The sequence below is a fragment of the Pseudomonas sp. Y3 TE3536 genome, from assembly GCF_053629175.1.
The window spans coordinates 1,445,001-1,501,698 of record NZ_JBRJHU010000001.1 but is presented as its reverse complement, the minus strand read 5'-3'; the positions used below and the strand labels follow the sequence as shown (position 1 = coordinate 1,501,698).

General features: G+C 62.1%; 51 protein-coding genes and 1 rRNA gene (2 of these 52 only partly in view). 25 read left to right on the top strand and 27 right to left on the bottom strand.

Annotated elements, in window-relative coordinates; all coding sequences use genetic code 11:
* The 4 genes from AB7M33_RS06900 to rpsU form a co-directional block, all read right to left on the bottom strand.
* On the bottom strand, positions 1-2,102 hold the 5' portion of the coding sequence (locus AB7M33_RS06900) for a bifunctional diguanylate cyclase/phosphodiesterase (RefSeq protein ID WP_099428170.1). 1,642 nt of this gene lie to the left of the window's left edge; the window shows 2,102 of its 3,744 coding nt (coding positions 1-2,102); the start codon lies at positions 2,100-2,102; its stop codon lies beyond the left edge, outside the window.
* Between the two features lie 131 nt (positions 2,103-2,233).
* Positions 2,234-4,081: an RNA polymerase sigma factor RpoD gene (gene rpoD, locus AB7M33_RS06895; protein WP_085274068.1), complete on the bottom strand. Its 1,848-nt coding sequence runs from the start codon at positions 4,079-4,081 to the stop codon at positions 2,234-2,236.
* 67 nt (positions 4,082-4,148) lie between these two features.
* Positions 4,149-6,131 (bottom strand): DNA primase, encoded by a 1,983-nt coding sequence (gene dnaG, locus AB7M33_RS06890; RefSeq protein WP_085274069.1) that lies wholly within the window; start codon positions 6,129-6,131, stop codon positions 4,149-4,151.
* A gap of 312 nt (positions 6,132-6,443) precedes the next feature.
* Positions 6,444-6,659, bottom strand: a complete 216-nt coding sequence (rpsU, locus tag AB7M33_RS06885) for a 30S ribosomal protein S21 (RefSeq protein ID WP_003255575.1) — start codon at positions 6,657-6,659, stop codon at positions 6,444-6,446.
* Between the two features lie 204 nt (positions 6,660-6,863).
* Between rpsU and tsaD the strand changes: the two genes are divergently transcribed.
* Positions 6,864-7,889, top strand: a complete 1,026-nt coding sequence (tsaD, locus tag AB7M33_RS06880) for a tRNA (adenosine(37)-N6)-threonylcarbamoyltransferase complex transferase subunit TsaD (RefSeq protein ID WP_099452716.1) — start codon at positions 6,864-6,866, stop codon at positions 7,887-7,889.
* A 6-nt stretch (positions 7,890-7,895) separates the two neighbouring features.
* On the opposite strand, the gene plsY is transcribed toward tsaD, so the two are convergent.
* Positions 7,896-8,465, bottom strand: a complete 570-nt coding sequence (plsY, locus tag AB7M33_RS06875; RefSeq protein ID WP_027594376.1) for a glycerol-3-phosphate 1-O-acyltransferase PlsY — start codon at positions 8,463-8,465, stop codon at positions 7,896-7,898.
* Between the two features lie 74 nt (positions 8,466-8,539).
* Between plsY and folB the strand changes: the two genes are divergently transcribed.
* On the top strand, positions 8,540-8,896 hold the full coding sequence (folB, locus tag AB7M33_RS06870; RefSeq protein ID WP_033703061.1) for a dihydroneopterin aldolase: 357 nt from the start codon (positions 8,540-8,542) through the stop codon (positions 8,894-8,896).
* Positions 8,887-9,396 carry a 2-amino-4-hydroxy-6-hydroxymethyldihydropteridine diphosphokinase gene (folK, locus tag AB7M33_RS06865; protein ID WP_027594378.1) on the top strand — a complete coding sequence of 170 codons (510 nt, stop codon included), beginning with the start codon at positions 8,887-8,889 and terminating at the stop codon, positions 9,394-9,396. Before folB ends, folK begins: the two co-directional genes overlap by 10 nt.
* Before the next feature lie 138 nt (positions 9,397-9,534).
* On the opposite strand, the gene AB7M33_RS06860 is transcribed toward folK, so the two are convergent.
* From AB7M33_RS06860 to AB7M33_RS06810, 11 genes are all read right to left on the bottom strand, one after another.
* Complete coding sequence (locus AB7M33_RS06860; RefSeq protein WP_454242610.1) at positions 9,535-10,653, bottom strand: multifunctional CCA addition/repair protein; 1,119 nt, start codon at positions 10,651-10,653, stop codon at positions 9,535-9,537.
* Between the two features lie 60 nt (positions 10,654-10,713).
* Positions 10,714-12,282: a SpoVR family protein gene (locus tag AB7M33_RS06855; protein ID WP_027594380.1), complete on the bottom strand. Its 1,569-nt coding sequence runs from the start codon at positions 12,280-12,282 to the stop codon at positions 10,714-10,716.
* Complete coding sequence (locus tag AB7M33_RS06850; RefSeq protein WP_027594381.1) at positions 12,279-13,550, bottom strand: YeaH/YhbH family protein; 1,272 nt, start codon at positions 13,548-13,550, stop codon at positions 12,279-12,281. Before AB7M33_RS06850 ends, AB7M33_RS06855 begins: the two co-directional genes overlap by 4 nt.
* A 119-nt stretch (positions 13,551-13,669) precedes the next feature.
* Positions 13,670-15,592 (bottom strand): PrkA family serine protein kinase, encoded by a 1,923-nt coding sequence (locus AB7M33_RS06845; RefSeq protein WP_027594382.1) that lies wholly within the window; start codon positions 15,590-15,592, stop codon positions 13,670-13,672.
* Positions 15,593-15,875: 283 nt separating this feature from the next.
* Positions 15,876-16,205: a thiosulfate sulfurtransferase GlpE gene (glpE, locus tag AB7M33_RS06840; protein ID WP_027594383.1), complete on the bottom strand. Its 330-nt coding sequence runs from the start codon at positions 16,203-16,205 to the stop codon at positions 15,876-15,878.
* Between the two features lie 14 nt (positions 16,206-16,219).
* Positions 16,220-17,086 carry a symmetrical bis(5'-nucleosyl)-tetraphosphatase gene (locus AB7M33_RS06835; protein ID WP_027594384.1) on the bottom strand — a complete coding sequence of 289 codons (867 nt, stop codon included), beginning with the start codon at positions 17,084-17,086 and terminating at the stop codon, positions 16,220-16,222.
* Positions 17,086-17,466, bottom strand: coding sequence for a Co2+/Mg2+ efflux protein ApaG (gene apaG, locus AB7M33_RS06830; RefSeq protein WP_027594385.1), 381 nt, complete (start codon positions 17,464-17,466; stop codon positions 17,086-17,088). The genes AB7M33_RS06835 and apaG overlap by 1 nt, the downstream gene beginning before the upstream one ends.
* A gap of 163 nt (positions 17,467-17,629) precedes the next feature.
* Positions 17,630-18,430, bottom strand: a complete 801-nt coding sequence (gene rsmA, locus AB7M33_RS06825) for a 16S rRNA (adenine(1518)-N(6)/adenine(1519)-N(6))-dimethyltransferase RsmA (RefSeq protein WP_027594386.1) — start codon at positions 18,428-18,430, stop codon at positions 17,630-17,632.
* Positions 18,427-19,416 carry a 4-hydroxythreonine-4-phosphate dehydrogenase PdxA gene (gene pdxA, locus AB7M33_RS06820; RefSeq protein WP_099428175.1) on the bottom strand — a complete coding sequence of 330 codons (990 nt, stop codon included), beginning with the start codon at positions 19,414-19,416 and terminating at the stop codon, positions 18,427-18,429. The genes rsmA and pdxA overlap by 4 nt, the downstream gene beginning before the upstream one ends.
* Positions 19,413-20,732: a peptidylprolyl isomerase SurA gene (gene surA, locus AB7M33_RS06815; protein WP_027594388.1), complete on the bottom strand. Its 1,320-nt coding sequence runs from the start codon at positions 20,730-20,732 to the stop codon at positions 19,413-19,415. Before surA ends, pdxA begins: the two co-directional genes overlap by 4 nt.
* On the bottom strand, positions 20,713-23,520 hold the full coding sequence (locus tag AB7M33_RS06810) for an LPS-assembly protein LptD (protein ID WP_027594389.1): 2,808 nt from the start codon (positions 23,518-23,520) through the stop codon (positions 20,713-20,715). The genes surA and AB7M33_RS06810 overlap by 20 nt, the downstream gene beginning before the upstream one ends.
* Positions 23,521-23,650: 130 nt before the next feature.
* Between AB7M33_RS06810 and AB7M33_RS06805 the strand changes: the two genes are divergently transcribed.
* The 3 genes from AB7M33_RS06805 to AB7M33_RS06795 are packed head-to-tail and all read left to right on the top strand — an operon-like array spanning position 23,651 to position 26,104.
* Positions 23,651-24,670 (top strand): aminoglycoside phosphotransferase family protein, encoded by a 1,020-nt coding sequence (locus AB7M33_RS06805; protein WP_186681353.1) that lies wholly within the window; start codon positions 23,651-23,653, stop codon positions 24,668-24,670.
* Entirely contained in the window at positions 24,667-25,338 is a 672-nt protein-coding gene (gene murU / locus AB7M33_RS06800; RefSeq protein WP_027594391.1) for an N-acetylmuramate alpha-1-phosphate uridylyltransferase MurU, read from the top strand. The genes AB7M33_RS06805 and murU overlap by 4 nt, the downstream gene beginning before the upstream one ends.
* A gap of 1 nt (position 25,339) precedes the next feature.
* Complete coding sequence (locus AB7M33_RS06795; RefSeq protein ID WP_027594392.1) at positions 25,340-26,104, top strand: TerB family tellurite resistance protein; 765 nt, start codon at positions 25,340-25,342, stop codon at positions 26,102-26,104.
* A gap of 139 nt (positions 26,105-26,243) precedes the next feature.
* Here the strand turns inward: AB7M33_RS06795 and AB7M33_RS06790 are convergent, their stop codons facing one another.
* A complete protein-coding gene (locus tag AB7M33_RS06790; protein ID WP_454242609.1) occupies positions 26,244-27,242 on the bottom strand; it encodes an alpha/beta hydrolase family protein in 999 nt (332 codons plus the stop codon).
* Positions 27,243-27,335: 93 nt separating this feature from the next.
* On the opposite strand from AB7M33_RS06790, the gene AB7M33_RS06785 reads away from it, so the two are divergent.
* From AB7M33_RS06785 to trpE, 9 genes are all read left to right on the top strand, one after another.
* A complete protein-coding gene (locus AB7M33_RS06785; protein ID WP_085274076.1) occupies positions 27,336-29,723 on the top strand; it encodes a PAS domain-containing sensor histidine kinase in 2,388 nt (795 codons plus the stop codon).
* A 7-nt stretch (positions 29,724-29,730) separates the two neighbouring features.
* The gene (locus AB7M33_RS06780) at positions 29,731-30,363 is read left to right on the top strand and encodes a response regulator (RefSeq protein ID WP_172960400.1); all 633 of its coding nucleotides are present in this window, start codon (positions 29,731-29,733) and stop codon (positions 30,361-30,363) included.
* Positions 30,364-30,668: 305 nt separating this feature from the next.
* A complete protein-coding gene (locus tag AB7M33_RS06775; RefSeq protein ID WP_027594396.1) occupies positions 30,669-31,793 on the top strand; it encodes an ABC transporter ATP-binding protein in 1,125 nt (374 codons plus the stop codon).
* Between the two features lie 40 nt (positions 31,794-31,833).
* On the top strand, positions 31,834-32,868 hold the full coding sequence (locus AB7M33_RS06770) for an ABC transporter substrate-binding protein (RefSeq protein WP_274887212.1): 1,035 nt from the start codon (positions 31,834-31,836) through the stop codon (positions 32,866-32,868).
* A gap of 153 nt (positions 32,869-33,021) precedes the next feature.
* Positions 33,022-34,269: an ABC transporter permease gene (locus AB7M33_RS06765; protein WP_027594398.1), complete on the top strand. Its 1,248-nt coding sequence runs from the start codon at positions 33,022-33,024 to the stop codon at positions 34,267-34,269.
* A gap of 11 nt (positions 34,270-34,280) precedes the next feature.
* Positions 34,281-35,108: an ABC transporter permease gene (locus AB7M33_RS06760; RefSeq protein ID WP_099428183.1), complete on the top strand. Its 828-nt coding sequence runs from the start codon at positions 34,281-34,283 to the stop codon at positions 35,106-35,108.
* 160 nt (positions 35,109-35,268) lie between these two features.
* Positions 35,269-35,943, top strand: coding sequence for a ribulose-phosphate 3-epimerase (gene rpe / locus AB7M33_RS06755; RefSeq protein WP_099430855.1), 675 nt, complete (start codon positions 35,269-35,271; stop codon positions 35,941-35,943).
* Positions 35,940-36,758 (top strand): phosphoglycolate phosphatase, encoded by an 819-nt coding sequence (locus AB7M33_RS06750; RefSeq protein ID WP_027594401.1) that lies wholly within the window; start codon positions 35,940-35,942, stop codon positions 36,756-36,758. The genes rpe and AB7M33_RS06750 overlap by 4 nt, the downstream gene beginning before the upstream one ends.
* Positions 36,759-36,828: 70 nt before the next feature.
* Entirely contained in the window at positions 36,829-38,310 is a 1,482-nt protein-coding gene (gene trpE, locus AB7M33_RS06745) for an anthranilate synthase component I (RefSeq protein WP_027594402.1), read from the top strand.
* 81 nt (positions 38,311-38,391) lie between these two features.
* Here the strand turns inward: trpE and estP are convergent, their stop codons facing one another.
* Positions 38,392-40,281, bottom strand: coding sequence for an esterase EstP (gene estP, locus AB7M33_RS06740; RefSeq protein ID WP_454242608.1), 1,890 nt, complete (start codon positions 40,279-40,281; stop codon positions 38,392-38,394).
* Between the two features lie 373 nt (positions 40,282-40,654).
* On the opposite strand from estP, the gene AB7M33_RS06735 reads away from it, so the two are divergent.
* From AB7M33_RS06735 to AB7M33_RS06720, 4 genes are all read left to right on the top strand, one after another.
* Positions 40,655-41,248, top strand: coding sequence for an aminodeoxychorismate/anthranilate synthase component II (locus tag AB7M33_RS06735; RefSeq protein WP_027594404.1), 594 nt, complete (start codon positions 40,655-40,657; stop codon positions 41,246-41,248).
* Positions 41,249-41,257: 9 nt separating this feature from the next.
* The gene (gene trpD, locus AB7M33_RS06730) at positions 41,258-42,307 is read left to right on the top strand and encodes an anthranilate phosphoribosyltransferase (RefSeq protein WP_027594405.1); all 1,050 of its coding nucleotides are present in this window, start codon (positions 41,258-41,260) and stop codon (positions 42,305-42,307) included.
* Positions 42,304-43,137, top strand: a complete 834-nt coding sequence (gene trpC, locus AB7M33_RS06725) for an indole-3-glycerol phosphate synthase TrpC (RefSeq protein ID WP_265968369.1) — start codon at positions 42,304-42,306, stop codon at positions 43,135-43,137. The genes trpD and trpC overlap by 4 nt, the downstream gene beginning before the upstream one ends.
* Before the next feature lie 144 nt (positions 43,138-43,281).
* Positions 43,282-43,986: a lipoate--protein ligase family protein gene (locus tag AB7M33_RS06720; protein ID WP_027594407.1), complete on the top strand. Its 705-nt coding sequence runs from the start codon at positions 43,282-43,284 to the stop codon at positions 43,984-43,986.
* Here AB7M33_RS06720 and crp read toward each other — a convergent pair.
* Positions 43,983-44,627 carry a cAMP-activated global transcriptional regulator CRP gene (crp, locus tag AB7M33_RS06715; protein ID WP_027594408.1) on the bottom strand — a complete coding sequence of 215 codons (645 nt, stop codon included), beginning with the start codon at positions 44,625-44,627 and terminating at the stop codon, positions 43,983-43,985. The genes AB7M33_RS06720 and crp overlap by 4 nt on opposite strands.
* 191 nt (positions 44,628-44,818) lie before the next feature.
* Here crp and AB7M33_RS06710 point away from each other — a divergent pair, with 191 nt between their 5' ends.
* Positions 44,819-45,241, top strand: coding sequence for an OsmC family protein (locus AB7M33_RS06710; RefSeq protein ID WP_027594409.1), 423 nt, complete (start codon positions 44,819-44,821; stop codon positions 45,239-45,241).
* Between the two features lie 138 nt (positions 45,242-45,379).
* On the opposite strand, the gene AB7M33_RS06705 is transcribed toward AB7M33_RS06710, so the two are convergent.
* The 6 genes from AB7M33_RS06705 to hemJ form a co-directional block, all read right to left on the bottom strand.
* The gene (locus tag AB7M33_RS06705; protein WP_454242607.1) at positions 45,380-46,420 is read right to left on the bottom strand and encodes a DUF2157 domain-containing protein; all 1,041 of its coding nucleotides are present in this window, start codon (positions 46,418-46,420) and stop codon (positions 45,380-45,382) included.
* Between the two features lie 10 nt (positions 46,421-46,430).
* Positions 46,431-47,078, bottom strand: a complete 648-nt coding sequence (gene coq7 / locus AB7M33_RS06700; protein WP_027594411.1) for a 2-polyprenyl-3-methyl-6-methoxy-1,4-benzoquinone monooxygenase — start codon at positions 47,076-47,078, stop codon at positions 46,431-46,433.
* Between the two features lie 65 nt (positions 47,079-47,143).
* Entirely contained in the window at positions 47,144-47,482 is a 339-nt protein-coding gene (locus AB7M33_RS06695) for a histidine triad nucleotide-binding protein (protein WP_027594412.1), read from the bottom strand.
* Positions 47,483-47,546: 64 nt separating this feature from the next.
* Entirely contained in the window at positions 47,547-48,329 is a 783-nt protein-coding gene (locus AB7M33_RS06690) for an SDR family NAD(P)-dependent oxidoreductase (protein ID WP_454242606.1), read from the bottom strand.
* Positions 48,330-48,397: 68 nt separating this feature from the next.
* The gene (locus tag AB7M33_RS06685) at positions 48,398-49,354 is read right to left on the bottom strand and encodes an NAD(P)H-dependent flavin oxidoreductase (protein ID WP_099452735.1); all 957 of its coding nucleotides are present in this window, start codon (positions 49,352-49,354) and stop codon (positions 48,398-48,400) included.
* A gap of 26 nt (positions 49,355-49,380) precedes the next feature.
* Positions 49,381-49,806: a protoporphyrinogen oxidase HemJ gene (hemJ, locus tag AB7M33_RS06680; protein ID WP_027594415.1), complete on the bottom strand. Its 426-nt coding sequence runs from the start codon at positions 49,804-49,806 to the stop codon at positions 49,381-49,383.
* Positions 49,807-49,948: 142 nt separating this feature from the next.
* Here hemJ and argC point away from each other — a divergent pair, with 142 nt between their 5' ends.
* Positions 49,949-50,983: an N-acetyl-gamma-glutamyl-phosphate reductase gene (gene argC / locus AB7M33_RS06675; RefSeq protein ID WP_008089527.1), complete on the top strand. Its 1,035-nt coding sequence runs from the start codon at positions 49,949-49,951 to the stop codon at positions 50,981-50,983.
* 146 nt (positions 50,984-51,129) lie between these two features.
* Positions 51,130-51,480 (top strand): iron-sulfur cluster insertion protein ErpA, encoded by a 351-nt coding sequence (gene erpA / locus AB7M33_RS06670; protein ID WP_027594416.1) that lies wholly within the window; start codon positions 51,130-51,132, stop codon positions 51,478-51,480.
* A 58-nt stretch (positions 51,481-51,538) separates the two neighbouring features.
* Here erpA and AB7M33_RS06665 read toward each other — a convergent pair whose 3' ends face one another.
* Complete coding sequence (locus tag AB7M33_RS06665) at positions 51,539-52,630, bottom strand: anhydro-N-acetylmuramic acid kinase (RefSeq protein WP_454242605.1); 1,092 nt, start codon at positions 52,628-52,630, stop codon at positions 51,539-51,541.
* Between the two features lie 3 nt (positions 52,631-52,633).
* Positions 52,634-54,055 carry a peptidoglycan DD-metalloendopeptidase family protein gene (locus AB7M33_RS06660; RefSeq protein ID WP_454242604.1) on the bottom strand — a complete coding sequence of 474 codons (1,422 nt, stop codon included), beginning with the start codon at positions 54,053-54,055 and terminating at the stop codon, positions 52,634-52,636.
* A 217-nt stretch (positions 54,056-54,272) separates the two neighbouring features.
* Here AB7M33_RS06660 and tyrS point away from each other — a divergent pair, with 217 nt between their 5' ends.
* The 3 genes from tyrS to AB7M33_RS06645 all read left to right on the top strand — a co-directional run.
* Positions 54,273-55,472: a tyrosine--tRNA ligase gene (gene tyrS, locus AB7M33_RS06655; protein ID WP_085274082.1), complete on the top strand. Its 1,200-nt coding sequence runs from the start codon at positions 54,273-54,275 to the stop codon at positions 55,470-55,472.
* A gap of 157 nt (positions 55,473-55,629) precedes the next feature.
* A complete protein-coding gene (locus AB7M33_RS06650; protein ID WP_454242603.1) occupies positions 55,630-55,998 on the top strand; it encodes a hypothetical protein in 369 nt (122 codons plus the stop codon).
* A 46-nt stretch (positions 55,999-56,044) separates the two neighbouring features.
* Positions 56,045-56,698 (top strand): 16S ribosomal RNA (locus AB7M33_RS06645) (it continues 883 nt past the right edge of the window).

The following is a 56,698-nucleotide window of genomic DNA, read 5'->3' as shown; positions in this document are numbered from 1 at the left end:
TCGATGTCGGTGATCAGAACGCCCTCGGCGGTGTTTTCGAACACGGTGGCGGCCAGCTGCAGTTTTTCCTGCATGAGGTGGCGCTCGGTGATGTCGCGGGCAATGGTCAGCATGCAGTCGACACCGCCAATCGGCAGGGGCCGGGCGGACAGTTCGCACAGGCGGATCTGCCCATCGCTGCGGCGGATGTGGCAGCTGAAGTCACGTACGAAGCCATCACGCTTGAGCTGGTCGACCAGCCGCTTGCGCTCGTTGAGGTCTACCCAGATGCCCAGATCAAGGGAGGTCTGGTCGATGGTCGGGTTCAGGTCGTAGCCGGTGAGGCGGCAGAAGCCTTCGTTGACCTCAATCAGCAGCCCGTCGCTCTGGCGCGACAGCAGCAGACCGTCGGGCGATGCGTGGAATGCCTTGGCGAACTTCTCTTCCGAGGTTTGCAGTTGCTCCTGGGTTTCTTTGAGCTGGCTGATGTCGCGCACGGCCACGACTAGCGCCGGCGTGCCATCGAGCTCGAATGTTTCTGCCGAAGTCAGGCCTGTGAACAACTGGCCATTGCTGCGGCGGAAGCTCATTTCCAGGTTGCGGATGCCGCCTTGGTGCAGGCGTTCGAGCAGCCGCGGCCCGGTGCCGGCGACGGCCCACAGGTTCAGCTCGGTGGCGGTGCGGCCGATCACTTGACCTGGGGTGAGGCCGATCTGCTCTTCGAAGGCTTCGTTGACCTCCAGCAGGCAGCCGTCGCTATGGCGGGCGATCAGCAGGATGTCCGGGCACTGCTGGAACACCGAGGCGAACTTCTGCTCCGACAGGCGCAGGGCGTCTTCGGTGCGCTTGGTCTCGCTGATGTCGATCATCAGCCCGCGCATCACCGGCCGGTGGCCATGCTCGATCATGCTGACGATGTTGCGAATCCACAGGGGCTGGCCATCGGCGCGGATGACCCGGTAGTCGAGGCTGTGATCGCGGCCGGCTGCGGTTTCACTGTCGCAATAAGCCTGGGCCCAGAGCGCGTCCTCCGGGTGCAGGATGCTGCGCCAGAAACCGGGCTTGAGCCAGTCATGCAACGGGTAGCCAAGCAGGTCTTCGGCATGGGGCGAGACATAGTTGTAGGTGAAATCGTTGGCGTCGGCTTCCCAGGCGATGGCCGACAAGCTCTCTACCAGGCCGCGGTAGTGATACTCGCTGCTTCGCAGCTCTTGTTCGAGGGCGATGCGGCGGGAAATTTCCGAGCTGAGCCTGCGGTTGATGCGGATCACCACGGCAAGAATCGCCACCAGCAACAGCACCGCAGGCAGGCCATACACCAACATGTCGGACCAGAACAGGCGCTGGTCCACCACGTTACCGACCCAGCGCTGTTGAATACGGTTGATCTCGGCGCTGCTCATGTCGGCCATGACTTTATCGAGAATGCCCACCAGGACTTTGTTGTCCCGTGGTGCGGCCATGGCCAGTTGGTAGCGGTAGGGCGTTTCGCCACTGACATAGAGGCCGTCGAGCTTGAGCTGGCGAAGGCTCCAGATACTCGAGGCGAGGTCGCCGACCACGGCGTCGACTTCGTCTGTGGCCAGTGCCTGCAGGGCCGAGCTGACGTTGGGCATGGCCACCAGGTTGAGGTCGGGGTGGTGGGTGCGCAGCAGTTCGTGCGGGGCGTAGTTCTCGACCACGGCGATCTTCAGGCCGTACAGGTCCTTCAATGAGCGGGGTTGCGCCCCGCCTTTGTGGGCCAGGATGACAATCGGGAAGTCGAGGTAGGGGCGCGTAAAGGCCAGGTAACCCTGGCGCTCGGGAGTCGACATGATGCCGGGTAGCAGGTCGAGCTGGTTATTGCGCGCCTGCGCCAATACCTCGGTCCAGCTCTTGGGCTCGACCGGTTTTAGCGTCACGCCCAGGCGTTCCTGGATCGTGTCGATGTAGTCGGCGGCCAATCCCTGGTACCGGCCCTCCTGGTCGCGAAACTCGAACGGTGGCCAAGAGGCGTCTACGCCCAGGCTTAACTGCGGGTGGGCAGCCAGCCAGGCTTTTTCCTCGTCTGTCAGGGTCAGGGCGCCGGCCGTTGTGGTCCACAGGATAAGGAGCAGCAACAGAATGGCCGGCATCAGGGGCATAGCGGCCTCGCTATCAGAGTGTCTGACGTCGAGTGTAGACGGGCATTCAGGGGGATGTGGGGCAGAAATCAGGCATTGTGTCGCCGCTTTGCCCACAAAAGAAAAACCCCGGCCTGGGCCGGGGTTTGTCATCACTCGTCGAGGAAGGAACGCAGATGCTCGCTGCGCGTCGGGTGGCGCAATTTGCGCAACGCCTTCGCTTCGATCTGACGGATCCGTTCACGGGTCACGTCAAACTGCTTACCTACCTCTTCGAGGGTGTGGTCGGTGTTCATGTCGATGCCGAAGCGCATACGCAGCACTTTGGCTTCGCGGGCGGTCAGGCCCGAGAGCACGTCACGGGTGGCTTCCTTGAGGCTTTCGACCGTGGCTACATCGATCGGGGACTGCATGGTCGAGTCCTCGATGAAGTCGCCCAGGTGCGAATCTTCGTCGTCACCAATCGGGGTTTCCATGGAGATCGGCTCTTTGGCGATCTTCAGTACCTTGCGGATCTTGTCCTCAGGCATTTCCATGCGCTCGCCCAGCTCTTCCGGGGTCGGTTCACGGCCCATTTCCTGCAGCATCTGGCGGGAAATACGGTTGAGCTTGTTGATCGTCTCGATCATGTGCACCGGAATACGGATGGTGCGGGCCTGGTCGGCGATCGAACGGGTGATCGCCTGGCGAATCCACCAGGTGGCATAGGTCGAGAACTTGTAGCCGCGACGGTATTCGAACTTGTCCACCGCTTTCATCAAGCCGATGTTGCCTTCCTGGATCAGGTCGAGGAACTGCAGGCCACGGTTGGTGTACTTCTTGGCGATGGAGATCACCAGACGCAGGTTCGCCTCGACCATTTCTTTCTTGGCGCGGCGGGCCTTGGCTTCACCGATCGACATGCGACGGTTGATTTCCTTGATCTCCGCGACGGTCAGGCCAGTCTCGGTCTCAAGGTCGATCAGCTTCTGTTGGCAGGCGACGATGGCAGCGTCTTTTTCACCCAGGGCAGCAGCCCACTTGGTGTTACGCTTGGCCAGGTCACCGCTCCAGGTCTGGTCGGTTTCGTTGCTTGGGAACATGCGCAGGAAGTCGGCACGCGGCATGCGAGCGTCACGGACGCACAGTTGCATGATGGCGCGTTCTTGCTGACGCAGGCGGCTCAGTGCATCACGCACGCGCTCTACCAGTACCTCGAACTGCTTGGGTACCAGCTTGATCGGCATGAACAGATCGGCCAGCGCCTGCATGGCGCCGATGCTCTCGGCATGGCTGCGGCCATGCTTTTTCAGCACCTTGAGGGTGACGGCAAGCTGATCGGAAACCGCACCGAAACGCTGAGCGGCAACGACTGGGTCCGGGCCACTTTCGGCCTCTTCCTCATCGTCGCTCTCTTCGCTTTCTTCTTCGTCGTCCGTTTCTTCCTTGGCAGCCGCAACCTTGGCACCTGGAACAGGCACTTCTTCGGTCGGGGCAGCGATGTTGTCATCAGGGTCGATATAACCGCTGAGCACATCGGACAAACGGCCACCTTCGGTGGTGACGCGGTCGTATTCGCTGAGAATGTAGTCGACAGTACCCGGGAAGTGAGCGATGGCGCCCATGACTTCACGGATGCCTTCCTCGATACGCTTGGCGATTTCGATCTCGCCTTCGCGGGTCAGCAGCTCGACAGTACCCATTTCACGCATGTACATGCGCACTGGGTCGGTCGTGCGGCCGATATCGGTTTCAACTGCCGCCAACGCAGCAGCGGCTTCTTCGGCCGCGGCTTCGTCGGTGTCGGCTTCCGCCAACAGAAGGGCATCCGCATCCGGAGCACTCTCGAATACGTTGATCCCCATGTCGTTGATCATGCGGATGATGTCTTCCACCTGTTCAGGATCTGAAATATCCTCAGGCAGGTGGTCGTTGACCTCCGCGTAAGTCAGGTAGCCCTGCTCACGACCGCGGGTGATCAACTCTTTGATACGAGACTGCTGTTGCGCTTTTCCGGACATAACACCCTATCCACTGAAGGTCTTGGCGGGCAAAAAACAAGCCGAGGATTATACCCGAGCATGGGCCTCACGCGCCAGATGAGGTCGGCGTTTGTGCGGGAACATTCCTGCTAAGCAGGGCGAGAAGCTGCGATTTTTCCTCACTGCTCAACTCGCTTTGACGTGCTTTCCTGAGCAGATGTTCCAGGCTGCGCTCGCGTTGGCGGGCGGACAAGCTAGTTATAGTGTCGAAAAACTGTTGTTCAAGGTTGTCGGCTACGATCAGCCATTCCTTCTCGGCCAGCGCCCGCAGCAAACGGCCCTGTTCGGTGCCGTGCCAACGTGCGATCAACTGCATTGAGCTTAGCCCAGGATTCTTCTGAGCGGCTTCGATCAATGCCACCAGCAACTGGCTGTACAGGTGCTCTTCGTCGGCGAAGTGGCTGGCATCTTCCACCTTGCCGGCCAGTAATGGGTGGTGCAGCAACGTGCGCAAGGCCGCCAGGGTCGGGGGCTCCACGGGGGCCGGGGTGCGCGGTGGGGCCTCGTCGCGTTGCTGCCAGGGCTTGCCGCCTTTGCGGTTTTTGTCCCAGGGCTTGTCGCTCCACGGCTTCTTGCCGCCCGCCTTGTTCGGCTTCCATTGTTGCTCTTGCTGCGCCGGCGCGTAGTCGTGCTGCGGCATGTCGCCGTAGTCAGGCGTGTAACTGGCCATGGCATCGTAGTCATAGCCCGGATCGTAGTCCGGAACGCTGCTACTGGCTGCTGGTTGCTGGGCCAGTTGCTCGACTTGCTGAGGGTCGAGGCCGGTGATTTCCTTCAGGCGGTTACGCATCAGCTGACGCAAGTTGGCGCCAGGGATTTTTTCGATCAACGGTGCAGCCAGGGTCGCCAAATGCGCCTTGCCTTCCAGCGAGCGCGGGTCAGCTTCGGCACTCAGTTGCTCGAAAAAGTAATCCGCCAGGGGTTGGGCGTGCTGGTTGATGCGTGCCATGAAGGCATCGGTGCCTTCGGCGCGCACCAGGCTGTCCGGGTCTTCGCCTTCGGGCAGGAACAGAAAGCGTGCGCGGCGGCCATCCTGCAGGGCCGACAGGGCGGACTCCAGCGCGCGCCAGGCCGCCTTGCGCCCGGCCTGGTCGCCGTCGAAACAGAACAGCACGCTGGGCACCACGCGGAACAGGCGCTTGAGGTGCTCTTCGCTGGTGGCGGTGCCGAGGGTGGCGACAGCGTTGCGCAGGCCCTGCTGGGCCAGTGCGATGACGTCCATGTAGCCTTCGACGACGATGATTTCGTCGAGGTTGCGGTTGTGCTTGCGCGCCTCGTAAAGCCCGTAGAGTTCCTGGCCTTTATGAAAAACCGGGGTTTCCGGGGAGTTGAGGTACTTGGGTTTGTCGTCACCCAGTACGCGGCCGCCGAAGGCGATCACGCGGCCACGGCTGTCGCGGATCGGGAACATCACGCGGTCGCGGAAGCGGTCATAGCGTTTGCCGGTTTCGGCGTTCTCGATCAGCAGGCCGGCATCGATCATGACCTTTTGCTGCAGGGTGTCGGCACCCAGGTGCTTGAGCAGGTTGTCCCAGCCGGGCGGCGCGAAGCCCAGGCCGAAGTCCCGGGCAATCTCCCCAGACAGGCCGCGGCCTTTGAGGTAGTCCACCGCCGCTTTGCGGGTGGGGTGGTTGCGCAGGGCCTGGCGGTAGAATTCGGTGGCGGCATCCAGTAGCGGATACAGCGGTGAATCGGTTGGCTGGCGCGGCTTTTGTGCGCGACGGCCTTCCTCGCGGGGTACTTCCATGCCAGCGGCGCGGGCCAGTTCCTCGACCGCCTGGGGGAAGTCCAGGTTGTCGTGGTCCATGACAAAGCCGAGGGCGTTGCCACCGGCGCCGCAACCGAAGCAGTAATAGAACTGCTTGTCGGGGCTGACCGTGAAGGACGGGGTCTTTTCCTTGTGGAACGGGCAGCAGGCCGAGTAGTTTTTGCCGGTTTTTTTCAGCTGGACGCGCGAACTCACCACGTCGACAATGTCGAGGCGGTTGATAAGGTCGTCAATGAAACTCTGGGGAATCAGCCCGGCCATGGCAGTCTCGTCATCTGGCAACTGGCAAGTCTAATCGCTCACGCGCCGGTTGGGGCGAATGCTGCAAGGGGAAGTGCGAGGGAAGTATGTGCTCGTCGCCAGCCAATGAAGGCTCGTCAGACAGGACGTGCACGATCTGGTCAATGACCAGCTCTGACGTTTCAGGCAGGTTGCCCCCATGCAGTTCGCATGAAGCGAGTGCATAAAAGGCCTTGAGCTAGCTGCCCAAGTTTGAAGCAGTTGTGAAGCAACCGCTGCCATCGGCCCGGCGGTGAGCCGGGCAGGGCAGAAGCTTTGCGTAGAACGTCTGTATTAGTACAGACGAACGGCGCGGCGCTGTTCGCGCTGAACTTTCTTGGCGTGGCGCTTAACAGCAGCAGCTGCTTTACGCTTACGCTCGGCGGTCGGCTTCTCGTAAAACTCGCGGCTACGAACTTCAGCCAGTACACCGGCTTTTTCGCAGGAGCGCTTGAAACGACGCAGAGCTACGTCGAAGGGTTCGTTCTCTTTAACTTTGACGGCTGGCATCCAGGGCTACCTTAATTCATTACCGGGGTAGACGTGCTCCTGGCAAAACAAAGGTGTGCTGGAGAACGTCGGTTTTCAAGGGTTGCGGATGTTAACCCTTAGCTGGCCGGAATGCAAAGCCTCTGATCGAAAACCGCTGGTCGGCACCCGACACGGCGACTATCATGCGCGGCTTCGAATTCAGCCCCCACAAGGGACGAGCCCATGCTAGTACTGGGATTGGAAACATCCTGCGACGAAACTGGCGTCGCATTATATGACAGCGAACGCGGTTTGTTGGCCGACGCGCTGTTCAGCCAGATCGACCTGCACCGCGTGTTTGGCGGTGTGGTACCGGAGCTTGCCTCACGCGATCACGTCAAGCGCATGCTGCCGTTGATTCGCCAGGTATTGGACGAGGCTGGCTGCGTCGCCACCGAGATCGATGCCATCGCCTACACCGCGGGTCCTGGGCTGGTCGGCGCACTGCTGGTCGGCGCGTCCTGCGCCCAGGCCCTGGCGTTTGCCTGGGACATCCCGGCCATTGGCGTGCACCACATGGAAGGCCATCTTCTGGCGCCCATGCTGGAAGAAAACCCGCCCGAGTTTCCGTTCGTCGCTTTGTTGGTGTCGGGTGGCCATACCCAGTTGGTCAGGGTCGATGGCATCGGCCAGTACGAGCTGTTGGGCGAAAGCCTGGACGACGCAGCCGGTGAGGCGTTCGACAAGACCGCCAAGCTGATCGGCCTGAACTACCCCGGCGGCCCGGAAATCGCCCGGCTGGCCGAGCAGGGCGTGCCAGGGCGGTTTGTTTTCCCACGGCCGATGACCGATCGCCCGGGGCTGGAATTCAGCTTCAGTGGCCTCAAGACCTTCGCCCTGAATACCTGGCAGCAGTGCCGTGATGCTGGCGACGACGGTGAGCAAACCCGTTGCGACGTGTCGCTGGCATTCCAGCAGGCGGTGGTGGAGACTTTGACCATCAAGTGCAAGCGGGCTTTGAAGCAGACGGGCCTGAAGCGGCTGGTGATTGCCGGTGGTGTCAGCGCCAACAAGGCCTTGCGTGCCTCGCTCGAGGAAATGCTGGCTGGCATGAAGGGCAACGTGTACTACGCCCGCCCGCAGTTCTGCACCGACAACGGCGCGATGATCGCCTATGCCGGCTGCCAGCGCCTGTTGGCCGGGCAGCAGCAGGACCTGGCGATCAGCGTGCAGGCGCGCTGGCCGATGGAGCAGTTGCCGCCGGTCTGAAAGTTGTCAGAAGTGGCGTTCACGCCCGGCGAACAGGTCGCGTAGGTTGTTGCGGTGGCCCCAGACGATCATCAGCGTGAGCACGCTGATCGGCAGCAATGCCTCGGGTTCGCGCCAGGCGAGCAGGGGCAAGGTCAGCGGCGTGGCAATAAGCGCCGCCAGTGAGCTGGTACGTGTGAGGTAGAAGGTCAGCAACCAGGCAGCGATGGCCAGCAATGCCGCCGGGAAGTACAGGCCCATGAGCATGCCGGCCGCGGTTGCCACGCCCTTGCCGCCCTGGAAGCGAAAGTACAGCGGGAACAGGTGGCCCAGCACCGCGCACACGCCAACCCAGGCCTGCTCCTGCAGGTCGAGGCCGGCAGCGCGGGCAAGCAATACGGGCAACAAGCCCTTGCACAGGTCGCCAAGCAGGGTCAGGATCGCCAGCTTGCGGCCTGCCAGGCGAAGCATGTTGGTGGCCCCGGCATTGCCTGAACCGCTGGCACGGGGGTCCGGGCTGCCGAAAAGGCGGCTCAGGACAATGGCGAAGGACAGCGAGCCGAGCAGGTAGGCGAGCAGCGCCAATAACCAAAACATGCTAACTATTCCGGGCGAGGACGCCCTGATTCTAACGGCGCCAGTCGCCCTTGTCGTGCTGTGGAGAGAAGTGCTTGGACAGAGTGTTCATCGAAGGCCTGGAAGTCGATACCGTCATCGGTGCCTATGACTGGGAGCGGGATATTCGCCAGTGCTTGCGCCTGGACCTGAGTTTTGCCTGGGACAACCGCCCGGCAGCGGCCGGCGACGATCTCAGCCTGGCGCTGGACTACGCCAGTGTTTCGGCGCGTATCCAGGCATTTTCCGAACAGGCACGCTTCGAATTGGTAGAAACCTTCGCCGAGCGCCTGGTCGCGGTGCTGATGGAAGAATTCCAGATTCCGTGGGTGCGGTTAAAGCTGACCAAGCCAGGCGCGGTTCCGGCTGCCCGTGGCGGTGTTGGCGTGGAGATCGAGCGCGGATGTCTCTGAACACGGTTTACCTGGGCTTGGGCAGTAACATCGACCGGCATGCGCACTTGTGTGCCGGGCTCGATGCCTTGGCGGGCATTCTTACCGACATGCGCTGTTCGCCAGCGTTCGAAAGCCAGGCGGTTGGGATCAAGAGTGGGCCGTTCATCAACTTCGTGGTGACCGGCAAGACCGATTTGCCGTTGATGGAGCTGGACCGCCGCCTCAAGTTCATCGAAGCCGACAACGGCCGTTACGCGCCAGAGCGTAAAGGGCTGCCGCTGGATATCGACGTGCTGCTGTATGACGATCTGCACGGCACGTTCGATGGGTTGGTGCTGCCGCGGGCCGAGATTCTGAAAAACGCGTTCGTGCTGTGGCCATTGTCGCTGCTGGCGCCAGAGCTGGTGCACCCGGGGGTGGGAAAGCCGATGGCGCAGGTGTGGCAGGAGGCGCGGATCGATCAGGTGTTGGCGCCGGTTGCCTTTGAGTGGCGCGGGTTGCAACTGACACCTGCCTGATCCGAACTCTTTTGTTGCCTGAGCGGGCCTCTTCGCGGGTAAATCCGCTCCCACAGGGACCGCACAGGTCTAGAGACCAGTGATATTCCTGTGGGAGCGGGTTTACCCGCGAAAGGGCCAGGCCAGGCAATCGATAAATCAGCCTTCTGCACTACCCTTGTAGGCAACAAGCGCCTTCAACCGCTCACCTTTGAGTGCCTCCCCCAACGCCTGCCCGGTCAGCCCATCCTGCACCAGCGGCTTCACATCCACCGCCCTCGCCGCCGCCGCTGCGCCCCTTAGGTAATCAGCCTGTGGATAAGCCCGCTCGCCCTGACGGGCACGCGCATCCATCTCGCAGGCGCTGAGGAAGTCATCAAAACGCTGTGGCCGGCGGTACACATCGAACTTCTGCAACAGCCCCAGCACTGCCTCAGGATCCAGCTCAAAGGCCTCGTTGCAGTGTGTCAGGCAATCACCCACCAGCATGGCCAGCTCCTGGCACTCGCGCGGTGCCTTGAAGCGCTGGCTGACCGCCTTGATTACAGCCGGCTGCAACTCGCGCAGCAGGCAAGCCCAGCGCACGTGCAGCGGTTGACCGTGCAGCGCAGCCTGCTCCAGGCCTGCCAGGGCGTGGGGGCTGTCGTTGAGCTCAGGCAGCAGCTCCTGCAAGGCATCGCACGCGTGCAAGACCTCGAAGAACACCTGGGGTTGCGGCTCCATCAGCGCGCGCTCGATCTCTTTCCAGCTGCGCTCAGCGGTGAGCGCTTGCAGCTCGCCGGAGGCGCTGATCTGACGCATCAGCGCCAGCGTCTCGTCAGCGACCTTGAAGCCGAGGGGGGCGTAGCGTGCGGCAAAGCGGGCAACCCGCAGCACCCGCAGCGGGTCTTCGGCGAATGCCGGGGAAACGTGGCGTAACAGGCGCCTGTCGAGATCTTCTTTGCCGTGGTAGGGGTCGTACAGCGTGCCCGCATCATCCTCCGCCATCGCATTGATGGTCAGGTCGCGGCGGATTAGGTCTTCTTCGAGGGTGACGTCGGGGCTTGCATGGAAGGTAAACCCGCCATACCCCCGCCCGCTCTTGCGCTCGGTGCGCGCCAGGGCATATTCCTCACCGCTTTTGGGGTGGAGGAAAACCGGAAAATCAGCCCCCACCGGGCGATAGCCCAGGGCTTGCATCTGTTCGACGGTCGCGCCAACCACCAGCCAGTCGATATCGCTGACGGGGCGCCCGAGCAAGCGGTCGCGCACGGCGCCGCCGACTTTGTAGATGTGCATGTACAGCCTCCATAACTGCCCACAGGATAACCTGTTGGCAGTCATGCAGGGGCAGCAGTGCTAGAGGTGGTGGATGACGGCCAGGTCCATGCGGCCATAGTCGGCGCTTTCGCTGTGCTCGCCGCGGGGTGGCATGTGGTGGGTCTTCATGACCTGGTCGCCCTGAACGGTCTCCAGGTGGATGTCGAAGCCCCACAGGCGATGCAGGTGCTTGAGCACTTCCTCGGTCGAGTCGCCCAGGGGTTTGCGGTTGTGCTGTTGGTGGCGCAGGGTCAGTGAGCGGTCGCCGCGCCGGTCGATGCTCCAGATCTGCACGTTCGGTTCGCGGTTGCCCAGGTTGTATTGCGCCGCCAGCTGCTCGCGGATGACCCGATAACCGGTCTCATCATGGATGGCGGGCACCAGCAGGTCATCGCGCTGGTCGTCGTCCAGAATGCTGAACAGCTTGAGGTCGCGGATCACCTTGGGCGACAGGTACTGCAGGATGAAGCTCTCGTCCTTGAAGCTGCTCATCGCGAACTTGATGGTCGATAGCCAGTCACTGCCGGCAATGTCGGGGAACCAGTGGCGATCCTCCTCGGTAGGGTTTTCGCAGATCCGGCGGATGTCGGTGTACATCGCGAAGCCCAGCGCATAGGGGTTGATGCCGTTGTAGTACGGGCTGTCAAAGCCTGGCTGGAACACCACGCTGGTGTGCGATTGCAAGAACTCCATGATGAAACCGTCGGTGACCAGGCCTTCGTCATACAGGTCGTTCATCAGGGTGTAGTGCCAGAAGGTAGCCCACCCTTCGTTCATGACCTGGGTCTGGCGCTGCGGGTAGAAATACTGGGCGATCTTGCGCACGATGCGCACCACTTCACGTTGCCAGGGCTCGAGCAGCGGGGCGTGTTTTTCGATGAAATAGAGGATGTTTTCCTGAGGTTCGGCGGGGAAGCGCGCATCATCGCGGTCGCCGCCTTTTTCTGCGCCCTTGGGAATGGTGCGCCACAGGTCGTTGATCTGCCGCTGCAGGTGCTCTTCACGCTCTTTTTGCCGGCGCCGTTCCTCTTCGGCGGAAATGGGGTAGGGGCGCTTGTAACGGTCGACGCCGTAGTTCATCAGGGCGTGGCAGGAGTCGATGAGGTCTTCGACCGCATCGATGCCGTGGCGCTCTTCACATTGGGCGATGTACTGCTTGGCGAACACCAGGTAGTCGATGATCGAACTGGCATCGGTCCAGGTGCGGAACAGGTAATTGCCTTTGAAGAAGCTGTTATGGCCGTAGCAGGCGTGAGCAATCACCAGCGCCTGCATGCACATGGTGTTTTCTTCCATCAGGTAGGCGATGCACGGATCGGAGTTGATCACGATCTCGTAGGCCAAGCCCATCTGGCCCCGACTGTAGGATTTTTCGGTGCTGAGGAACTGTTTGCCATAGGACCAGTGGTGGTAACCCAGCGGCATGCCGACCGAGGCGTAGGCATCCATCATCTGCTCGGCGGTGATCACTTCGATCTGATTGGGGTAGGTGTCCAGGGCGTAACGCTCGGCCAGACGACTGATTTCCCGGTCGTAAGTCTGGATCAGGTCGAACGTCCACTCGGACCCGGTGGAAATGGGTTGGCGTTTCTGAGCTCTGGCGGTCATGTGGCTAACCTGCGCTGGAAGAGTTCACGGAAGACCGGGTAGATGTCGCCGGCCGATACCAACTGCTGCTGGGCGAACGTGTCGGGGAAGCCCTCGCCGATTCGCTCGTACTCGTACCACAGCGCCTGATGCTCACGGGGGGTGATCTCAACGTAAGTGTAGTACTGCACGTGCGGCATGATCTGCTTGGAGAGGATCTCGCGGCAGATCGGCGAGTCGTCGTTCCAGTTGTCACCGTCAGAGGCTTGCGCGGCGTAAATGTTCCAATCGCTGGCCGGGTAGCGCTCGGCCATGATTTCCTGCATCAGCTTGAGTGCGCTGGAGACGATGGTGCCGCCGGTTTCCCGCGAGTAGAAGAACTCCTCTTCGTCCACTTCACGCGCACTGGTGTGGTGGCGGATGAAGACCACTTCGATACGGTCGTAATTGCGCTTGAGGAACAGGTACAACAGGATGAAAAAGCGCTTGGCGATGTCTTTGGTGGCCTGGGTCATGGAGCCGGACACGTCCATCAAGCAGAACATCACCGCTTTCGAACTGGGGTTGGGCTGCTTGACCAGCAGGTTGTACTTCAAGTCGAAGGTATCGAGGAAGGGCAGGCGGTTGATGCGCGCCTTGAGGCGTTCGATCTCTTGCTCGACTTCCTGGATGTCCGTGAAATTGTCAGGTTCCTCGACCTTCAGGCGGTCGAGTTCTTTCTGCGCCTCACGCAACAGGGCGCGGCTGCTGCCGGTCAGGGCGATACGCCGGGCATGGGCCGAACGCAGGGTGCGCACGATGTTGATGCGCGAGGGGTTGCCTTCGTTGGCAATACCGGCGCGTACGGTCTTGAAGGTGTCGGCACCGGTCAGGTGACGTTTGACCAGGTTGGGCAGTTCGAGGTCTTCGAACATGAACTCGAGAAACTCTTCCTGGGTGATCTGGAAGACGAATTCGTCCATGCCCTCGCCGGAGTTGCCGGCTTTGCCGCGGCCACCACCACCACCGCCCCCTTGAGGCCTGGGGATGTGTTCGCCGGCAGTGAATTCCTTGTTGCCAGGGTGCACGATGGTCTGCTTGCCGCCACGACCGTGGTGCAACACCGGTTCATCGATGTCCCGTCCCGGAATGCTGATTTGCTCGCCATGCTCCATGTCCATGATGGAGCGGCGGCTCACGGCCTCTTCGACGGCCTTCTTGATGTGGTCACGGTAGCGCCGCAGAAAACGCTGGCGGTTGACCGTGCTCTTGTTCTTGCCGTTCAGGCGTCGGTCGATTACGTAGCTCATGGTCCCTCCGGTAGCTGGGAACAGCTGCACGCTTCAAGCTACGAGCTGCACGTAAAAGCAGCTGCCGCCGCCCGAGGCTGGCACTGCAGCCTTGGGCGTGCGGTGTGTAGCTTGCCGCTTTATTGCGATTTCCTGACCCGCAGGTACCATTCCGACAGCAGACGAACCTGCTTGTCGGTGTAGCCACGCTCCACCATCCGGGTGACGAAGTCGTTGTGTTTCTTCTGGTCTTCCTTGCTGGCCTTGGCATTGAAGCTGATGACCGGCAGCAAGTCTTCGGTGTTGGAGAACATTTTCTTCTCGATCACCACCCGCAGCTTTTCATAGCTGAGCCAGCTCGGGTTCTTGCCGTTGTTGTTGGCGCGTGCGCGCAGTACGAAGTTGACGATCTCGTTGCGGAAGTCTTTCGGGTTGCTGATGCCGGCCGGCTTCTCGATCTTTTCCAGCTCTTCGTTGAGGGCAATGCGGTTGAGGATCTCGCCGGTTTCCGGGTCGCGGTATTCCTGGTCCTGGATCCAGAAGTCGGCGTACAGCACATAGCGGTCGAAGATGTTCTGGCCGTATTCGCTGTAGGACTCCAGGTAAGCGGTCTGGATTTCCTTGCCGATGAACTCGATGTAGCGCGGCGCCAGGTATTCCTTCAGGTAGCGCAGGTAGCGTTCGCGCACTTCGGCCGGGAACTGTTCCTGTTCGATTTGCTGTTCGAGCACGTACAACAGGTGAACCGGGTTGGCTGCGATTTCGTGTGGGTCGAAGTTGAAGACTTTGGAGAGGATCTTGAACGCGAAGCGGGTCGACAGGCCGTTCATGCCTTCGTCGACACCTGCCGAGTCGCGGTATTCCTGGATCGACTTGGCCTTCGGATCGGTGTCCTTGAGGTTTTCGCCATCGTAGACGCGCATCTTCGAATAGATGTTGGAGTTCTCTGGCTCTTTGAGGCGTGAGAGCACGGTGAACTGGGCCAGCATCTTGAGGGTGTCGGGCGCACAGTGGGCCTTGGCCAGCGAGCTGTTGACCAGCAGTTTGTCGTAAATCTTGATCTCGTCACTGACACGCAGGCAGTAGGGCACCTTGACGATGTAGATGCGGTCGATGAAGGCTTCGTTGTTCTTGTTGTTACGGAACGTGTGCCACTCCGATTCGTTGGAGTGGGCCAGCAGGATACCGGTGTAGGGAATCGCCCCCAGCCCTTCGGTACTGTTGTAGTTACCTTCCTGGGTCGCCGTAAGCAGTGGGTGCAGGACCTTGATCGGCGCCTTGAACATCTCGACGAATTCCATCAGGCCCTGGTTGGCCCGGCACAGCGCACCCGAATAGCTGTAGGCGTCGGCGTCGTTCTGTGGGTATTCCTCGAGCTTGCGGATGTCCACCTTGCCGACGAGGGCCGAGATGTCCTGGTTGTTCTCATCGCCAGGTTCGGTCTTGGCAATGGCGATCTGGTTGAGGATCGACGGATAGAGTTTGACCACTTTGAACTTGGAGATGTCGCCGCCGAACTCCTGCAGGCGCTTGGTGGCCCAGGGCGACATGATGGTGTTCAGGTAGCGCCGTGGGATCCCAAACTCTTCCTCGAGAATGGCCCCATCTTCGGTGGCGTTGAACAAGCCCAGTGGCGATTCGAATACAGGTGAGCCCTTGATGGCGTAGAAGGGCACCTTTTCCATCAGTTGCTTGAGCTTTTCGGCCAGCGACGACTTGCCGCCACCTACCGGGCCCAGCAGGTAAAGGATCTGTTTCTTCTCTTCCAGGCCCTGCGCCGCATGGCGGAAGTACGACACGATCTGGTCGATGCATTCTTCCATGCCATGGAAGTCTTCAAAGGCCGGATAGCGCCTGATCACCTTGTTGGAGAAGATCCGCGATAGCCTGGAATTGTTAGAGGTGTCGACAAGCTCCGGTTCGCCGATGGCCAGCAACAGCCGTTCTGCCGCCGATGCGTAGGCGCTGCGATCCTGCTTGCACAGCTCGAGGTACTCCTGCAGCGAAAGTTCTTCCTGGCGGGTGGACTCGAAACGTTGTTGGAAGTGGCTAAAAATGCTCATGACGTCACCTCGCTCGATACGTGGAGACGACGCCGGATCAGTCAGCTGATGCTGGCATGCAACCGGGTTCGCCGATTGCTGTATACCCCCCAGAACACCCTTGAAACGCTACCGATGACCCGCACGCCGGTGTACCGGCTCTCCCCTTTTTTGGATGGCCTGGGCTTAAGGATAGTTGGTAATACGCAAGGTCAAGGGCGTGAGGCCGAGAAGTTGCTCGCGACCGTTCGTCAGGTGAGCCGCGAGCCCGCATGGGGCGCGGGCTGCAGTAAAAATGAAAAAATTATTCGGCAGCGCCTTGGGCGGTCTCGGCCGGGTAGGTGGCGCGCCACAGCTCAAAGCCGCCATCGACGCTGTACACCTCTGAAAAGCCCTGGCCCGCCAGGTAGGCGGCAGCGCTCTGGCTGGAATTGCCGTGGTAGCAGACCACCAGGGTCGGTGCATCGAGGTCGGCGTTGCGGATGAAATCGGCGACCGAATGGTTGTCCAGGTGGGTGGCGCCGCTGATGTGGCCGGCGGCAAAGGCTTGTGGGTCGCGAATGTCGACCACTACCGCACCTTGCGCGCGCAGGGCCAGAGCCTGCTCGGGAGGGATGCGTTTGAATTCGCTCATGGCTACGGTTTCCTTCAGGGCTGATCGTTGATTCTAGTGGGTTGTGCCGGCGGGCGTACGGTGCCGTCGTCGGAACAGTCGCAGCGATGGTATTCACCGCTGTCGACGTTGTAGAGGGTCATGGCACCGCCCCACACGCAACCGGTGTCCAGGGCGATGATGCCGGGCTCGTCGACGCGCCCTTCAAGAGCGGCCCAATGGCCGAAGATGATCTTCACGTGGCGTGAACGGCGGTCCTTGTGCGCATACCAGGGCTTGTAGCCTTTGGGGGCGGTGCCCAGGCCTTCCTTGCTCTTGAGGTCGAGCTTGCCCTCGGGCGTGCAGAAGCGCATGCGCGTGAGGTAGTTGGTGATCACCCGCAGGCGCTCGATGCCGGTGAGGTTCTTGCTCCACTTGTTGGGCTCGTTGCCGTACATGCCGTCGAGGTAAAGCTTGAGCCGGCCGTCGTCGCGCAGTGCTTCCTCGACTTCGGCGGCGAGCTCCAGGGCTCTGCCCAGGGTCCATTGTGGCGGTATGCCGGCATGCACCATGGCAATGCCGCGGGGCTCGTCGTAGTGCAGCAGTTTTTGCCGGCGCAGCCAGTCGAACAGCAGGTCGGCATCCGGCGCTTCGATGATTTCGCGCAGGGTGTCGCTTTTTTTCAGGCGTTCGACGTTGTGCCAGGCGGCCAGCAGGTGCAGGTCATGGTTGCCCAGTACGCAGACCAGCGATTGGCGGATCGAGTAGAGGAAACGCAGGGTCTCCAGCGATTCGGGGCCACGATTGACCAGGTCGCCGACCAGCCACAGGCGGTCGACGGCGGGGTTGAAGCGAACACGTTCGAGCAGGCACTTGAGCGGTTGCAGGCAGCCTTGCAGGTCACCGACGGCGTACGTTGCCATCAGTGCAGGGCTCCAGGTACCGCCAGGCGGAAGGGCGCGATCTCGGCGTCGAAGCGTTTACCGTCTTCGGCGAACATCTGGTAGCTGCCCTGCATGGTGCCCACGCGGGTGCTGATGACCGCGCCGCTGCTGTAGGTGTGGCTCTGGCCCGGGTCGATGTTAGGTTGCTGGCCGACCACGCCGGCGCCGCGCACTTCTTCGACTTCACCGTCGCCGTTGGTGATCAGCCAGTGCCGGGACAGCAACTTGGCTGTGACAGAACCGTTGTTTTGCACGGTGATGGTGTAGGCGAAAGCGAAACGACTGTTCTCGGGGTCGGATTGTTCTTTGAGGTAACGGGTCACGACGCTGACGTCGATCTGGTAACGGGGATCGGACATGCAAAGGCCTTGGGCGAACTGACGCAATAATGCAGTCTAGGCCATTGGCGGGGGGGAGGGCCAGCGGTGTGGTCGCGGGCAGGTATGTGCAGGCGGGGTGGGGTGGCAGTGCCGGCCTCTTCGCGGGCAAGTCGGACCGCGAAGAGGCCGTAAAAGGCGCTAATCAGGCTTGCTGATCGGCCAACTGGTCAGCCAGGCGCACGAAGGCGGCCAGGTCCAGCTGTTCAGGCCGCAGGCTGCCATCTACGCCAGCGGCTTCGATCGCCTGGCTGTCGAGCAGGCCTTTAAGGGTGTTGCGCAGTGTCTTGCGGCGCTGGTTGAAGGCTTCGCGAACGACACGCTCCAGCAGCAGGTGGTCCTTGGCCGGGAACGGCAGCACTTCGTGTGGCACCAGGCGCACGATGGCCGAGTCCACCTTCGGCGGCGGGTTGAACGCGCCAGGGCCAACGTTGAACAGGTGTTCGACCCGGCAGTGGTACTGCACCATGATCGACAGTCGGCCCCAATCACCGCCACCTGGGCCTGCGGCCATGCGCTCGACCACTTCCTTCTGCAGCATGAAGTGCATGTCGCGGATCAGGCCGGCATGGCTGAGCAGGTGGAAGATCAGCGGGGTGGAGATGTTGTAGGGCAGGTTGCCGACCACCTTGAGGCTGCGCGGTGGCACACCCAGCTGGTTGAAGTCGAACTTCAGGGCGTCGCCCTGGTGCAGGCGGAAGTTGTCGCGCCCGGCAAACTTGTGCTGCAGGATCGGCACCAGGTCCTTGTCCAGCTCCACTACGTCCAGTTGCGCGCCGCTGCCCAGCAGGCCCTCGGTGAGGGCACCCTGGCCCGGGCCGATTTCCAGCAGGTGTTCACCTGCCTTGGCGTTGATGGCGCGCAGGATGCGGTCGATGATGCCGGCGTCGTGCAGGAAGTTCTGGCCGAAGCGCTTGCGCGCCCGGTGTTGGTATTGCTCGTTCATGGTCGGTTCTCGGCCATCTGGTAGGCGGTTTCCAGCGCGACCCGCAGGCTGCCGGTGTCGACCTTGCCGGTGCCGGCCAGGTCCAGGGCGGTGCCGTGATCGACCGACGTGCGGATGATCGGCAGGCCCAAGGTCACATTGACTGCGGCGCCGAAACCTTTGTACTTGAGTACAGGCAGGCCTTGGTCGTGGTACATCGCCAGCACTGCGTCGCAGTGCTCCAGATATTTGGGGGTAAACAGGGTATCGGCCGGCAGCGGTCCGCGCAGGTCCATGCCTTCGGCACGCAGGCGGGCCAGTGTCGGTTCGATGATGTCGATTTCTTCGCGGCCCAGATGGCCGCCTTCTCCGGCGTGCGGGTTGAGGCCGCACACCAGGATGCGAGGGTTGGCAATGCCGAACTTGTCGCGCATGTCGGCATGCAGGATGCGGGTGACACGCTCGACGCGTTCGGCCGTGATGGCGTCGGCAATGTCGCGCAGCGGCAGGTGCGTGGTCACCAGGGCCACGCGCAGGCCACGGGTCGCCAGCATCATCACCACCTGTGCGGTGTGGGTCAGCTCGGCCAGAAACTCGGTATGCCCGGAGAAGGCAATGCCGCTTTCGTTGATCACACCCTTGTGCACCGGGGCGGTGATCATCCCGGCGAAATGCCCGTCGAGGCAGCCGTTGCCGGCGCGGGTCAGGGTTTCCAGCACGAAGCCAGCATTGGCCTTGTCCAGTTGCCCTGCCGTCACGGCGGTGGCCAAGGGCGTATCCCACACGTACAGGCTGCCCGCAGGCGCGGGCTGGTCGGGCCAGTGCCCCGGCGCTACCGGCAGCAGGTTGACGGCCAGCCCCAGCTGCGTGGCCCGCTCGGCGAGCAGGTCACGGCTGGTGATGGCGATCAGGGGGTGGGGCTGGGCGTCTGCGGCGAGCAGCAAGCACAGGTCAGGACCTATGCCAGCTGGCTCGCCGGGGGTGACGGCGAAGCGCAGGGGCTTCACTGGGCGGCCTGGTCGGCGCCAGGCAGCTTGATTTCAACGTAGGCTTCGTCGCGGATCTGGCGCAGCCAGGTCTGCAGCTCTTCGTCGTACTTGCGGTTGCGCAGCACATTCATGGCCTGCTGCTCGCGTGCCTGCTCGGTGCTGTCGGTGGCGCGGCGGCCCAGCACTTCCAGAACATGCCAGCCGTACTGGGTTTTGAACGGCTTGGTCACCACACCTTGCTGGGCGGTGGCCATCTGCTCGCGGAACTCCGGTACCAGGCTGTTCGGGTCGACCCAGTTGAGGTCGCCGCCGTTGAGTGCGGAGCCCGGGTCTTCCGAGAAGCTCTTCGCCAGTTCGCCGAAGTCTTCGCCGTTCTGGATACGGTCGTACAGGCGCTCGGCCAGCTGCTTGGTGGCCGCTTCGCTGCGGATTTCGCTCGGCTTGATCAGGATGTGGCGGACATGCACTTCGTCACGCAGCACGTTCTCGCCGCCACCACGCTTCTCCTCGAGCTTGAGCAGGATGAAGCCGTTGGGGATGCGGATTGGCTGGGTGATGTCGCCGACCGACATGTTGCTGAGCATCTTGGCGAAGTCAGGTGGCAGCTGGCCGGCTTTACGCCAGCCCATTTCACCACCCTCAAGGGCGTTTTCGCTGGCCGAGTTGGCAATCGCCACCTGGCCGAAGTCCGCGCCCTGGCGCAGTTGCTGGTAGAGCTCACCGACCTTGCGCGCCGCTTTCTGGATGTCGTCCGAATTGGCGGCTTCCGGGGTCGGGATGAGGATGTTGGCCAGGCGGTACTCTTCCGAGAGCTGCATCTTGCCCAGGTCCGAGTTCAGGTAGTTTTTCACTTCCTGCTCGGAAACCTGAATGCGCTCGGCCACACGGCGCTGACGCACGCGGCTGATGATCATTTCGCGCTTCACCTGCTCGCGCGCGTCGTCGAACGACAGACCATCATGGGCGAGGGCTGCGCGGAACTGGTCCAGCGACATGCCGTTGCGCTGGGCAATGGTGCCAATGGCCTGGTTCAGCTCCTCATCGGTGATGCGGATACCGGAGCGCTCGCCGATCTGCAGCTGCAGGTTCTCGACGATCAGGCGCTCGAGCACCTGCTGTTCCAGAGCGCTGGTCGGTGGCACGCCGGCGCCACGCTTGGCGATGGTTTGCTGAACTTCGTGGACGCGCTGGTCCAGTTGGCTCTGCATGACCACGTCGTTGTCGACGATGGCCACCACTTTGTCCAGGGGTTGTACCGCGGCATGCACCGCGCCACTCAGCAATGCAGCGCCCAGCAACACTGGGCGCAGACGATCAATAAGCTTGGTCTTCACGTGTACGGTAACCTTGAATGCCTTCGTCGAGGAAAGATTCGACCTTGTTGCCTACTACACCACCGAGGCCTTTCAGCACGATCTGCAGGAAGATACCGTGGTCGCCTTTTTCGTTCTGCGGGAGTGCCTGGCTGAAGTCGTCGTAGTCGATCCAGTAACGGTTGACCAGGCGCAGCTTCCAGCAGCAGTTGTCGTATTCGAAACCGCCCATGGCTTCCAGGGTGCGGTTGCGGTTGTAGTCATGCTGCCAGCGAGCGATCACGCTCCACTGTGGAACGATCGGCCAGATGACCGAGAAGTCATGCTGTTGGATCTTGTAGTAATCCTTGATGTAGTTCGGATCACCGGGCGTGCCGTAGTCGCCGCCACCCACTTTCCAGGTACCCGTGGTCGAGTCGTAGGCAATGGTGTCGTTGCGGTAGCGGTAGCCGAGGTTGACGATCTTGTTCGGATTGTCTTCAGGCTGGTAGTGGAACATCGCGCTGCCCGAGCGGGTGCTGCGGCTGTCCGGGTCCCAGTTGAAGTCCGAATTGAAGCGCCAGTCGCGGTTGAAGTTGTAGCTGTACAGCAGTGCGTACGGCGACACGTCAGACTGCGAGTCCTTGCGGGTGCGGTAGTCGATGCCTGGCAGTTGGACCTTGCGGTCCTTGAAGTACAGCGCCTGACCGATGCTGAAGCTCTGACGCTCGAAGCCGTTGTCTTCGATCCAGCGCGTGGTCACGCCCAGCGACAGCTTGTTCTCGTCGCCGATGCGGTCGGTACCGCTGAAGCGGTTGTCGCGGAACAGCGAGTCGTAGCTGAACAGGGTTTCGCCCGAGTCGAACAGCGGGATGTCCTTCTGGTCCTCGTAAGGGACGTAGAGGTAGAACATGCGCGGTTCGAGGGTCTGGCGGTAGTTGGTACCGAACATCGACGTGTTGCGATCGAAGTACAGGCCGCTGTCGACGCTGAAAATCGGAACATCGCGGTTCAGGCTGCTGTTGAAGTCGCCGTTGAGCGCGACCGAGGCTGGGTTGTTGGCGATGTCGCTCTTGCCCTTGCCATCCAGATCGAGGTCATAGTGGGTGTACATGTACTTAAGCTTCGGCGTGATGTAGCCGTAGCTGGCTTGCATAGGCAAGCTCATGGACGGGGCAACGTTCAGTCGCGTGCCGTTGGCGCGGGCAACACCGAAGATGTTCTCGTCCAGTCGACGGCCAGGAACGCCGGCACTTGCGTCAGGGTTGCCATCTTTGTCGAGTACGAAGTCGTTTTTCAGGTCACGATCAAAGCGAACCGCTTCAGTCTCATACCCAAAATTCAAACCACCCGGCTGGAACGGCAGTGCGCCATTGAGGGTGATCTGCGGCAGACGGTCATACGGCGTGATTTGCGAGATGGTCGCCATCTCGTAGGCATGCACGTTCAACCGTGCGGTATAGCTGTCGCCACGGTAGGTCAGGGCACCCTGCTGGTTGAGCAGGTCACGGCTTTCGACGCCGATCTGGTCGGACTCCAGGTCCTGGAAGTAGAACGGGTCGCTGATGTCGGTGTAGTCCACCTCGGTCATCAGGCGCTCGTCCAGCCCGCCCTTGTGCTGCCAGTTGACCATCCAGCGCTGATCTTTGTAGTCAGTCTGGTCTTTACGGTCGTCGTCCTTGTCGTTCAGGTACGCGCCGCCGAACTGGCCTTCGCTGGATGGGGTCAGGTAACGGAACTCACCTTCCATCAGCAGGCCGCGCTTGGTCATGTAGCGCGGGTACAACGTGGCGTCATAGTTGGGCGCCAGGTTGAAGTAGTACGGCGTGACCAGCATGAAGCCGGTGTCGCTGCTGCTGCTGAACGACGGCGGCAGGAAGCCGGACTGGCGACGGTCGTCGATCGGGAAGTAGATGTACGGTGTGTAGAACACCGGGAAATCCTTGACCCGCAAGGTAACGTTGGTCGCGGTACCGAAGCCGGTCGCCGGGTTCAGGGTGATGTTGTTGCCCTTCAGTTGCCAGGCGTTGCTGCCCGGTTCGCAGGTGGTGTACGTACCGTCTTTTAGACGGATGATGGCGTTTTCGCCACGCTTGGCGTACAGGGCGTTGCCGCGAATGTGCGACTTGTGCATCACGTATTCGGCGTTGTCGACCTGGGCTTCACCTGTGTCGAGCTGGATCTGCGCCTCGTCACCCACTACCAGCGAGCCGTTGTCACGGATCTTGACGTTGCCCTTGAGCTCGCCACGGTTCTCGGTCTGGTAGAGGTTGGCCTCGTCGGCCTCGGCCTGCATGCTGCCTTGGCGCATGACCACGTTACCGGCGAGGGTAGCGATCTGCTGCTCCTGCTGGTACTTGGAAACCTTGGCATTGATGTAGGTCGGCGATTCGTCCTTGGGCGTGGTGTCGGCCATGCCTGGGCGGGTCGGCTCGATGTACGCGCCACCGCAGTACGGGCCGGTTTCGGCCAGCTGGGCTGCGGTGAGCTTGTCACGGGGGACCCAGTCCAGGTGGCTGTAGTCTTCGCTGCGCGACTTCAGGCCACGGCCCTTGGCCTCGGTGACCAGCATCGGTTTGTCCGCGGTTTCGGCCTCGGCCGCCTGGGCCTCGGTGCCGGAACTGAGGGCAGCACCCTCGTGCACCGGACGCGGCGGCAGGTTGTTGACTGGAGTCTTGGGCTTGCAGTCCCAACCGCCGGAGGCGGACACTTGGCAGTCGAACTGTTCGGCTGCCACGACGTACGACGTGGCCAGAGGTTGCAGGGCCAGCAAACCGCCGGTGACCAGCAACGGAAACTTTCTACGAAACGCGGGGGATTTCAATGCCATCTTATTAGTCCGGGCTTCCTGCGTGCCATCTGCCCGCGTGTGGGGCCGCACGCCTCTCGATGGTCTGAAAAAGATGCTGGATAATAAAGCATGACCCGCTTGACGGCTAGGGCCGTCGGAGACCCTTGTAATGCCTGATCACGATGTACGCTTGCAACAACTGACTGTCTGGCTCGATGAGCAGCTCAACAATCTTTTTCTGAAAAACGCCTGGGGCGAAGTGCCAGCAGGTAGCCTGACGGCCGCCAGCAGCGATGCGAGCTTCCGTCGCTACTTCCGCTGGCAGGGCGCTGGGCGCAGTTTCGTGATCATGGACGCCCCGCCGCCGCAGGAGAACTGCCGACCGTTCGTCGCCATCGATCACCTGCTGGCCAGTGCCGGTGTGCATGTGCCAGTGATCCATGCAGAAGACCTGGAGCGCGGTTTCCTGCTGCTGGGCGACCTGGGCCATCAGACATACCTGGACATCATTGATGCCGACAACGCCGATGCCCTGTTCAGTGACGCCATCGATGCGCTGCTGGCGTTCCAGCGCCTGCCGATGGACGCGCCACTGCCGAGCTATGACGACGCCCTGCTGCGCCGTGAAGTCGAACTGTTCCCGGAGTGGTACGTCGGGCGGGCGCTTGGCCTGACCCTTACCGAAGCCCAGCAAGCCACCTGGCAGCGTGTGAGCCAGGCGCTGATCGACAGTGCCCTGGCCCAGCCCAAGGTGCTGGTGCACCGCGACTACATGCCGCGCAACCTGATGCAGAGCACGCCAAACCCAGGCGTGCTGGACTTCCAGGACGCCGTTTACGGCCCGGTCACCTACGACATCACCTGCCTGTTCAAGGATGCCTTCCTCAGCTGGCCACAGGCCCGTGTCGAAGCCTGGCTGCGGGATTACTGGCAAAAGGCGCAGGCGGCCGGCATTCCGGTACAGGCCGACTTCGAGGCGTTCCACCGTGCCAGCGACCTGATGGGCGTGCAGCGCCACCTCAAGGTCATCGGTATTTTCGCCCGCATCTGCCACCGCGACGGCAAGCCACGCTACCTGACAGACGTCCCGCGCTTCTTCGCCTATATAGATGAAGTGATCAAGCGCCGCCCCGAGTTGGCGGAGCTGGGTGAACTGATCGCGGAACTCCAGGCCGGAGCGCGTGCATGAAGGCGATGATCCTGGCGGCAGGCAAGGGCGAGCGCATGCGCCCTTTGACCTTGCATACCCCCAAACCCCTGGTGCCCGTCGCCGGTCAGCCGCTGATCGAATACCACCTGCGTGCCTTGGCGGCTGCGGGGGTTACCGAAGTGGTGATCAACCATGCCTGGCTCGGCCAGCAGATCGAAGATCACCTGGGCGATGGCAGCCGCTTCGGCCTGAGCATCCGCTATTCACCCGAGGGCGAGCCGCTGGAAACCGGTGGCGGGATCTTCAAGGCCCTGCCGTTGCTGGGCGAGGCGCCGTTTCTGCTGATCAATGGTGACGTCTGGACCGACTACGATTTCGCTCGCCTGAAAGCGCCGCTTGCGGGCCTGGCGCATCTGGTGCTGGTCGACAACCCTGGCCATCACGGCCGTGGCGACTTCCGCCTGGTAGCCCAGCAGGTCGTTGATGGCGACGACGCACCGGGTACCCTGACCTTCAGTGGCCTGTCGGTGCTGGACCCGGCGTTGTTCGCCGGTTGCCAGCCGGGTGCTTTCAAGCTGGCACCCCTGCTGCGTCAGGCCATGGCGCAGGGCAAGGTCAGTGGTGAGCACTACCGTGGCCATTGGGTCGACGTCGGTACGCTCGAGCGCCTGGCGCAGGCTGAACGCCTGATCGGCGAGCGCGCCTGACATGTGGTGGCCAAGCACGGTAATTGGTGCCGGTGCCGGTTTTGCCGTCGCCAGCATCCCGGGCGCCCTGCTCGGTGCCCTGGTAGGGCAGGCCATGGACCGGCGCCTGCAGGTGCGCGGCTGGGAGGACCTGCGCGAGCGCTTGGGCGGGCGCCCGGCCTTGCGTGACGAAGAATTGCTGTTCGTGCTGCTGGGCAGGCTGGCCAAGTGCGATGGCCGGGTTGCCGAGCAGCATATCCAGCAGGCACGCCAAGAGATGGTGCGCCTGGACCTGGCCGACGCGGCCCGGCTGCGGGCGATTGCCGCGTTCAACCGCGGCAAGGCCGGCAAGGACCGACTGGCCGGCCACCTGCGTCGTATCCGCGAGCAGCCGCATGCCGCCGAAGGGACCTTGCGCGCCTGTTGGCGCATGGTCTGGGCCGACGGCAAGGTCGGCGCCAAAGAGCGCGACTTGCTGTTGGACTGGGGGCAGACGCTGGGCTTGAGCCGGCGGCAGGTACAAGCCATGTCGCTGGAGTACGAGCCGCGCAAGTCCGGGCTGGACGGCGGCACCATGACGTACGCGGCAGCCATGCGCCTGCTGGCCGTGGAGGCAGATACCGAGGGCGACAAGGTCAAGCAGGCTTATCGCCGGCTGGTTAGCCGCCATCACCCGGACAAGCTGGCGGGCAGCGGTGCCACGGATGCCCAGGTGCGTGCAGCGACCGAGCGGACCCGGGAGTTGCATCAGGCGTATGCGCTGATTCGCAAGCGGCGGGGGTTGTAGAAAAGCGGGGGCGCTTTGCGCCCCTTTTCGCGGCGCAAGGCCGCTCCCACAAGTGCTGTGCATCCCTCGGGCTTTGCGCGAACTTGTGGGGGCGGCCTTGTGTCGCGAAAGGGATGCAAAGCACCCCATCGATTTCAGCTCACTCTTGCGGGTTCATCCACCCGCGCACCCGGCGGAACAATTGCTCCTGTTCAGCGGCCTTGTTACCGGGCATTGCAATCAGCGACAACTGGCGGTACTGGCTGTCCTTCTGCCGTTTGCTGGCCTGCAAGCGCAGTTCCGCTGCACGGCGATCGCCCGTGCGGGTGGCGTAATACACGTCGGCGGTCGGCACCTTGGGGGTCGGCGCGAGGCTTTCCAGGTCATGTTCCACCCGGGCCGGCGTCTGCGCGGCGATCATCACCAGCTTTTGCACCTGCGCGGGTTGTTTCTCGCTCAGGTAGCGGGCTGCCCAGTACGCGCCACTGCCATGGCCGATCAGCACGATGCTGCGTGAGTCATGCTGTTGCGCGTAAGCCACCGCCGCGTCGAGGCGGGCGAAAATACGTTCGGCGTCGGCCGGGTCATTCTGCTCGCTGGCCTGTGCGGCATCGGTGCTTTCTGCTGTGTCGGGGTCGGCGGCAGTCGCCTGGGCGACGTTGGCGTTGGCATCGGTCGGTGTGTCTTTGACGGGCGCTGTTTCGCCCTCGTCCTTGGCAGGGGCCGCTGCGGGCTTGGCTTCGACACGCGCCTGCGGGCTGTCGGTAAGCAGGTCGGGCAGGCTGACGCTGAGGCTGTGCCAGCCCACATCGGGGAACTTGCGCCGCAACGGGCCGACGGCGTTCGGCCAGTCGGCCGTTTCACCGGCACCGGGCACGAGGATCACCGCACCTTTGGGGTCGTTGCTGTTGGCCGGCTTCCACAGTGCCAGGAAGCTTTCGGCACCTGCCTGCAGGGTTTGCTGCTCGGCCTTGGGTACCAGGCGTTCCAGGGCCAGGGCGTCTTCCTGGCTGCGTTCCAGCAGGGGCGGGCGGGTGGCTTCGGCCGGTGGGGCCTCGGCGGTGGTCGGTGGTTTTTCAGCGTCGGCGGCCATGGCGCCGAGCGGAAGGATCGAGGCTAGGCAGCACATTGCCAGCGTCGTGCGATAAAGTGTGGACATGCGTCAACCCAAGGCCAGAATGATACCGGCAGCCTAATAGTATTTGCCCGCGACGGCCATGTTAGGGCCGCCCTTGCCAAGACGAGCGTGTAGATGAAGCGAATGCGTCGCCTGTTGGTTATCGGCTGCTTGTGGCTACCCTTGATCGCCTTGGCAAGGCCTGAAGCCGTGCCGAGCGTTGCCCTTGAGCCCGCGCAACAGCAGTGGTTGGACACCCACCGCAGCCTGCGCGTCGGCCTGGTGCTGCAAGCGCCTTATGCGCAGTTCGACCGGCGCTTGCAGCAACTGTACGGGGCCAACGTCGAGTTGGTGAACGCGTTGGCGCAGGCACTGAGGCTGGACCTCACCTGGCGCAACTTTGCCGACCAGGCCAGCCTCGAGCACGCGTTGCAGGCCGGTGAAATCGATTTCGCCCCCGGCCTGACACAAACCCCGGCAAGCCTGCGCCTGTGGCTGTTCAGCGACCCGTACATGCGCGTGCCACAGTTGGTGGTCGGCCCACGCACAGGCGCCATGGCCGTCGAGCTGGAAAAACTCGAACCCGATCAGCGCGTCGCGGTGCGCATGCCCAGCCCATTGGCGGACTACCTGCGCAGCAACTACGGCACGCTCAACCTGCAGGGCGTGCCCAACGAGCGCGAAGCCTTGCAGTTGGTCGTGGGTGGCCAGGCCAGCTACGCGGTGCTCGATGAAGCCCAGCTCAGCCGCCTGTCGCGTGAAAGCGAGTTCGGCGAGCTGGCGGTGGTTGGCGATATTGGCCTGCCGCAGCTGCTGCGGGTGGGTTCGCGGCGCGACTGGCCGTTGCTGGCCGACGTGCTCGAACGGGGTCTGCAGGCCATGCCGGCCAAGGCCTTGGAGCAACTTCACCAACGCTGGTTGCAACCCAAGTACCCACGCTTGAGCGAGTCGGCAGGCTTCTGGCAAAACCTCGCCATGCTGTTTGGCATGTTGTTGCTGTGTGCGCTGGCCACGTTGATCTGGCAGCGCCGCCAGCAGCGCCAACTGGAACGTAGCCTGCTGGCCACCCGTGAGAACCTGGCTGAGCGCCAAGTGCGTGAAGAGGCGCTGCGGCTGAGCCAGTTCGCCATCGACCAGAGCACCGTGGGCATTTTGTGGGTCAATTGGGACAGCCATGTCCGTTATGCCAACCATGCCGCAGAGCGCATGCTGGGCTATGGTGAGGGCGCGTTGCTGGAACGCCCGCTGAGCGACTTCGAGCCAAACTTGAACATGGACCGTTGGCTGGAGCTGTGGCGCGGCGCGCGGGCGGGCGAAGGGGGTGTGGGGCAATTCGAGACTCACTGCCAGCGCGCCGACCTCAGCGTGTTGCCGGTGGAGCTTTCGTTAAGCTTCCTGCGTTTTCGTGATGCCGAGTACCTGGTGGTGTACATCGCCGATGTCACCGAGCGCCACCGCGCACTGGCAGCGCTGCGCGAAAGTGAAGCGCGCCTTAAAGGCATCGCCGGCAACGTGCCGGGGCTGGTGTTCCGGCTGGAACGTGACCCGGCCGAAGGCGACCTGGAGTTCCCCTACATTAGCGAAGGCAGCGAGGCCTTGGTCGGCTACGCACCTGCCGAAATCCAGCACCCCCACATGGGCCTGCGCAACCTGGTGCACCCCGAAGACCGCAGCGACTATCACCGGGTGCAGGACCTGGCCCTGGCCAGCAACCAGGACTGGTCCTGGCAAGGGCGCATCCTCACGCGCCAGGGGGAACAGCGTTGGGCCGACATCAAGGCCAGTACCCGGCGCCTGGCCGATGGCCGGGTGGTGTGGGACGGTATTGTCTGGGACATCACCCAGGGCAAGCGGGCAGAACTGGCGTTGGCGCGCTCCCAAGAGCAACTGCGCGAACTGTCGGCGCACCTGGAGAGCGTGCGCGAAGAAGAAAAGGCCCGCATCGCCCGCGAAGTGCACGATGAGCTGGGGCAGATGCTGACCGTGCTCAAGCTCGAAGTCTCGATGTGTGAGCTGGCCTTTGCCGAGCTGGACCCGGGGCTTAACGAGCGTTTGTCGAGCATGAAGCGCCTGATCGCGCAGCTGTTCCAGCTGGTGCGCGATGTGGCCACGGCATTGCGCCCGCCCATTCTCGACGCTGGTATCGCCTCGGCCATCGAGTGGCAAGCACGGCGTTTCGAGGCGCGTACACAGATTCCCTGCCTGGTGCAGGTACCGGATAATCTGCCAGCATTGAGTGATGCCAAGGCGACCGGGCTGTTTCGTATCCTTCAGGAGGCGCTGACCAACGTCATGCGCCATGCCCAGGCGCACAGCGTAGAGATCGAGCTGGTGCGTGAAGCGGGGCAATTGCGCATGACCGTCAGCGACGACGGCACGGGTTTTTGCCGCGATCAGACCCGGCCCACCTCGTTCGGCCTGGTGGGCGTGCGCGAGCGCGTGCTGATGCTAGGTGGCAGCATGACGCTGGACAGTGAACCGGGCGAGGGCACCAGCCTGAGCGTGGCCATTCCGTTGGAGTAGGAGACCGATCGTGATTCGAGTGCTGGTGGCGGAAGACCACACCATTGTCCGTGAAGGCATCAAGCAATTGATTGGCCTGGCCAAGGACATGCAAGTGGTGGGCGAGGCCGGCAATGGCGAGCAGTTGCTCGAAGCCTTGCGCCATATGCCGTGTGAAGTGGTGTTGCTGGATATCTCGATGCCCGGCGTCAGCGGCCTTGAGGCCATCCCCAGAATCCGCGCCCTGAACGACCCTCCGGCGATCCTGATGCTGTCGATGCATGATGAGGCGCAGATGGCGGCGCGGGCGCTCAAGGCCGGTGCCGCAGGTTATGCCACCAAGGACAGTGACCCTGCCTTGTTGCTGACCGCTATTCGGCGGGTTGCCGGGGGTGGGCGCTACATCGACCCAGCGCTGGCCGACCGCATGGTCTTCGAGGTGGGCCTGACCGAGTCCCGGCCGTTGCACACCCTGCTCTCGGAGCGGGAATTTTCGGTGTTCGAGCGCCTGGCCCAGGGCGCCAACGTCAACGACATTGCCCAGCAACTGGCGCTGTCGAGCAAGACCATCAGTACCCACAAGGCGCGGTTGATGCAGAAGCTCAAGGTGAACTCGCTGGCGGAACTGGTGAAGTACGCCATGGAGCACAAGCTGGTCTGAGTGTTCTGGTTGCGACATGGCCTGACGGTTGGCAATGAGCGAGTACTGTGGGAGCGGGCTTGCCCCGCGAAAGGGCCGGCAAGCTCAACCTCATTGCCTGGGGTGGCGCATTCGCGGGGCAAGCCCGCTCCCACAAGGTGAAGTGGTGTGCCTGGGGTCTATTCCAATCCCGCCATTCTTGTAGGGCGATCCCTACAATGAATCTTCCATCTGGATGATGGCATTCTCTCAGTACCCCCGATTTTCGGGCGTTTGCGTCTTGTCTAGTCTTTGCCTACGCAGTCATCCAACAAGAAGGTGCAGGCATGAGCGAGGCGAATTCGAACGCTGCAACCAGCGAAACGCTGGTCAGCTTCCGTGGTGTGCAGAAGAGCTACGACGGCGAGTCGCTGATCGTCAAAGACCTCAACCTGGACATCCGCAAGGGCGAGTTCCTCACCTTGCTCGGCCCGTCCGGCTCGGGCAAGACCACCAGCCTGATGATGCTGGCCGGTTTCGAAACCCCCACCGCCGGCGAGATCCAGCTGGCCGGGCGCTCGATCAACAACGTGCCGCCGCACAAGCGCGACATCGGCATGGTGTTCCAGAACTACGCGCTGTTCCCGCACATGACCGTGGCCGAGAACCTGGCCTTCCCGCTGACCGTGCGCAACCTGAGCAAGACCGACATCAGCGAGCGGGTCAAGCGTGTGCTCAACATGGTGCAGCTCAATGCCTTTGCCAAGCGCTACCCCGGCCAGCTGTCCGGTGGCCAGCAGCAGCGGGTGGCCCTGGCGCGGGCCCTGGTGTTCGAGCCACAGCTGGTGCTGATGGACGAACCCCTGGGCGCACTCGACAAGCAGCTGCGTGAACACATGCAGATGGAGATCAAGCATATCCATCAGCGCCTGGGGGTGACTGTGGTCTATGTGACCCACGACCAGGGCGAGGCGCTGACCATGTCTGACCGGGTGGCGGTGTTCCACCAGGGCGAAATCCAGCAGATCGCCGACCCACGCACCCTCTATGAAAAGCCGTGCAACACCTTCGTCGCCAACTTCATCGGTGAGAACAACCGCATCAACGGCACCCTGCTGGCCAGTGATGGCCATCGCTGCCAGGTGCAGCTGGCGCGGGGCGAGCGGGTCGAGGCGCTGGCGGTGAATGTCGGCCAGGCCGGCGAGCCGGTGACGTTGTCGATTCGCCCGGAACGGGTGCGCCTCAATGGCCACAGCGAAAATTGCGTCAACCGCTTCTCTGGCCGTGTGGCCGAGTTCATTTACCTGGGCGACCACGTACGGGTGCGCCTGGAAGTCTGTGGCAAGGCCGACTTCTTCGTGAAGCAGCCGATCGCCGAGCTCGACCCGGCGCTGGCCGTGGGCGATGTGGTACCGCTGGGCTGGGAGGTGGAGCACGCCCGCGCGCTCGATCCGATTGCCGAAGCCCATTGATGGATTGCTTCACCAACCCTGTACTGTGGAGAGAATAATAATGCGCAAGCAGTTGAAACTGACCGCCCTGGCCCTGGGGCTGTTCGCCGCTGGCCAGGCCATGGCGGCCGACCTGACGGTGATCTCTTTCGGTGGCGCCAACAAGGCCGCCCAGGTCAAGGCGTTCTACGAGCCTTGGGAAAAGGCGGGTAACGGCAAGATCGTCGCCGGTGAGTACAACGGTGAAATGGCCAAGGTCAAGGCCATGGTCGACACCAAGAGCGTGTCCTGGAACCTGGTGGAAGTCGAGTCGCCAGAGCTGTCTCGCGGGTGCGACGAGGGCATGTTCGAAGAACTCGACCCTGCGCTGTTCGGCGATGCAGCCGACTATGTGCCTGGCGCCATCCAGCCTTGTGGCGTGGGCTTCTTCGTCTGGTCCACGGTCATGGCCTACAACGCTGACAAGCTCAAGACGGCACCTACCAGCTGGGCCGATTTCTGGGACACCAAGAAATTCCCGGGTAAGCGTGGCCTGCGCAAAGGCGCCAAGTACACGATGGAATTCGCCCTGATGGCCGATGGCGTTGCGCCCAAGGACGTCTACACCGTGCTGGCTACCAAGGAAGGCCAAGACCGCGCCTTCAAGAAGCTCGACGAACTCAAACCCAGCATTCAGTGGTGGGAAGCCGGCGCCCAACCGCCGCAGTTCCTGGCCTCGGGTGACGTGGTCATGAGCTCGGCCTATAACGGCCGGATCGCCGCCGTGCAGAAAGAGAGCAACCTCAAGGTGGTGTGGAACGGCGGCATCTACGACTTCGATGCCTGGGCAATTCCAAAAGGCGCCAAGAACGTCGAAGAGGCGAAGAAGTTCATCGCCTACAGCGTTCAGCCCGAGCAGCAGAAAACCTACTCCGAGAACATCGCCTACGGCCCGGCCAACTCCAAGGCCGTGAGCCTGCTGTCGGACGAGGTGAAGAAAGACATGCCGACCACGCCTGAGAACATTGCCAACCAGGTGCAGATCGACGTGGGCTTCTGGGCTGACAACAGCGAGCAGCTGGAGCAACGCTTCAACGCCTGGGCGGCGAAGAAGTAAACGACAAGGAGCCGCTACGCGGCTCATCGCCGGCAAGCCGGCTCCCACAGGCCAGGTGTAGCGCCTGAGCCCAACGCTGTGTCTGTGGGAGCTGGCTTGCCGGCGATGGCTGCGCAGCAGCCCTGATTTCAGCCGGTTTTTACGGAGTTCGCCATGGCCATTGCAGTGCCCCTCAACGAAGGCGCAGGTCCAAGTCTCAAGCAGCGCCTCAAGCACGCCGAGCGGGTCAACCGCTGGAAGGCGCAGGCGTTGATCGCGCCGCTGGCGCTGTTCCTTCTGCTGGTGTTTCTGGTGCCGATCGCCGCGCTGTTGTACAAGAGCGTCGGCAACCCGGAGGTGGTCGCCGGCCTGCCGCGTACCGTCGAAGCGGTGTCGCAGTGGGATGGCAAGAGCTTGCCCGGTGAGGCGGTATACAAGGCACTGAGCCAGGACCTGGCCGAGTCGCGCAAGAACCAGACCCTGGGCGACCTCTCCAAGCGCCTGAACATGGAACTGGCGGGCTACCGCAGCCTGTTGACCAAGACCGCACGAGCGTTACCGTTCAAGGCTGAACCTGCCTCTTATAAAGAAGCACTGCAAACCCTCGATGAGCGTTGGGGCGACCCCGCCTACTGGCAGGCGATCCGCCGCAATACCAGCTCGGTCACCTCGTTCTACCTGCTGGCGTCGCTCGACCACCGTATCGATGACCTTGGCGAGCTGGCCAAGGCCACGCCTGACCAAGCCATTTACCTGGATATCTTTGCCCGCACCCTGTGGATGGGGGTGGTGATCACCGCCATCTGCCTGGTGCTGGCCTACCCGCTGGCGTACTTGCTGGCCAATCTGCCGGCCCGGCAGAGCAACCTGCTGATGATTCTGGTGCTACTGCCGTTCTGGACCTCGATCCTGGTGCGGGTGGCGGCGTGGATCGTGCTGCTGCAGTCGGGCGGGTTGATCAACAGTGCGCTGATGGCCATGGGGATCATCGATGAACCGCTGGAGCTGGTGTTCAACCGCACCGGTGTGTACATCTCGATGGTCCATATCCTGCTGCCGTTCATGATCTTGCCGCTGTACAGCGTGATGAAGGGCATTTCGCCCAGCTACATGCGTGCGGCCATCTCGCTGGGTTGCCACCCGTTCGCCAGCTTCTGGCGGGTGTACTTCCCGCAGACCTACGCCGGTGTTGGCGCGGGCTGCCTGCTGGTGTTCATCCTGGCGATCGGCTACTACATCACCCCGGCATTGCTGGGCAGCCCGAACGACCAGATGGTCAGCTACTTCGTGGCCTTCTACACCAACACCAGCATCAACTGGGGCATGGCGACCGCGCTGGGCGGCCTGCTGCTGTTGGCGACCGTGCTGTTGTACCTGATCTATAGCTGGCTGGTCGGCGCCAGCCGCCTGCGCCTGAGCTGAGGAGCCTTGTCATGCTGAGCCCTTACATGTCACCCGTGGAGCGGGTCTGGTACTACAGCCTGCGCATTCTTTGCGGCTTGATCCTGCTGTTTCTGATCTTGCCGGTGCTGGTGATCGTGCCGCTGTCGTTCAACAGTGGCAGCTTTCTGGTGTACCCGTTGCAGGGCTTTTCGCTGCAGTGGTACCAGGACTTCTTCGGCTCTGCCGAGTGGATGCGGGCACTGAAGAACAGCATCATCGTCGCTCCGGCGGCCACGGTGCTGGCGATGGTGTTCGGTACGTTGGCGGCGATTGGCCTGACCCGCGGCGACTTCCCGGGCAAGTCGCTGGTGATGGCGCTGGTGATTTCGCCGATGGTGGTGCCGGTGGTGATCATCGGTGTGGCCAGTTACCTGTTCTTCGCGCCATTGGGGATGGGCAACAGCTTTACCTCGTTGATCCTGGTGCATGCGGTGTTGGGTGTGCCGTTCGTCATCATCACCGTGTCGGCGACGTTGCAGGGCTTCAACTACAACCTGGTGCGCGCGGCGGCCAGCCTGGGCGCTTCGCCGCTGGTGGCGTTCCGCCGGGTAACGCTGCCGTTGATCGCCCCGGGGGTGATCTCGGGTGCGCTGTTTGCCTTTGCGACGTCGTTCGACGAGGTGGTGGTGACCTTGTTCCTCGCCGGGCCTGAGCAGGCGACCTTGCCACGGCAGATGTTCAGCGGTATCCGCGAGAACCTGAGCCCGACCATTGCGGCAGCGGCCACGTTGCTGATCGCGTTTTCGGTGGTGCTGCTGCTGACCCTGGAGTGGTTGCGTGGGCGCAGTGAGAAGCTGAGAACCCAGCAGCCTGCTTGATTGAGGTTGCCTGTGCCGGCCTCTTCGCGGCGATCCGACTTGCCCCCGCGAAGAGGCCGGTACAGGTTGAAACGGTCGACACGGATTGATACCAATCAGCCTCTACCCGTTCGCCTGAGTTACAATGCGCGCCACCGTGATTCTGACCTACAGGTGCGCCATGCAGCCCTACGCTATTGCCCCCTCCATTCTCTCCGCCGATTTCGCCCGCCTGGGCGAGGACGTCGACAAGGTGCTGGCCGCGGGTGCCGACATCGTTCACTTCGATGTGATGGACAACCACTACGTCCCCAACCTGACCATCGGCCCGATGGTGTGCACCGCCCTGCGCAAGTACGGCGTGACCGCCCCGATCGATGTGCACCTGATGGTCAGCCCGGTCGACCGTATCATCGGCGACTTCATCGACGCTGGCGCCACCTACATCACCTTCCACCCGGAAGCCAGCCAGCACATCGACCGCTCGCTGCAGCTGATCCGCGACGGTGGTTGCAAGGCCGGCCTGGTGTTCAACCCGGCGACCAGCCTGGATGTGCTCAAGTATGTGATGGACAAGGTCGACATGGTGCTGCTGATGAGCGTCAACCCAGGCTTTGGCGGGCAGAAGTTCATCCCGGGCACCCTCGACAAGCTGCGTGAGGCGCGCGCGCTGATCGACGCCAGTGGCCGTGATATCCGTCTGGAAATCGACGGTGGCGTCAACGTCAACAATATCCGCGAAATCGCCGCTGCTGGCGCTGACACCTTCGTCGCCGGTTCGGCCATCTTCAATGCCCCGGACTATCAGGAAGTCATCGCCAAAATGCGCGCCGAACTGGCCCAGGCCCGCCCATGAGCGGCTTCGAGCAGCTGTTCCCAGGGACGCTGCCAAGGCTGGTGATGTTCGATCTGGACGGTACCCTGATCGACTCCGTGCCAGACCTGGCCGCCGCCGTGGACCGCATGCTGCTCGAACTTGGGCGCCCGCCAGCGGGCTTGGACGCCGTACGCCACTGGGTTGGCAACGGTGCCCAGGTGCTGGTGCGCCGGGCGCTGGCCGGGGGCATCGAGCATGCCTCGGTGGACGATGCGCTGGCCGAACAGGCGCTGGCGCTGTTCATGGAGGCTTATGCCGAAAGCCATGAACTGACCGTGGTCTACCCCGGCGTACGCGACACCCTGCGCTGGCTGCGCAAGCAAGGCGTGGAGATGGCGCTGATCACCAACAAGCCCGAGCGCTTCGTCGCCCCGCTGCTGGACCAGATGAAGATCGGTCGCTACTTCCGCTGGATCATCGGCGGAGACACCCTGCCACAAAAGAAACCCGACCCCGCGGCACTGCTGTTCGTCATGCAGATGGCCGGTGTCACGCCGCAACAGTCGCTGTTCGTCGGCGATTCGCGCAGCGATGTGCTGGCCGCCAAGGCTGCCGGTGTGCAGTGCGTGGGCCTGACCTACGGCTACAACCACGGCCGGCCGATCAACGACGAATCGCCGAGCCTGGTGATCGACGACCTGCGTGCATTGCTGCCCGGTTGCGCAGACCCGGCCACTGGGATAACGTTGGCGGACCTTCAAGCCTCACAAGACAGAGAGTCCACCGTGGCGGTTACTGGCAAATTCTGGATGAAAGTCATCAAGGCCCTGGCCCGTTGGCGTTGGCGCGCCTGACTTCTGCTCGCCGGCCGCTGCCGGCCCGTCCGTTTGCCTGACCTTACTGCTGCTTGCCACGAGGCTACTCATGACCCGCGAAGAATTCCTGCGCCTGGCCGCTGCCGGCTACAACCGCATCCCCCTGGCCTGTGAAACCCTGGCCGACTTCGACACGCCGCTGTCGATCTACCTGAAACTGGCCGACCAGCCCAACTCCTATTTGCTCGAGTCCGTACAGGGCGGCGAGAAGTGGGGGCGTTACTCGATGATCGGCCTGCCATCGCGCACGGTGATGCGTGTGCATGGCTACCACGTCAGTATCTTGCAGGATGGCGTCGAGGTAGAGCGCCACGACGTCGACGACCCGCTGGCCTTCGTCGAGTCGTTCAAGGACCGCTACAAGGTCGCGGATATTCCCGGGCTGCCGCGTTTCAACGGTGGGCTGGTCGGCTACTTTGGCTATGACTGCGTGCGCTATGTGGAGAAGCGTCTGGGCGCGAGCCCGAACCCGGACCCGCTGGGCGTGCCGGATATCCTGCTGATGGTGTCTGACGCCGTGGTGGTGTTCGACAACCTGGCGGGCAAGATGCATGCAATCGTGCTGGTCGACCCGGCCGAAGAGCAGGCCTTCGAACAGGGCAAGGCTCGCCTGGCCGGTTTGCTGGAGACCCTGCGCCAGCCGATTACCCCGCGCCGTGGCCTGGACCTGAGCGGCCCGCTCGCTGCCGAGCCGGAATTCCGCTCCAGCTATACCCGCGAGGATTACGAGAACGCGGTTGGCCGCATCAAGGAGTACATCCTGGCCGGTGACTGCATGCAGGTGGTGCCGTCCCAGCGCATGTCGATCGATTTCAAGTCTGCGCCCATCGACCTGTACCGTGCGTTGCGCTGCTTCAACCCGACGCCATACATGTACTTCTTCAATTTCGGCGACTTCCATGTGGTCGGCAGTTCGCCTGAAGTGCTGGTGCGTGTCGAGGACAACCTGGTCACCGTGCGCCCGATCGCCGGTACGCGCCCACGGGGTGCGACGGAAGAAGCCGACCGTGCGCTGGAAGACGACTTGCTGTCGGACGAGAAAGAGATTGCCGAGCACCTGATGCTGATCGACCTGGGCCGCAACGACGTGGGCCGTGTGTCCTCGACCGGCAGCGTGCGCCTGACCGAGAAGATGGTGATCGAGCGTTACTCCAACGTGATGCACATCGTGTCCAACGTCACCGGTCAGCTGCGTGAAGGCCTTACCGCCATGGATGCATTGCGGGCGATTCTGCCAGCCGGCACGTTGTCGGGTGCACCGAAAATCCGCGCCATGGAGATCATCGACGAGCTGGAGCCGGTCAAGCGTGGCGTTTACGGCGGTGCAGTGGGCTACTTTGCCTGGAACGGCAACATGGACACCGCGATTGCCATCCGTACCGCAGTGATCAAGGACGGCGAGCTGCACGTGCAGGCGGGTGGCGGCATCGTGGCCGACTCCGTGCCGGCGCTGGAGTGGGAAGAAACCATCAACAAGCGCCGCGCGATGTTCCGCGCGGTGGCGTTGGCTGAGCAGACGTCCGCCAAGTAATGCTGGGAATTAGGGGCTGCTGTGCAGCCCCTCGCCGGCATGAGGGAGTGGGTGAACCCGCTTCCTCAGCGCCCAAACCACTCAGAAGTCCAAGCTTACCGCCAGGCTCACCCCCTGCTGCGTCAACTCATCACTCTTGCGCCAGTTGTAATTCCCTCGCACATGCACCCCCGCCATCAGCTCATGGCTCAAGCCCAAGCTGGCCCGGGTCAGGTCACTGTGCGGCGTATACCCGGTCAGGGTGAAGTCGTGCGCCGCCAATGTCGTCAGGTGCATCGTCACGTCCTGTTGGTCATCCTCGAACTCGTGCTCCTGGGCAACCTCGGCAAACAGCCGCGTCCCCGTTGCCACCTGCACACTGCCTAACAGCCCGATGCCCAGCCGCCGCGAGGTCCGTTCCTGGTCATCGAAGCCCAGCGCTGTCGAGCGCCCGCTCTTCTCGTCATAACCATCGACCTTGACCCGGGCATAGTCGGCGCTGATGAACGGCGCCAGTTGCCACGGGCTGCTCTCGGCGGCCAGGTTGTAACCCAGCCGGCCCGTCACCGCCCACGCCTCGCCATCGGTATCGCCTTTTTCGCTGCGGTCATTCACGCCCAGGGCGAAGGTGCGTTTGAGGTCGCTGTAGTCCAAGTGCCCGGCCGTCAGTGCAGCATCGGCCCACCAGCGGTCCTGGCGGTATTGGGCGAACGCCGTGGCCAGGTAGCTGTCGAGCTTGTAGTCCGAGTCCTGTTCACCCGCCTCCAGTTTCTGCCGGTATACGCCACCCGCCAGGCCCAGGCGCCAGGCATCGTTCAAACGGTAGCTGCCACCCAGGGTCAGGTTGTAGCCACGGCCGTCGCCGCTGGCCGCGCTGCGCTGGCCGTCAAAGTCCAGGTCCTGCGCGCCGGTGGCGACGAAGGCCTGCCATTGCCCCACGGCTTGCCAGGGCGTTTGCCACTGGTTGCGCAGCTCGTCCTGGTGGGCGCGCAGGGTGGCGTGGGCCATTTCCGGCAACAGGGTCAGTTCCCAGGGGGCGGAGATGATCGAGTAGGCGTAGTCGGCTATCAACTGCTGGCCGGCAATGGTCGGGTGTACCGAGTCGTTGAACAGCAGTTTGGTTGGGTCCGGAGTGGCGCCGTTGATGCCGTAGACCGGGTTCTCGACGCAGCCTTGACCGCTGTAGCAGGTGCCGACCAGGTTCTGGCCGCTGGCCAAGCCGAATTGGGTGGGGCTGGCCAAGGCCTCACCCAGCAATACCGGAATGTTCAGTGGGATGATCTCGGCGTCGATCTGCCCGAGTTGATTGAGCAGTGACTGGTTGAACACGCCCGACAGCAGCGACAGCGGGTTCTGTTGCGGGGTGCCGCTGAAGTTCGGCGTTTGGCCCAGGTCGGGCAGCAACCAGACCATGATGTAGCGGGCGCCGCCTTGTTGCAGGGCTTGGGCGCTGGCAGCCAGCCGGCCTCCAGCAGCGGCGGCATCGGCGGGGCTGTTCACCAGGCCCTGGAGGAAGTCGTTACCGCCACCGGTGAGGTAATAGAGCGCGTTGGGGTCGGCGCGCAGGCCATTGGCCAGGTAGCCGGGGCGTTCACGGAAGACAAAGCCTGGCGCCGGTCCATTGGGGGGGACGATCACTTTCGATGACTCGGTGATCGAATCGAGAATCTGCTGTGTCGTGTAGCCGCCCACTGCCCAGTTGTTGCCATCAGGTCGGATGCCGACCGACGTGGAGGGGTTGAGTTGGTCTTGCCCGATGCCCAGCCGACCGCCAAGAATCATCGGCGAAACCGGCGCGAAGTTACCGTCGGCATCGCGGTTGGTGAAACGCTGGCCTGCCGTACCGCCGGTCAGGTCAGGAAATTGGCCGGCATCACTCAGGCTGTCGCCAAAAACGATCAAGGTCGAATAAGGGGAAGGGGCAGCGAATGCCTGGCTGCAGGCCAGGGCCAAAGAGGCGAGGGTAAAGCGCAACAAGGGGGCTTTTCGCATCAGAGAACATCCTTTTCTTTGTTTTTATGAGGACTACCCGATCGACCATAGCAAATCGCGGGGCTTGTCTCCCAAGTCCATTCGTTTCCCCGTGTTTACAGGCATATTGCGCCCATCGCCCCGGTAGGCTACTGTGCCGGGACGTATGAGCGAGACCTATCCTGTGTTGATCGTCAGCAAACTCTTGATGCGCGTTATCAAGGCCCACGCCCGTTGGCGTTGGCGCGCCTGACTTTATCTCCTGCCGGCCAGCCCGGCCCGTTTCTGTTTGCCTTCTTATCCGTTTCCGAATGCCCTTAGTGGCAATGCCATGCTGCGGGCGGTGTAGGAAGGTTCGTATTCTGAAGTCAGTAGATTCAAGAGGTTTAGCCCGATGTTACTGATGATCGACAACTACGACTCATTCACTTACAACGTCGTCCAATACCTCGGCGAGCTAGGTGCCGAGGTCAAGGTCATTCGCAATGACGAAATGACCATCGCTGAAATCGAAGCCCTCAACCCGGAGCGCATCGTTGTCTCCCCTGGCCCCTGCACGCCGAGCGAGGCGGGTGTGTCGATCGAGGCGATCCTGCACTTTGCTGGCAAACTGCCGATTCTGGGCGTCTGCCTGGGCCACCAGTCCATCGGCCAGGCATTTGGCGGCGACGTCGTGCGTGCCCGCCAGGTGATGCACGGCAAGACCAGCCCCGTGCTGCACCGCGACCTGGGCGTGTTCGCCGGCCTCAACAACCCGCTGACCGTGACTCGCTACCACTCCCTGGTGGTCAAGCGTGAAACCCTGCCCGATTGCCTGGAGGTCACTGCCTGGACTGCCCATGCAGACGGTACGGTCGACGAGATCATGGGGCTGCGCCACAAGACCCTGAATATCGAAGGGGTGCAGTTCCACCCCGAGTCCATCCTCACCGAGCAGGGCCACGAGCTGTTCGCCAACTTCCTCAAGCAGACCGGCGGCCGCCGCTAAGGATCGAACATGGATATCAAGAGCGCGCTGAGCCGCATCGTCGGTCACCTGGACCTGTCCACCGAAGAAATGAGCGACGTCATGCGTCAGATCATGACCGGTCAATGCAGTGAGGCGCAGATCGGCGCCTTCCTGATGGGCATGCGCATGAAAAGCGAGAGCATCGACGAGATCGTCGGCGCGGTGTCGGTGATGCGTGAGCTGGCCGACAAGGTCGAGCTGAAGAGCCTCGATGGGGTGGTCGATATCGTCGGCACTGGTGGCGATGGCGCCAACATCTTCAACGTCTCCACCGCCTCCTCGTTTGTGCTCGCCGCGGCCGGTTGCCCGGTGGCCAAGCACGGTAACCGTGCGGTCTCGGGCAAGAGCGGTAGCGCCGACTTGCTGGAAGCCGCTGGCATCTACCTGAACCTGACCCCGGTGCAGGTCGCCCGCTGCATCGACAGCCTGGGCATCGGCTTCATGTTTGCCCAGAGCCATCACAAGGCAATGAAGTACGCCGCTGGCCCGCGCCGTGAGTTGGGCCTGCGCACCCTGTTCAACATGCTGGGCCCGCTTACGAATCCGGCCGGTGTGAAGCACCAGGTGGTCGGCGTGTTCACCCAGGCCCTGTGCCGCCCGCTGGCCGAAGTGCTGCAGCGGTTGGGCAGCAAGCACGTGCTGGTGGTGCATTCCAAGGACGGCCTGGACGAGTTCAGCCTGGCGGCGCCGACGTTTGTCGCCGAGCTGAAAAATGGCCAGATCACCGAGTATTGGGTAGAGCCGGAAGACCTCGGCATGAAGAGCCAGAGCCTGCATGGCCTGGCGGTTGAAGGCCCACAGGCCTCTTTCGAGTTGATTCGTGATGCCCTGGGCCGACGCAAGACCGAGAACGGCCAGAAAGCCGCGGAAATGATCGTGCTCAATGCGGGCGCCGCGCTGTACGCCGCGGATCATGCCATGACCCTGGCACAGGGGGTGGAACTTGCCCATGACGTGCTGCACACCGGCCTTGCCTGGGAAAAACTGCAGGAGCTGGGTGCCTTCACCGCCGTATTCAAGCTGGAGAACGAAGCATGAGCGTACCGACCGTGCTGGAAAAGATCATCGCTCGCAAAGTTGAGGAAGTGGCCGAGCGCAGTGCCCGGGTCAGCCTGGCTGAGCTGGAGCGCCTGGCCAAGGCCGCCGACGCGCCACGTGGCTTTGCCAATGCGCTGATCGAGCAGGCCAAGCGCAAGCAGCCGGCGGTCATTGCCGAGATCAAGAAGGCGTCGCCGAGCAAGGGCGTGATCCGCGAGCACTTCGTGCCAGCGGAAATCGCTGTCAGCTACGAGAAGGGCGGGGCGACCTGCCTGTCGGTGTTGACCGATGTGGATTACTTCCAAGGCGCGGATGTGTACCTGCAGCAGGCGCGCGCGGCAGTGTCGCTGCCCGTGATCCGCAAGGATTTCATGATCGACCCCTACCAGATCGTCGAGGCCCGTGCACTGGGCGCTGACTGCGTGCTGCTGATCGTCTCGGCGCTGGATGACGTGAAGATGGCCGAACTGGCTGCCACAGCCAAGGATGTCGGCCTTGATGTGTTGGTCGAAGTGCATGACGGCGATGAGCTGGAGCGCGCGTTGAAAACCCTCGACACGCCGCTGGTGGGGGTGAACAACCGCAACCTGCACACCTTCGAGGTCAGCCTGGAAACCACCCTTGACCTGCTGCCGCGTATTCCGCGTGATCGCCTGGCGATTACCGAGAGCGGTATCCTCAACCGGGCCGATGTAGAGCTGATGGCAATCAACGAGGTTTACTCGTTCCTGGTGGGTGAGGCGTTCATGCGCGCTGATCAGCCTGGGCTGGAATTGCAGCGGTTGTTCTTCCCGGAGCAGGTGAAGAAGACTGGTCAGCCACTGGACTGATCGAAACGAAGCCGGCGTGACTGCCGGCTTTTTTGTATGCCTGTAATGGCCCTTTCGCGGGTAAACCCGCACCCACAGGTACTTCGGCACCCTTGGGGCTGTGTTGAACCTGCGGGGATCGATAACAACATCAAAGGTGGATCAATGACCGATCAACCCCTGGCACTGACCGTTGAACAAGGCCTGCATGCCGAACAGGACCTGCTGGCCGCCGTCTGCCGCGGCGAACGCGACAGCGGTGTGCTGTTTTGGCGCCCGACCGACCATGCCCTGGTCATGCCGCGGCGCATGAGCCGCCTGGACAACTTCGAAGCCGCCTGTGCCGAGCTGGCGATCGCTGGCTGGCCGGTGCTGTTGCGCGAGACCGGCGGTGAACCGGTGCCGCAGTCGCATGCCACGGTCAATGTGGCGCTGGTCTATGTGGCGCCGCGCGTTGAAGGTGACCATGGGCGCATCGAAAATGCCTACGAGCGGCTGTGCCTGCCGCTGTGCGAGGTGCTACGCGAGTGGGGCGGGGTGGCTTCGGTGGGCGAGATCGACGGGGCGTTTTGCGACGGCCGCTATAACGTCAACCTCAATGGCCGCAAACTGGTCGGCACGGCCCAACGCTGGCGCCAGGGGCTGGGTGGCAAACGCCCGGTGGTGTTGGTGCATGGCGCGTTGCTGCTGGATAACGAGCGTGAATCGATGGTCGCGGCAGTCAACCGCTTCAACGAGTGCTGCGAACTGGAGCAGCGCTGCCGCGCCGATGCGCATATTGCCTTGCACGAAGTGGCGCCCCAAGCGCCCTGGTTCGAGCGCCTGTCACAGGCTTATGCCAAGGTGCTGGCCGATTTGCCCAAGGACTAACGGGTACCGTAGACCACCATGGTCTTGCCCTTGACCTGCACCAGGCTGCGTTCCTCGAGGTCTTTGAGGACGCGGCCGACCATCTCCCGCGAACAACCAACGATACGCCCAATCTCCTGCCGAGTGATCTTGATCTGCATACCGTCCGGGTGGGTCATCGCATCGGGTTGCTTGCACAGTTCGAGCAGGCAGCGGGCAACACGCCCGGTGACATCGAAGAAGGCCAGGTCGCCAACCTTGCGCGTGGTATTACGCAGGCGCTGGGCCATCTGGCCGCCCAGGGCGTAGAGGATGTCGGGGTCCTGGCGGGAGAGTTCGCGAAACTTGTCGTAACTGATCTCTGCTACTTCGCATTCAGTCTTGGCGCGGACCCAGGCGCTGCGCTGCTGCTCGCCCTCTACGGGCTCGAAAAGGCCCAGCTCGCCAAAGAAATCGCCATTGTTGAGGTAGGCAATGATCATTTCGTGACCATCGTCGTCCTCGATCAGGATGGTCACCGAACCCTTGATGATGAACGACAGTGTTTCGGCCTTGTCGCCGGCGCAGATGATGTTGCTTTTAGCGGTGTAGCGGCGGCGTTGGCAGTGCACCAGCAGTTTGTCGATGTTCTTGATCTTGGCGGGTAGGGCGGAGGCAACCATCACGAAATCCTGTTCGATACGACGCATAGGTTTCTTATAGAGAGTGTCTGGCAGAACGCGCCAGTCATTTGGCGCCAGCTTATCAGACACTACAGGATGTTTCGGTACTAAACCGACACGTCTCGAGCTTTTCCGACAGCCACACAAGGTCTAAGCTGACACCCTTTTCCGAATATTAGGAGTCCGGGTAGATGAAGGCACGTATCCAGTGGGCCGGTGACGCGATGTTCCTCGGCGAGTCGGGGAGCGGGCATGTCGTCGTGATGGACGGCCCACCCGAGGCCGGTGGCCGAAACCTGGGCGTGCGCCCGATGGAAATGCTGTTGCTGGGCCTGGGTGGCTGCAGCAGTTTCGATGTGGTGAGCATCTTGAAGAAGTCGCGCCAGGCCGTGGAAAGCTGCGAGGCGTTTCTGGAGGCTGAGCGCGCCAGTGAAGACCCGAAGGTGTTTACCAAGATCCACATGAACTTCGTGGTCAAGGGCCGTGGCTTGAAAGAGGCCCAGGTCAAACGCGCCGTGGAGCTGTCGGCTGAGAAGTACTGCTCGGCTTCGATCATGCTGGAGCGTGCAGGTGTCGAGATTACCCACGGTTACGAGATTGTAGAGCTGGGTTAAGTGCTGGATTGTTGGGGCTGCTTCGCAGCCCATCGCAGGCAAGCCAGCTCCTACAGGCCCGCGCCGTTTTGGAGGCTTGCGTTTAACCTGTAGAAGCTGGCTTGCCTGCGATGGGCCGCGAAGCGGCCCCTGCTATCTTCAGTCACGTAATGCCGGAAGGGCCACCCGCAACCACTGCGGTAAACCGTTTCTGAAGGCCTGGCTCAACCGCTCCCGCCGCTTCTGGTAAACCAGACCCAGCCAGATAACCCCCAGCCCAATCACCGTCACCACCACTGGGAATAGCAGCGATTCGGCGAATACCTCGTAAGACAGGTACCCCAGGTAAGCCGCCACGCCCAATGCCCCGAACACCATGAACACCGGCCTGCGTAACAGCACGGCGATGCCCATCAGGCCGATATTGATCAGGCAGTAGAGGGCCTTGCCCAGTTCGCTACCGCTGTCCACCAAGGTCAACCCTCCCCAGAACGCCGCAAGCCCAGCCAGATACCCCCATTGGGCGTAGTCCTCACGCGTGCGGCCGTCCACCACCAGAAACACCAGCAGCATGCCCAAACCGAACCACAGCGACACTTCGCGTCGTTGTTCCCAGCTGAACGGCGAGCCATAGAACCATTCGCTGAGGTCCATCGACATGAACCACAGCGCCACGGCAATCGGCATCATGATGAACGGGAAGGGGATCAGCCTTAGCATGAGCAACCCGGCAATCACAGTTGCCGCTTCCATCATCAGCCAGCCACCCTGCACATAGGTGTAGTACTGGTGATAGGCGGTTTGCCTGTCATCCATCGGCCACCAGCCCACCAGGCGCTCGATGGCGAATACCGCCAGCGGCACGATGCTGACCGCGACCGCCGCCAGTACACCGGCGGCAATCGGCTGAGCGCGCCGTTGCAAATTAAGGGCAAAGAGGGTTAGCAGGACGATGTACAAGGTGGCAATGGCCAGCAGTGCCCAGTCGCCGATCGACATCCAGGCTTCAGTTAGCAGCCAGCCCATGGCGCCCATGATGAGCAAGGCGCCGAAATAGAAGGCGACGTGCGCCAGCTGAAAGCTGCCACGTGTTGCCGGTTGCTGGCGCAGAAACTGCAGCAGGGCCTGGTCTTGGCCCGGCTGGAGGATGCCGGCTTGCACGGCACGCGCCAGGTCCTTGGCGCTGAAACGTTCCGTCATGGGGGTGCCTTCAGATGCGGTAAGTGCTTTTGGTCATGACCTTGGCCAGCAGGCTCATGCCGAAACGCACAGGGGCAGGGAAGCGATAGCCGCCCGCTTCGAGGGCAGATTCGGCGTGCTGCTCTTCATCGATGCGCATCTGCTCAAGGATCGCGCGGGACTTTTCGTCCTCGTGCGGGATTTGCTCCAGGTGTTCGTCCAAGTGTTTGCACACCTGATGCTCGGTGGCTGCGACGAAGCCCAGGCTGACCTTGTCGCTGACCAGGCCGGCGAGGGCGCCAATACCGAACGACATGCCGTAGAACAACGGGTTGAGCACGCTCGGGTGGCTGTTCAGCTGACGAATGCGCTGTTCACACCAGGCCAGGTGGTCGATTTCTTCCTCGGCGGCGTGCTCCATGGCTTTGCGCACCTGGGGCAGCTTGGCGGTCAGGGCCTGGCCTTGGTACAGCGCCTGGGCGCAGACCTCGCCGGTATGGTTGATGCGCATGAGGCCGGCAATGTGGCGGCTCTGGGCGTCGTCCAGGTCGGCATCCGGCTGGACGATGGCCGGGGATGGGCGGGACGGTTGGCCGCTGAAGGGCAGCAAGGTGCGCATGGCGGTATCGGCCTGCAGCAACAAGCGGTCGAGCGGCGAGTAGTGACGTTCGGTAGCCATCGGGCACCTCCGCAAGAGTGTGCCCGACAGTTTACCGCAATAGCGCAAGGGTCGCTTGCCCTGGATCAGCCCGGTGGCCAGTGCATCTGGCGTTGGCCAAGCACGTGCATATGGATGTGGTAGACGGTCTGCCCACCTTGCTCGTTGCAGTTCATGACCACGCGGAAGCCGTCATCGCAACCCAGTTCCTTGGCCAGGCGCTGAGCAGTGAACAGGATGTGGCCGGCCAGGCCTTTATCCTCTTCGGTCAAATCGTTGAGGGTGCGGATGTGCTTTTTCGGGATGACCAGAAAATGCACGGGCGCCTGGGGGGCGATATCGTGGAACGCCAGAACCTGGTCGTCCTCGTAAATGATCTTCGCCGGGATTTCCCGGTTGATGATCCTGGTGAATAAATCGTCCACAGCACTTGCTCCATGGTGAGGGTCCGGGCCGAGTGTACTCAGCCGGGCGCCGCTCGCCCAGTGGCTATTCCATTCCGACCGGGCAGTAGCGGCGATGGATTACCCCGGCGAGCTTGCGCACCAACCAGCGCGGTAGCAGGCGTGGCGCGAACGCCAGCCAGCGATTGCGTCGGCCGGGGGTGATCAGCGTGCGGTTTTTGTCCAGGGCACGCACGGTGTACAGCGCCACTTCCTCGGGGCTGAGGCAGCGCGTGCTGCCCTCGAGCCGCGGAATGCGCCGGCGCGAAGAGCGTACCGGGCCAGGGCAGAGTACCGAGACCTTGATGCCAGTGCGCTTGAGCTCCTCGCGCAATGCTTGGGAGAAACTCAACACATAAGCTTTGCTGGCCGCGTAGGCCGCCATCCAGGGGCCCGGTGCGACGCCGGCCAGGCCTGCGACATTGAGGATCTGCCCGCCACCCTGTACAGCCATCAGGTTGCCGATGGCATGGCAGAGGCGGCTCATGGCCAGGATATTGACCTCCAGCAGGTCCTGCTCGTCGGCCCACTCGTGGGCCAGGAACGGCCCGTAGGTGCGTAGCCCCGCGCAGTTGACCAGCAGGTCGATACGCCGCTCACCTTCTTCCAGCTCTAGCACAAAGCCCGAAAGGCGAAGCGGCTGGCTGAGGTCACAGGCGCGGAACAACACTTCGACACCGAAGCGTTGGGTCAGCTCGACGGCCACCGGCTCCACCGTTTCACGCTGACGTGCCACCAGGATCAGATTGCGCCCGCGCCGTGCCAGCGCTTCCGCCAGGGCCAGGCCCAGGCCGCTGGAAGCACCAGTGATCATGGCGTAACGGGTCATGCAAAGGCTCCTGGGGGCTGAAGAGGGCGCCTAGTGTACAGCTTGGCTGGGCAAGGTGTTGCCTTTTGCTACAAGGCCTGAGCGCGAATACCCTGGCAGCGATCCAGGGCTTCCCGGTACTCGCTTTGCAGGCGTTCGATCAGCACGCGGGCGTCCGGCAGGTCATGGATATCGCCCACCCCCTGGCCTGCCGACCATACGGTTTTCCAGGCCTTGGCTTCGTCGTCGATCGGCTTGAGCTTGCCCAGTTCGTGGCCACTCTTGAGTGCGTTCATGTCATAGCCCGCCTGCTCCAGGCTGGGGCGCAGGAAGCTCGCTGGCACACCGGACACCGCCGGGGTGTGGACGATATCGACGGCATGGGCATCGAGCAGCATCTGCTTGTAGGCATCCTGGGCCTGGCTTTGCACGGTGGCAATGAAGCGGGTGCCCATGTATGCCAGGTCCGCACCGAGCAGTTGTGCCGCGAGAATTTCATGGCCATGGTTGATGCAGCCCGCCAACAGCAGGGTCTTGTCGAAGAACTGCCGGATTTCGGCCACCAGGGCGAAAGGGCTCCAGGTACCGGCATGACCGCCGGCACCCGCCGCGACGGCGATCAAGCCATCGACGCCGGCCTCGGCGGCTTTCTCGGCATGGCGGCGGGTGGTGACATCGTGGAACACCAGGCCGCCGTAGCTGTGCACGGCATCGACCACTTCCTTCACTGCGCCCAGGCTGGTGATGACGATCGGCACCTTGTGCGCTACACACAGGGCCAGGTCGGCCTGCAAGCGCGGGTTGGTCGGGTGCACGATCAGGTTCACCGCATAGGGGGCCGGTGCTTGCAACTGTGCCAGGCCTGCCTCGATCTCTTCTAGCCAAGCCTTGAACCCGGCACTGTCGCGCTGGTTCAGCGCCGGGAAGCTGCCCACCACGCCACTGGCGCAGCAGGCCAGAACCAGGCTCGGATTGGAAATCAGGAACATCGGTGCTGCCACCACGGGCAGGCGCAGGCGTTGTTCGAGCGAGGCGGGCAATGACATGGCAAGGCTCCTGTAGGGGGTTACCGTCAGAACGGTTTGACCACCACGAGAATTACGATACCCAGCAGGAACAGCACCGGGACTTCGTTGAACCAGCGGTAGTAGACGTGGCTGCGGGTATTGGCGCCGCTGGCGAAGCGTTTGCGCTGCGCGCCGCACATGTGATGGTAGCCGGTCAGCAGGATGACCAGGGTGAGCTTGGCGTGCAGCCAGCCTTGGCTCAGCCAGCCCGGGGTCAGGTAGAGCATCCAGGCGCCGAACACATAGGTGGCGATCATGGCCGGGTTCATGATGCCGCGGTACAGCTTGCGCTCCATGGTCACGAAGCGGTCCTGGCTGATGCTGTCCTGGCTCTGGGCGTGGTAGACGAACAGCCGGGGCAGGTAGAACAGGCCGGCGAACCAGCAGACCACGCTGACGATATGCAGCGCTTTGATCCATAGGTAAAGCATTGAGGGAGTTCCTTCAGGTTTTCACGGTCGTCAGATAGTAGTGGTCAAGCGCCCGAAGGGTCACCCGAAGAGTTGTTACAGGCGGCTTGCGCCCCTATTATCGTGCGCTTTCCAGTGGGCTCGTTGATAAGGGGCAAGCGTTATGATCAAGGTCGGTATCGTCGGCGGCACGGGTTACACCGGCGTCGAACTGTTGCGTCTGCTGGCGCAGCATCCACAGGCCGAAGTGGCGGTCATCACTTCGCGCTCCGAGGCGGGCGTGGCGGTAGCTGACATGTACCCGAACCTGCGCGGCCACTATGATGGCCTGGCGTTCAGCGTGCCGGACAGCAAGGCCCTGGCGGCGTGCGACGTGGTGTTTTTCGCAACGCCCCATGGTGTCGCCCACGCCCTGGCAGGCGAACTGCTGGCGGCCGGCACCAAAGTGATCGACCTGTCTGCCGACTTCCGTCTGCAGGATGCCACCGAGTGGGGCAAGTGGTACGGCCAGCCTCATGGCGCGCCTGAGCTGCTCAAGGACGCCGTCTATGGTCTGCCTGAAGTCAACCGCGAAAAAATCCGCCAGGCACGCCTGATTGCGGTCCCGGGCTGCTACCCGACGGCCACTCAGCTGGGCTTCTTGCCACTGCTGGAGGCCGGCCTGGCCGACCCGTCGCGCCTGATTGCCGACTGCAAGTCGGGTGTCAGTGGTGCTGGGCGTGGCGCTGCAGTGGGTTCGCTGTTCTGTGAGGCTGGCGAGAGCATGAAGGCCTATGCGGTCAAGGGCCATCGCCACCTGCCAGAAATCAGCCAGGGCTTGCGCCTGGCGGCGGGCAAGGATATTGGCCTGACCTTCGTACCGCACCTCACGCCCATGATCCGGGGTATCCACGCCACCCTGTACGCCACCGTGGCAGATACGTCGGTCGATCTGCAGGCGCTGTTCGAGAAGCGTTATGCGGATGAACCGTTCGTCGATGTGATGCCAGCTGGCAGCCACCCGGAAACCCGCAGCGTGCGCGGTGCGAACGTCTGCCGTATCGCTGTCCATCGTCCGCAGGGCGGTGATCTGGTGGTGGTGCTGTCGGTGATCGACAACCTGGTCAAGGGCGCGTCGGGCCAGGCGGTGCAGAACCTCAATATCCTGTTCGGCCTGGATGAGCGTATGGGCCTGTCCCACGCGGGCCTGCTCCCCTAACAGGGTAAGCTGGCACAGGGGCCCGCCGTGTGCGGGCCTTTTTGTGGGCGCGACTAAAGCCGCACAATTCTTGACCATTTTTCTCGGAGAAGCGGATAATGCGCGTCATCGAGTTTTATGGCGGCAACTGCGCCGGGAGAATCAGCATGAGCGTCGAAACCTTCACCCCTACCGGTCTGGAATTCACCCAAGGGGCAGCCCAAAAGGTGAAGACCCTGGTCAACGAGGAAGGCAATGAGCGTCTGAAGTTGCGTGTGTTCGTGACCGGCGGTGGCTGCTCGGGCTTCCAGTATGGTTTCACCTTCGATGAAGATGTGGCCGAAGATGACACCATCGTCGAGCGTGAAGGCGTGTCGCTGGTGGTCGACCCGATGAGCTTCCAGTACCTGGCAGGTGCCGAAGTGGACTATCAGGAAGGCCTGGAAGGCTCGCGCTTCATCATCAAGAACCCGAACGCCGCCACCACCTGCGGCTGTGGTTCTTCGTTCTCGATCTGATCACGGGCTGTACGAAAACGCCGCGCATTTGCGCGGCGTTTTGCATTCTGGCGGGGTGTTAAGCGGGGTAGATGGCGCCAAGCACGCGCAGCCCACGGGCTGCTGTCACGCTGGGGCGGTTGGCTGGAATGCCTTCCAGGCAGCAATGGGCAAGCCAGGCAAAGGCCATGGCCTCTACCCAGTCCGGGTCGACGCCATGCGCTGCGGTGCTGTCCACCTGGGCACCTGGCAACAGTTGGGCAAGCCGGTGCATCAGTGTGCCGTTGCGGGCCCCGCCACCGCACACCAGCAGTGCCTCAGTGCCTTGCTGCGCAGTGCGCAATGATTCGATGATGCTGCGCGCGGTCAGCTCAAGCAGGGTCGCCTGCACATCTTCGGCACGGTAGGGCGGCAGCTGGCTCAGGTGGCTGTGCAGCCACGCCAGGTTGAACACTTCGCGGCCTGTGCTCTTGGGGCCGGCGCCTGCAAAGAACGGGTCGCGCAACAGCGCCGCAAGCAAGTCCTCGATCACCACGCCACTCGCCGCCCAGGCGCCGTCAGCATCGTAATGCAGGCCGCGCGAGTGCTCGATCCAGGCGTCCAGCAGCACGTTGCCCGGCCCACAGTCGAAACCATGCACCGGCGTGTCGTTGGCAATCAGGCTGAGGTTGCTGAAGCCGCCGACATTAAGCACGGCGAGCCGTTTGCCCAGGTGGCCGAACAGCGTTTCGTGAAAGGCCGGGACCAGCGGAGCCCCTTGCCCGCCAGCGGCTACATCGCGGCGTCGGAAATCGCCGATCACGCTGATCTGGGTAAGCTCGGCAAGCAGTGCCGGGTTGCCGATTTGCACCGTGAAGCCGCGGGCGGGTTCATGGCGGATTGTCTGGCCATGGCTGCCGATGGCGCGGACAGCGTTGGCTTGCAAGCCCTGGCTCGCGAGCAGGTGGCCGATGCCTTCGGCTGCCAGGCTGGCCCAGCGGTTCTCGGCCAATGCAGCGCGGGCAATCTCGTCAGGGCCGCTGGCGCAAAGGCTCAGCAAGTCCTGGCGAAGGTCGGTAGGCATGGGGATATAGTGAGTGGCGAGCAGTTGAGGCTGCTCGCGCTGTTCGATCAGGGCGATGTCCAGGCCATCTAAGCTGGTACCGGACATGACCCCCAGATAAAGCGCCATGGCTTAGCGCTTGTTCGCTGCGAGCATGGTGGCCTTTTCCTGATCCATGCGGGCGATCAGTGGCTGGCTCTGCTGCAGGAAGCGTTGGCGTTCGGCCTTGGCGATCGGGTCGGACATCGGCACTTTCTGGCTCAGCGGGTCGACGTGAACGCCGTTGACCTGGAACTCGTAATGCAGGTGCGGGCCTGTGGAGAGGCCGGTGGTGCCGATGTAGCCGATGATCTGGCCTTGCTTGACCGAGCCGCCGGTCTTGATGCCTTTGGCGAAGCCTTGCATGTGGCCGTAAAGGGTCTTGTAGCGGTTGCCGTGCTGGATGATCACGGTATTGCCGTAGCCGCCACGGCGCCCGGCCAGTTCGATACGACCATCACCCGCTGCCTTGATCGGTGTGCCGCGGGGGGCGGCATAGTCGACGCCTTTGTGGGCGCGGATCTTGTTCAGAATCGGGTGTTTGCGGCCAGCGGAGAAGCGTGAGCTGATGCGGGCGAAGTCCACCGGGGTACGGATGAACGCTTTGCGCAGGCTGTTACCATCGGCGGTGTAGTAGCTGGTATTGCCTTGTTTGTTGGTGTAACGCACCGCAGTGTAGGTTTTGCCGCGGTTGGTGAAGCGCGCAGAGAGGATGTTGCCAGTGCCCACCACCTTGCCATCCATGACTTTCTGCTCGTACACCACGTCGAATTCGTCACCTGGGCGGATGTCCTGGGCGAAGTCGATGTCGTAGCCAAGGACGCGAGCCATGTCCATGGTCATGCTGTGGGAAAGGCCGGCGCGTTGGGCGGAGGCCGACAATGAGCTCTTGATCACGCCATGGGCATAGGCCGTGCGGACCACGGGCTTGCTGATTTCGCGGTTGAAGGTGTAGCCCTTGGCGTTTTTGGTCAGGCGAATGGTTTCAAGGTTGCTGACCTTGCTGTGCAGGTTGGTCAGCTGGCCGTCCTTGTCGAGCTCGAACTGCAGCACCTGGCCGTGCTTGAGCTGGCTGAACTGCTTCGCCTGCTTGTTGCTGGCCAGCACCTCATGAACCGCGCTGGCCGGCAAGCCGACCTTGGCGAACAGGGTGGAGAGGGTGTCGCCACGCGCTACGGTGACTTCGCGGTGGCCGGGCTGCTTGGCGGCCTCGGCTACCGGTGCTGCTGCAGGCTTTTCCTGTTCAGCTTTCTCGGTGGCCGAATCGGCCTCTTCGATCTGGGCGAACGGCGAGCTTTGCTCAGCTTCAGCCTGCACCAGCGGCGCGGCCTTGGATTCTTCTTTCAGTTGCTCGACCGGGCTTTCCAGTTCGAGGTTGAGGGTGGTTTTCTTGGCTTCGACTTCGCTGGAGGGAAATACCAGCAGTGCCAGGCTGAGCAGGGCGGCGATGCCGCTGGCGGCCAACAGATGGCTTTTCGGATAAAGCGGGGGCGCTTTAGGCGGTTCGTTGGTCATAGGTAAGGTGACTTTTTGAAGAAAAGTGAATATGGAAAAGATGAATGACATGATGAAGATGAAATAACTGTATAAAATATAACCAAATCCATTTTCACGCAAGGGCGCGTAGACGCCGCAAGCCTGCGGTCAGGTCACATTCCGTTGCGAAACTTGTATTTGATGGCCGATCTTGTATGGTTGGCTCCCCTTGAATCTGAGCCTTGCGGGTCTGTCTATGAAGTCGGTTGAAGAGCAGCTGGCGCTTATCAAGCGCGGTGCGGAAGAAGTATTGGTCGAGTCGGAACTGGTGGAGAAGCTCAAGCGCGGCCAACCTCTGCGCATCAAGGCAGGCTTCGACCCTACTGCGCCTGACCTGCACCTTGGGCACACGGTGCTGATCAACAAGCTGCGCCAGTTCCAGGAGCTGGGGCATCAGGTCATTTTCCTGATTGGTGATTTCACCGGGATGATCGGTGATCCGAGCGGCAAGAGCGCCACGCGCCCGCCGCTGACCCGCGAGCAGGTACTGGATAACGCCGAGACCTATAAACAGCAGGTGTTCAAGATTCTCGACCCGGCCAAGACCGAGGTTGCGTTCAACTCCACCTGGATGGACACGCTGACGCCAGCTGACTTCATTCGCCTGGCATCGCAGTACACCGTTGCGCGCATGCTTGAGCGGGATGACTTCGACAAGCGTTACACCACCAATCAGCCGATCGCCATCCATGAGTTCCTCTACCCGCTGGTGCAGGGCTATGACTCGGTGGCACTGAAAGCTGACGTGGAACTGGGCGGTACCGACCAGAAGTTCAACCTGCTGATGGGGCGTGAACTGCAGCGTGCCTATGGCCAGGAAGCGCAGAACATCGTGACCATGCCGCTGCTCGAAGGGCTGGACGGCGTGAAGAAGATGTCCAAGTCGCTGGGCAACTATGTGGGCATCCAGGAAGCGCCAGGGGTGATGTACAGCAAGCTGGTGTCGATCCCGGACACGCTGATGTGGCGTTACTTCGAGCTGCTGAGCTTCCGCTCGATGGAAGAGATCGAGCAGTTCCGTGCTGATGTTGCCAGTGGCGCGAACCCGCGCGACATCAAGATCAAGCTGGCGGAAGAGATCGTGGCGCGCTTCCATGGTGAAGAGGCTGCTGCCAATGCTCACCGTGCGGCGGGCAACCGAATGAAAGAAGGCGAGCTGCCAGAAGACTTGCCAGAAATCGAAGTTGCTGCGGCTGAAGACCTGCCGATCGCTGCCGTGCTGAACCGGGCGGGGCTGGTGAAGAACTCGGCGATGGCGCGGGATCTGCTGAATGGCGGTGCCGTTAAGGTAGATGGTGCGGTGGTCGATCGTGACTTCGTTTTTGCACTGGGCGCCACTCACGTTTGCCAGGCCGGTAAGAAGGCGTTTGCCCGGGTCACCCTAAAGGCTGAGTGATCGTTAGTAGGTGTAGCTATATAGAAGCGGGGAGGCCGACAGGCCTCCCCGCTTTGTTTTTCAGCTTTATTAAGGTTTCTTGGAATTAAAGGTTGACGGGGTTTCGAATCCCCTTATAATGCGCCCCACTTCCAGCGTGATTGGAACGAGAAACTCCTTGAGTATCAACGAGTTAATCGATTCAAGTGGTGTTGTAAGGGCTTCGATCGAAAGATCGTCAGCGGTTGAAATGGTGGTTGACAGCGCTTCTAAACGCTGTATGATTCGCCTCCCGCTACGAGAGATCGCAGCGAGCCAAGTGTTTGAAGCTAAACGAGTTTCTCGCGAAAAACTTCAAAATAAACGCTTGACAGGCTCTGAGGAAAGCGTAGAATGCGCGCCTCGGTTGAGACGAAAAGCTCTTAACCAAACGCTCTTTAACAAATTGAATCAAGCAATTCGTGTGGGTGCTTGTGAGTACGGACTGATAGTCACAAAGATTATCAGCATCACAAGTGGCCATGCGAGAAATCACATAGTCATTTGAGATTGCTGAGCCAAGTTTAGGGTTTCTTAAAAACCCAAGCAGTATTGAACTGAAGAGTTTGATCATGGCTCAGATTGAACGCTGGCGGCAGGCCTAACACATGCAAGTCGAGCGGATGAGAAGAGCTTGCTCTTCGATTCAGCGGCGGACGGGTGAGTAATGCCTAGGAATCTGCCTGGTAGTGGGGGACAACGTTTCGAAAGGAACGCTAATACCGCATACGTCCTACGGGAGAAAGCAGGGGACCTTCGGGCCTTGCGCTATCAGATGAGCCTAGGTCGGATTAGCTAGTTGGTGGGGTAATGGCTCACCAAGGCGACGATCCGTAACTGGTCTGAGAGGATGATCAGTCACACTGGAACTGAGACACGGTCCAGACTCCTACGGGAGGCAGCAGTGGGGAATATTGGACAATGGGCGAAAGCCTGATCCAGCCATGCCGCGTGTGTGAAGAAGGTCTTCGGATTGTAAAGCACTTTAAGTTGGGAGGAAGGGCAGTAAGCGAATACCTTGCTGTTTTGACGTTACCGACAGAATAAGCACCGGCTAACTCTGTGCCAGCAGCCGCGGTAATACAGAGGGTGCAAGCGTTAATCGGAATTACTGGGCGTAAAGCGCGCGTAGGTGGTTTGTTAAGTTGAATGTGAAAGCCCCGGGCTCAACCTGGGAACTGCATCCAAAACTGGCAAGCTAGAGTACG

Bases quoted from the DNA above. Each gene is read 5' to 3' on its own strand.
- AB7M33_RS06665 (WP_454242605.1), bottom strand. From the start codon at position 52,630: ATGGCGCTTTATCTGGGGGTCATGTCCGGTACCAGCTTAGATGGCCTG.
- AB7M33_RS06845 (WP_027594382.1), bottom strand. From the start codon at position 15,592: ATGAGCATTTTTAGCCACTTCCAACAACGTTTCGAGTCCACCCGCCAG.
- rpe (WP_099430855.1), top strand. From the start codon at position 35,269: ATGCAGCCCTACGCTATTGCCCCCTCCATTCTCTCCGCCGATTTCGCC.
- AB7M33_RS06775 (WP_027594396.1), top strand. From the start codon at position 30,669: ATGAGCGAGGCGAATTCGAACGCTGCAACCAGCGAAACGCTGGTCAGC.
- AB7M33_RS06750 (WP_027594401.1), top strand. From the start codon at position 35,940: ATGAGCGGCTTCGAGCAGCTGTTCCCAGGGACGCTGCCAAGGCTGGTG.
- AB7M33_RS06860 (WP_454242610.1), bottom strand. From the start codon at position 10,653: ATGCACATCTACAAAGTCGGCGGCGCCGTGCGCGACCGCTTGCTCGGG.
- folK (WP_027594378.1), top strand. From the start codon at position 8,887: ATGTCTCTGAACACGGTTTACCTGGGCTTGGGCAGTAACATCGACCGG.
- AB7M33_RS06735 (WP_027594404.1), top strand. From the start codon at position 40,655: ATGTTACTGATGATCGACAACTACGACTCATTCACTTACAACGTCGTC.
- trpD (WP_027594405.1), top strand. From the start codon at position 41,258: ATGGATATCAAGAGCGCGCTGAGCCGCATCGTCGGTCACCTGGACCTG.
- AB7M33_RS06705 (WP_454242607.1), bottom strand. From the start codon at position 46,420: ATGACGGAACGTTTCAGCGCCAAGGACCTGGCGCGTGCCGTGCAAGCC.
- glpE (WP_027594383.1), bottom strand. From the start codon at position 16,205: ATGAGCGAATTCAAACGCATCCCTCCCGAGCAGGCTCTGGCCCTGCGC.
- rsmA (WP_027594386.1), bottom strand. From the start codon at position 18,430: ATGAACGAGCAATACCAACACCGGGCGCGCAAGCGCTTCGGCCAGAAC.
- apaG (WP_027594385.1), bottom strand. From the start codon at position 17,466: ATGTCCGATCCCCGTTACCAGATCGACGTCAGCGTCGTGACCCGTTAC.
- murU (WP_027594391.1), top strand. From the start codon at position 24,667: ATGAAGGCGATGATCCTGGCGGCAGGCAAGGGCGAGCGCATGCGCCCT.
- AB7M33_RS06760 (WP_099428183.1), top strand. From the start codon at position 34,281: ATGCTGAGCCCTTACATGTCACCCGTGGAGCGGGTCTGGTACTACAGC.
- AB7M33_RS06720 (WP_027594407.1), top strand. From the start codon at position 43,282: ATGACCGATCAACCCCTGGCACTGACCGTTGAACAAGGCCTGCATGCC.
- AB7M33_RS06685 (WP_099452735.1), bottom strand. From the start codon at position 49,354: ATGTCATTGCCCGCCTCGCTCGAACAACGCCTGCGCCTGCCCGTGGTG.
- estP (WP_454242608.1), bottom strand. From the start codon at position 40,281: ATGCGAAAAGCCCCCTTGTTGCGCTTTACCCTCGCCTCTTTGGCCCTG.
- AB7M33_RS06660 (WP_454242604.1), bottom strand. From the start codon at position 54,055: ATGACCAACGAACCGCCTAAAGCGCCCCCGCTTTATCCGAAAAGCCAT.
- argC (WP_008089527.1), top strand. From the start codon at position 49,949: ATGATCAAGGTCGGTATCGTCGGCGGCACGGGTTACACCGGCGTCGAA.
- tyrS (WP_085274082.1), top strand. From the start codon at position 54,273: ATGAAGTCGGTTGAAGAGCAGCTGGCGCTTATCAAGCGCGGTGCGGAA.
- dnaG (WP_085274069.1), bottom strand. From the start codon at position 6,131: ATGGCCGGGCTGATTCCCCAGAGTTTCATTGACGACCTTATCAACCGC.
- hemJ (WP_027594415.1), bottom strand. From the start codon at position 49,806: ATGCTTTACCTATGGATCAAAGCGCTGCATATCGTCAGCGTGGTCTGC.
- trpE (WP_027594402.1), top strand. From the start codon at position 36,829: ATGACCCGCGAAGAATTCCTGCGCCTGGCCGCTGCCGGCTACAACCGC.
- AB7M33_RS06690 (WP_454242606.1), bottom strand. From the start codon at position 48,329: ATGACCCGTTACGCCATGATCACTGGTGCTTCCAGCGGCCTGGGCCTG.
- AB7M33_RS06765 (WP_027594398.1), top strand. From the start codon at position 33,022: ATGGCCATTGCAGTGCCCCTCAACGAAGGCGCAGGTCCAAGTCTCAAG.
- coq7 (WP_027594411.1), bottom strand. From the start codon at position 47,078: ATGGCTACCGAACGTCACTACTCGCCGCTCGACCGCTTGTTGCTGCAG.
- AB7M33_RS06795 (WP_027594392.1), top strand. From the start codon at position 25,340: ATGTGGTGGCCAAGCACGGTAATTGGTGCCGGTGCCGGTTTTGCCGTC.
- AB7M33_RS06805 (WP_186681353.1), top strand. From the start codon at position 23,651: ATGCCTGATCACGATGTACGCTTGCAACAACTGACTGTCTGGCTCGAT.
- AB7M33_RS06790 (WP_454242609.1), bottom strand. From the start codon at position 27,242: ATGTCCACACTTTATCGCACGACGCTGGCAATGTGCTGCCTAGCCTCG.
- plsY (WP_027594376.1), bottom strand. From the start codon at position 8,465: ATGTTTTGGTTATTGGCGCTGCTCGCCTACCTGCTCGGCTCGCTGTCC.
- AB7M33_RS06850 (WP_027594381.1), bottom strand. From the start codon at position 13,550: ATGAGCTACGTAATCGACCGACGCCTGAACGGCAAGAACAAGAGCACG.
- tsaD (WP_099452716.1), top strand. From the start codon at position 6,864: ATGCTAGTACTGGGATTGGAAACATCCTGCGACGAAACTGGCGTCGCA.
- rpoD (WP_085274068.1), bottom strand. From the start codon at position 4,081: ATGTCCGGAAAAGCGCAACAGCAGTCTCGTATCAAAGAGTTGATCACC.
- AB7M33_RS06770 (WP_274887212.1), top strand. From the start codon at position 31,834: ATGCGCAAGCAGTTGAAACTGACCGCCCTGGCCCTGGGGCTGTTCGCC.
- crp (WP_027594408.1), bottom strand. From the start codon at position 44,627: ATGGTTGCCTCCGCCCTACCCGCCAAGATCAAGAACATCGACAAACTG.
- AB7M33_RS06810 (WP_027594389.1), bottom strand. From the start codon at position 23,520: ATGGCATTGAAATCCCCCGCGTTTCGTAGAAAGTTTCCGTTGCTGGTC.
- erpA (WP_027594416.1), top strand. From the start codon at position 51,130: ATGAGCGTCGAAACCTTCACCCCTACCGGTCTGGAATTCACCCAAGGG.
- AB7M33_RS06785 (WP_085274076.1), top strand. From the start codon at position 27,336: ATGAAGCGAATGCGTCGCCTGTTGGTTATCGGCTGCTTGTGGCTACCC.
- AB7M33_RS06835 (WP_027594384.1), bottom strand. From the start codon at position 17,086: ATGGCAACGTACGCCGTCGGTGACCTGCAAGGCTGCCTGCAACCGCTC.
- trpC (WP_265968369.1), top strand. From the start codon at position 42,304: ATGAGCGTACCGACCGTGCTGGAAAAGATCATCGCTCGCAAAGTTGAG.
- AB7M33_RS06855 (WP_027594380.1), bottom strand. From the start codon at position 12,282: ATGACCGCCAGAGCTCAGAAACGCCAACCCATTTCCACCGGGTCCGAG.
- AB7M33_RS06710 (WP_027594409.1), top strand. From the start codon at position 44,819: ATGAAGGCACGTATCCAGTGGGCCGGTGACGCGATGTTCCTCGGCGAG.
- rpsU (WP_003255575.1), bottom strand. From the start codon at position 6,659: ATGCCAGCCGTCAAAGTTAAAGAGAACGAACCCTTCGACGTAGCTCTG.